We start from the raw sequence: 57,540 nt of genomic DNA on the forward strand, positions 1-57,540 counted from the left end.
ATCGACTGGTCGGTGACGGTGAAGGTCTCGGCGACGAAGGGGAGGCCGTTGTCGGCGAAGGGCAGGTTGACGACCTCGTAGCCCTCGGCCGCGACGGTGATGGCCTCGTTGGTGAGGTAGGCGATGAAGCCGTCCACGGTGCCGTTGATCAGCACGGAGGGGTCGTACTCGACCGGCACGACGGTGAGGTCGGACTCCTCGAGGCCGTTCGCCTTGAGCAGCGCCTGGAAGAGCGAGGTGTTCGACGCCTGGACGCCGATCTTCTTGCCGGCCAGGTCGGCCGGCGTGGCGATGTTGCCGGCGGTCGCGATGGAGAGGACCGTGAACGGGTTCTTCTGGTAGGTCGCGCCGATGATCTTGAGCGGCGCCTCCTGGGTCGCGACGACGGTGCCGACCGAGACGGCGTCGCTCAGCGCGACGTCGGCCGAGCCGGAGAGCAGCTCGGCGGTGCCGGTGGAGGGGCCCGCCGTCAGCGTGACGCCCGCGAGGCCGGCCTCGGTGTAGTAGCCCTTGGAGTCGGCGAAGAACTCGCCCGCGAACTCCTCGTTCTTGATCCAGGAGAGCTGGACCTTGAGGGTGCCGAGGTCGTCGCCGCCCTCGGCCGCCGCGCCGGAGGAGTCGGAGGCGCAGGAGGCCAGGACGGACACGCCGCCGAGGGCGAGACCGGCGATGCCCGCCATGCGCAGGACGCTGCGGCGGTCGAAGGTCTGCGAGGTGCGGAAGGGCGACAGGGTCAAGGGGACTCCTCGGGTAGGGCGGTGGGGACGCTGCTGTGGTGCGCGGGACGCGACGGGGCCGCTCGGGCGCGCCAAGCCGCGCCGATCGGGGTGCCTCGACGCTATCCTCGGGAGATTTCTCAGGTGTGTCCGCAGATTTCGCGGGGATTAAGGGTCTCACGGATCCGACAACGATCGGACCGCTCCCCCCGAGCCTCCCGGCGGATCGGCTGAACGCCCCCTCAGCTCAGCCGAGCGGCTTGAACGCGAGGTCCGCGGCGGTCGCGGCGTCGCGCGGCACGAGGGCGAAGCGCGTGAATCCGGCCGAGGCGGCGCGGTCGAGCAGCGGCGTGAGATTCTTCGACCGGCGCTCGAGGCGCACCCGGGAGCCTCCGGCGATCAGCTCCTGCTTCAGCGCGAGCAGCGCCTCGGGGGCGGCGTCGCGCTCGTGCACGAGGACGACCGCGTCCGGCCGCTCGTCCAGCGGCACGTCGATCAGCTCGACGATCCGCTCGAAGCCGATCGAGAAGCCGCAGGCCGGCACGTCCTGGCCGAGGAAGCGGCCGATCATCCCGTCGTAGCGCCCGCCGCCGCCGACCGAGGAGCCGGAGGAGGGGTGCGCGATCTCGAAGATGGTGCCGGTGTAGTAGCCCATGCCGCGCACGAGCGTCGGGTCGAAGCGCAGCGAGACGCCGGTCGGCAGCGCGCGCAGCGACCGGGCGAGCGTCTCCAGGGCGAGCACCGCCTCCGGGTCGATGCCCTCGGGCAGCACGTCGAGGATCGCGGACTGCTCGAGCGCCACTCCCCCGGCCGCGACGGCCGCCTCGATGCGCGCGAGGTAGCCGCCGAGCACCGCGGCGGCGTCCGGGCCGTCGGCCTCGAGCTCGGCGACGACTCCGCTCGCGCCGATCTTGTCGAGCTTGTCGATCGAGATGAGGGCGGGGCCGAAGCGCTCGGGGGCGAAGCCGCAGTGCTCGAGGATGCCGGTGAGGATCCGCCGGTCGTTGATGCGGATCGTGCACTCGCGCAGGCCCAGGGTGTCCAGGGCGGCGGCGGTCGCGGTGATCAGCTCGACCTCGGCGAGCTGCCCCGGCTCGCCGATGATGTCGATGTCGCACTGCACGAACTGGCGGTAGCGCCCCTTCTGCGGGCGCTCGGCGCGCCAGACCGGGGCGATCTGGACCGAGCGGAAGACGGTCGGCAGCTCGGCGCGGTGGCTGGCGTAGAAGCGGGCGAGCGGGACGGTGAGGTCGAAGCGGAGGCCGAGGTCGGCCAGGGTCGAGGCGTCGTCGGCGGCGGCCGCGGCGGCGAGATCGTCGTGCGCGAGCCCGCGGCGCAGCACGCTGAAGGCGAGCTTCTCGTTGTCGCCGCCGAGGCCGGAGTGCAGGCGGTCGAAGTCCTCGACGACGGGGGTCTCGATCTCGTCGAAGCCGTGCGCCGCGTAGACCCGGCGGATCACTCCGAGCGCATGCTCGCGCTTCGCCTTGTCGGCCGGGAGGAAGTCGCGCATGCCGCGGGGCGGGGTGATCGCAGAAGCCATGGGGCGATTCTCCCAGACCCTCCGGGCGCGCTCCGCAGGGCGCTGCGCGCACCCGGCCGACGGGTCCTCGCGCGGTCACCGGCCGGTCGAGGGCGTCGGCTAGGCTCGCGGCGCTCGCGCGGTCAGGGGGACCGCTGCGCACCGACGAGGGGGACTCGATGGAGGCACGTGCTCGGGACGGGATCGTGGCCGAGGGGGTGTCGCGGGCGTTCGGGCCGGTGCACGCCGTGCGGGACGCCAGCTTCGAGGCGCGGCCCGGCGAGGTCACCGCGCTGATCGGCCCCAACGGCGCGGGCAAGACGACGCTGATGCTGCTGCTCGCGACGCTCCTGCGTCCCGACGCCGGCCGGCTGCGCGTCGCCGGGCACGACCCCGTCGAGGAGCCGGCCGCCGTGCGCGCCGCACTCGGCTGGATGCCCGACGTGCTCGGCTCCTGGGCGAGCCTGACCTGCGGGGAGACGCTCCGGACGACCGGGCAGCTGTACGGGCTGTCCCGCGAGGCCGCCGGGTCCCGCGCGCACGAGCTGCTGGATCTCGTCGACCTGGTCGAGTTCGGCGACCGGCCGACCCGGGTGCTCTCGCGCGGGCAGAAGCAGCGGCTGAGCCTCGCCCGGGCCCTCGTGCACGACCCGTCCGTGCTGGTGCTCGACGAGCCCGCCTCGGGGCTCGATCCGGGGGCGCGGATCCAGCTGCGCGACCTCGTGCTGCGGCTCGCCGCGGAGGGGCGCACGGTGCTCGTCTCGAGTCACGTGCTCTCCGAGCTCGACGAGATGGCGAGCGCGGCGGTCTACCTCCACGGCGGGGTGACGGCCTCGCACGAGGCGGTCGCCCGTGCCTCGCGAGCACTGCGCGCCTGGCGGATCGACGCGGTGCAGCCGCGCGGCGCCGAGCTCGCGGCGGTCGTCGAGCGGCTGACCGGGGTGACGGTGCGCGTCGAGCGGGAGTCGGCGCTCGTGCCGGTCATGAACGACGCCGCGGCCGCCGACCTGCTCGGGCGGCTGGTGTCGGCGGGAGTGGCGGTGAGCCGCTTCGCGCCGGCGGTCGGCGAGCTTGAGCACACCTTCTCCGATCTGACCCGCGCCGCTGGAGACCCGACCGGACCCGCGGGTCCGGTCGTCGAGGACGAGGGGGACGCCCGATGAGCACCGAGACCACCACCGCCCGGCCGCTCCCGTTCCTGCAGGGCGTCCGCATCGTCCTCGGCCTCGAGCTCGCCCAGCGCGTCCGCGGCACCTCGTCGTTCGTGCTTCTGGGGCTGTTCTTCCTGCTGACCGGCGCGGTCACCGGCCTGCTGGTCGTCGCGACCGGCGTCTTCTCCGGCAGCGGCGCCGTGGTGGGCGGCTGGATCTACTCGATCCTCGTCTACTTCGTGCTGCTGCTCGGCAGCCTCGTCACGCCCGCGCTCTCGGGCACCGCCGTCAACGGCGACCGCGACGCGGGCACGCTCGCGACGACGCAGGTCACCCTCGTCACGACCGCGCAGCTCGTGCTCGGCAAGTTCGCCTCGGCCTGGCTGGTCGCGCTGGCGTTCCTCGCGAGCACGGTGCCGTTCCTGCTGGTGGCCGTGCTCGTGGGCGGGGTCTCGCTCGCGTCCGCGTCGGTGTCGGTGCTCGTGCTCGCCGTGCAGCTGGGCGTGGTCGCGGCGATCGGAGTCGGGCTGAGCGGGATCCTGGACCGGCCGCTGATGTCGGTCGTCACCACCTATCTCGTCGTCGCGGCGCTGAGCATCGGATCGCTGATCGCGTTCGGACTGCTGACGTCGGTCACCCAGACGGAGCAGCGGACGGTCTACACCGATGACGCCGAGGGGATCTGCGGGCCGGACTTCGAGTCGCAGGTGCCCCGCGCGGACTACTACTGGGGGCTGCTCGCCCTGAACCCGTTCGTCGTCCTCGGCGACGCGGTTCCGCCGCAGCTCGGCGAGTACGGCTCGCCGGAGGACCTCTTCACCGGCGTCTCGCTGCTCGTGCGCCAGGCCCAGATCGCCCCGGAGCCGGTGATCGAGATCTCCTGCACCGGCGGGTACTCCGGCTCGTCGCGGCCGGACACGCCGGAGGAGGTCTTCGACGCGACCGTGCCGTCGTGGTTCGTCGGGCTGACGCTGCAGGTGGTGCTGGCGGTCGGGATGCTGCTCGGGGCGATCCGGCGGACGGCGACGCCGGCGGCGCGGCTGCCGCGCGGGCGGCGCGTGGCGTGATGCTGCCGCAGCCTCTTCGACGTGGGTCTCGATACGCCGCTGCGCGGCTACTCGACCAGCATGAGGGGGTGACCGCGGAGAGCGGAGCCCGCGCCGCGGGCGCTCCCCGCTCCTGCTGATCGAGTAGCCCGCGGAGCGGGCGTATCGAGCTCCACGTGATCAGCACTCGGGCCGGCAGCTACGCCCCGCGGCGCTCCTGCTCGACCGCGCGGATCTCCTCCTGGAGGTCGCGGGTCGCGGTGCGCAGGGCGCGCTCGGCGTCGAGGCCCTGCGCGCGGGCCGAGGCGACGATGGCGAGCAGCAGCGGGCCGAGGTCCTCCTCCGACTCGATCGGCAGCGGCCCCTCCCCCGCGTCGACGATGCCGAGCGTCGTCGCCTTGCCGATCACCTTGTCGGCCAGCGCGAGGGCCGGCATGCCCTGCGGGATGCCGTCGAGCACGCTGGTGCGGTGCGGCTTCTCCGTCTTCTTCAGCTCGTCCCAGACGGCGATGACGTCATCGGCGGTCTCGGCGGTCGCGTCGCCGAAGACGTGCGGGTGGCGGCCGATCATCTTGGCGTTCATGTGCGCCGCGACGTCCTCGATCGTGAACGGCTCCGGGCCGTCCGCGGCGAGGTCGGAGTGGAAGAGCACCTGGTAGAGCACGTCGCCGAGCTCCTCGATCAGGTCGGCCCGGTCACCCGCCTCGATGGCGTCGACCAGCTCGTGCGACTCCTCGATCAGGTAGCGCACGAGCGACTCGTGGGTCTGCTCGGCGTCCCACGGGCAGCCCCCCGGGGCGCGGAGGACGTGGACGGTGCGGATGAGCTCGTCGAGCCGGGGATGCGCGGTCACCCGGCCATCCTCGCATCGGCTCAGCAGGACGAGTGCCGGTCCGATCTGCAGGCTCCGACGACCAAGGAGGACATCGCGCCGCACGAAGGGGCCTCGACGCGGACGGATCGCCTGCACAGCACACCTCGGATCGTCGAAGCGCACCGGTTGGTCATCGGCGCGAAACACGCGCCGACTACGGTGACCGCGGGACGCGACCGCGGCCCGGAACAGGAACGCCACCGTGACCGTCATCCCTCCCGCCACCGGCACCGCCCTCGACCGGGGCGCGCCGCCGAGCGCTGAGCTGCACATCCACATCGAGGGCACGATCGAGCCCGAGCACATCGTCGAGATGGCGCGCCGCAACGGCATCGCCCTGCCGACCGAGGACCTCGACGCCCTCCGCGCGCGCTACGCCTTCGAGGACCTCGCCTCCTTCCTCGAGCTGCACTACTCGAACCTCACCGTCCTGAAGACGGAGCGCGACTTCTTCGAGCTCGCCACCGGCTACCTCGACCGGGCGAAGCTCGCGAACGTCCGCCGCGCCGAGATCTTCTTCGATCCGCAGACGCACCTGGGCAACGGCGTCCCGCTCGACGTCGTGATGGCCGGGCTCACGCGCGCGCTCGGGCGGAGCGAGGAGACGCACGGGATCTCGACGGACCTCATCATGTGCTTCCTGCGCGATCTCGGCGCCGACGCGGCGGACGAGATGCTGACCGCGATCCTGCCCTACCGCGAGCACATCATCGGCGTCGGGCTGGACTCGAACGAGGTCGGCTTCGGGCCGGAGCTCTTCGTCGACGTCTACGCGCGCGCCGCGGCCGAGGGGCTGCACCTCGTCGCGCACGCCGGCGAGGAGGGCGGGCCGGAGACGGTCGCCGAGACGCTCGAGCTGCTGAAGGTGGAGCGGATCGACCACGGCATCCGCGCGATGGAGGATCCGGCGGTCGTCGCGATGCTCCGCGTGCAGGGCGTGCCGATCACGGTCTGCCCGCTGTCGAACGTGGCGCTCCGCGCGGTCGACACGATGAAGGACCACCCGCTGCCGGCGATGCTCGCGGCCGGGCTGGTCGTCACCGTCTCGAGCGACGACCCGCCGTACTTCGGCGGCTACGTCGACGAGAACTATCGCGCGCTCGTCGAGGAGCTCGGGATGGACGACGCCCAGCTGGAGCGGCTCGCCCTCAACTCCTTCGACGCCGCCTTCATCTCGGACGCCGACCGCGCCCGCTGGCAGGCCGAGGTCCGCGCCCACTTCGCGCACTGACCCCTTCCGCGAGATGCCACTTGTGCACGCTCGACACGGCGTGTCGCGTGCACAAGTGGCATCTCGCGGGGAGGGAAGAGAGTCAGGCCTCGGGGTGGGGGGTCAGGTCGGGGGTCGCGCGGTCGAGGTCGGCGGCCTCCTCCTCGGGGCGGGGGGCGATGGTCTCGTCCTCCACGAGCTCGGGGATGCTCGGCTCGTCGGGGGCGGGGACGCGCAGCGGGGCCGCGTGATCGGCGGAGTGGTCGGCGGTGTCGGTCATGGTCGGTCCTTCGTTCGAGGGTCGGGGTCGTCGATCGTCGTCCGGGCCGGCGGGACCCGCCGGCCGGTGCGAGCGCCGGTCAGCTCGCGACGGCGGCCGGCTCGGGGAAGAGCGCGTCGAGCAGGTTCGCCACCCAGTCGATCAGCGCGCGGTCGCCGAGCGGCACGCCGTCGAGCACCGGCATCGGCACGACCACGGCGTTCGCCTGCTGCAGGTACTTCGCGCTCGGGTACATCCGGCGCAGGCGCACCTGGATCGAGTCGGCGAGGTGCGCGGGGGCGACCCGGACGTTCGAGCCCATCGCGACCACGTCGCTGAGGCCCGCGCGCTGCGCCCGCATCCGCAGCCGCGAGACCAGGACGAGGTTCTCGACCGCCTCGGGCAGCTCGCCGTAGCGGTCGGTCAGCTCCTCGACCACGAGGTCGACACTGCCCTCCTTCGCGGTCGGCGAGGTCGCCGCGGACAGCTTCTGGTACGCCTCGAGGCGCAGCCGCTCGCTGTCCACGTACTCCTCCGGGATGCGCGCGTCGACGGGCAGCTCGAGCCGCAGCTCGGTCTGGCCCTCCGCCACCTCTCCGCGGAAGCCGTCGACCGCCTCGCCGATCATCCGCAGGTAGAGGTCGAAGCCGACGCCCTGGATGTGGCCGGACTGCTCACCGCCGAGCAGGTTGCCCGCGCCGCGGATCTCGAGGTCCTTGAGCGCGATCTGCATGCCGCCGCCGAGATCGGAGTTGGCGGCGAGCGTCTGCAGGCGGTCGTGCGCCGTCTCGGAGAGCGGCTTCATCTCGTCGTAGAGGAGGTAGGCGTAGGCGCGCTCGCGACCGCGGCCGACGCGACCGCGCAGCTGGTGCAGCTGCGAGAGGCCGTACTTGTCGGCGCGGTCGACGATCAGGGTGTTCGCGTTCGGGATGTCGAGGCCGGTCTCGACGATCGTCGTGGAGACGAGGACGTCGAACTTGCGCTCCCAGAAGTCGACGATGATCCGCTCCAGCTGCGACTCGCTGAGCTTGCCGTGCGCGACGGCGATGCGCGCCTCCGGCACCAGCTCGGCGAGCTGCGCGGCGACGCGGTTGATCGTCGAGACGCGGTTGTGCACGAAGAAGACCTGGCCCTCGCGCAGCAGCTCGCGGCGGATCGCGGCCGAGACCTGCTTCTCGCTGTACGGGCCGACGAACGTGAGGATCGGGTGGCGCTCCTCCGGCGGCGTCGCGAGCGTGGACATCTCGCGGATGCCGGTGACCGCCATCTCGAGCGTGCGCGGGATCGGCGTCGCGCTCATCGAGAGGATGTCGACGTTCTTCTTCAGCGCCTTCAGCTTCTCCTTGTGCTCGACGCCGAAGCGCTGCTCCTCGTCGATGACGAGCAGCCCGAGGTCCTTGAAGACGATGTTGTCGCTGAGGAGGCGGTGCGTCGCGATGACCATGTCGACGGTGCCGTCTGCGAGGCCCTCGATCGTCTCCTTCGACTCCTTCGCGCTCTGGAAGCGGCTGAGCGCCCGCAGGTGCACGGGGAAGCCTGCGAAGCGCTCCTGGAACGTCTCGAGGTGCTGGCGCACCAGCAGCGTGGTCGGCACGAGCATCGCGACCTGCTTGCCGTCCTGGATCGCCTTGAACGCGGCGCGCACGGCGACCTCGGTCTTGCCGAAGCCGACGTCGCCGGAGAGCAGGCGGTCCATCGGGATCGGCCGCTCCATGTCGGCCTTGACCTCGTCGATGACGGTCAGCTGGTCGGGCGTCTCGGCGAACGGGAACGCCTCCTCCAGCTCGCGCTGCCACGGGGTGTCCGGCGGGAACGAGTGCCCGCGCGAGGCCATCCGGGCGGAGTAGAGCTTCACCAGCTCGACGGCGATGTCGCGGACCGCGCGGCGCGCCTTGCTCTTGGCCTGCGCCCAGTCGCTGCCGCCCATCTTGCTGAGGGCGGGTGTCTCGCCGCCGACGTAGCGGGAGAGCAGGTCGAGCTGGTCGGTCGGGACCAGCAGCTTGTCGCCCGGGAAGCCGCGCTTGCTGGGCGCGTACTCGAGGACGAGGTACTCGCGGCGGGTCTTCACGGCGTTGCGACCGCCGCTGGAGACCTCGCGCTGGGACAGCTCGACGAAGCGGCCGATGCCGTGGGTGGCGTGCACGACGAAGTCGCCGGGGTTCAGCTGCAGCGGGTCGACGACGTTCTTCCGGCGGGAGGCGAGCTTCTTCACCGCGCGCGAGTCGTAGCCGACGGTGCGGCCGTAGAACTCGGTGTCCGTGAGCAGTGCCACCTTCGCGGCGTCGACCTCGAAGCCGTGGTCGACGGAGGCCTGCAGCACGTAGGCGAGCCCGGGCTCGAGCTCGTCGGGCAGGTCGGCGACGATCCGCGCGGCGACCTCGTGCTCGGCGAGCACCTGATCGGTGCGCTCGACCGTGCCGGTGCCGGGGGCGGTGAGCACGACGCTCCAGCCGTCGGCGAGTCGGGCGCGGACGTGCGCGAGGGCGCCCTCGACGGCGCCGCCGAAGCCGGGCACGGGCTCGCCGTCGACGCGGACGGCGAGGATCTCGTCGATCCCGAGGTCCTCGGGCAGCACCTCGGCCTCGCCGGCGGCGGGACCCTGGCGGAAGGTGCTCATCGTCCACCACGGGTGATCCGGCGTCTCGGCACCCGGGGCACTGAACTTCACGGCGTCGCGGAGGGCGCCGAGCGAGATGAACTCGCCGGAGGCCAGGTCGATCGGGGCCTCCGCGCCGGCGGTCGCGGCGCTCCACGCGGCCTGGAGGAACTCGCGGTTCGTCTCGGCGAGGCTGATCGCGCGGGTGGCGACCCGCTCCGGCGCGAGCACGGCCACGGCGGCACCGGCCGGGAGGTAGTGCGAGATGGGGACGAGGCGCTCCAGCAGCGCGGGCGCGAGCGACTCCATCCCCTCGACGGGGATGCCCTCGGCGATCTTCGCGAGCATGGCGGAGAGGCTCGGGAACTCGTGCAGCATCTCGCGGGCGCGCTGGCGGACCGCCGGCACGAGCAGCAGCTCGCGGCTCGGCGGCAGCACGACGGAGTCGGCCTCGCCCGGCAGCGAGCGCTGGTCGGCGACGGAGAAGCCGCGGATCGAGTCGACCTCGTCGCCGAAGAAGTCGATCCGGCTGGGGTGCTCGGCCACGGCCGGGAAGACGTCGAGGATGCCGCCGCGGACGGCGAACTCGCCGCGGCGGGTGACCATGTCCACGCGCGAGTAGGCGAGGTCGACCAGCTCGGTCGAGATGCGGCCGAGGTCGTAGCCGCGACCGCCCTTGACCAGGCGGATCGGCGCGATGTCGGCCAGGTTGTCGGCCACGGGCTGCAGCGCGGCGCGCACCGAGGCGACGACGACGAGCGGCTTCTCGCCCGACCAGGTCTTCATCCGGCGCAGGGCGTCGAGGCGGCGGCCGACGATCTCGGCGCTCGGGCTGAGGCGCTCGTGCGGCAGCGTCTCCCACGCGGGGAACTCGACCACCTCGGCGTCCGGCAGCACGCAGCTGAGCGACGCGCGGACGTTCTCGGAGTCGCGTCCCGTCGCGGTGACGACGAGGGCGGCCTGCGGACGGTCGGCCTCGGCGCGGCGCTCGAGCAGCCCCGCCAGCAGCGGGACGCGGAGGCCGTCGGCCACGGAGAAATCGGCGTCGCGGATCGCGAACGCGAGAGCGTCGTCGAACGTGGAGGCGCGCGAGAGCGCCGAGATGATCCGGTTGAGAGGCACCGGAGGAGTTTACTGCCGACGTCCGACACCGGCCTCGGCCGGTGTCGGACGTCGGTCCGCGCCGGTCCCCGCCCGGCGCGGCGCGGTCGGCTTCTCGACGGAGTGCGTTCCGCAGAGCGTCCTGCGTTCGGCTCTTCGAAATCGCTTGGCACGCGATTTCGAATTCGCCTCCGAGGCGGTCGGCTGGTCTGCCAGGGTGCTGGTTCTCGATCCGTCAGGGGTGGTTGTCCGGGAGCGGTCGAGGTGACCGTTTCTGACGGATCGGCTCCGGGCGCGGCGTGGGCCATCCATGCTGATCGAGTAGGCCGCGCAGCGGCCGTATCGAGATCCACCGTGGTGCAGGCGGTGGATCTCGATACGCCCCTGCGGGGCTACTCGACCAGCATGGGCGAGGCAGCGTATGGAAGGCGCCGGCCGGGCTACGGGGTGGTGTGCACCTTCAGCTGGGCGGCCTGGAGGCCGGAGTCGGCGATGAGCTCGACGGCGTCGGCCGCGTCGGCGACGAGGATGGGGAGCGTCTCGCGCTCGGGGCCGGCGAAGTCCTTCAGGACGAAGTCGGCGGCCGGCTGGCGGCCGGGCGGACGGCCGATGCCGACCCGCACGCGCAGGAAGTCGCCGCCGTCGGTCGCGGCGAGGATGTCGCGGATGCCGTTGTGCCCGCCGTGCCCGCCGCCCTGCTTGAGCCGCAGTGTGTCGAAGGGGATGTCGAGCTCGTCGTGCACGACGATCAGGCGCTCGGGCGCGAGGGAGTAGAAGTCGAGCAGCTGCGCCGTCGGGCCGCCCGAGAGGTTCATGAAGCTGTTGGGCTTGCCGAGGATCAGCTTCGGCCCGCCGGGGCGGAGGAAGCCCTCGGCGACCACGGCGTTCGCGCGGTTGTGCCGGCGGAACGAGCCGCCGATGCGCGTGGCGAGCTCGTCGAGCACCATCTGCCCCACGTTGTGCCGGTTGCGCGCGTACTGCGCGCCCGGGTTGCCCAGTCCGACGACCAGCCAGGTCTCGCCCATCTCGTTCCCTCTTCTCGATGCGCTCGGCAGGGCGGGGCCCTCCGGACGCGGAACGGGCCCGCTCGCGATCGCGGCGGGCCCGTCCGTGCGGGTGGTGCTCCGACTACTCGGCGGCCTCGGTGGGCTCGGCCGGCTCGGTGGGCTCGCCCTCCTCGCCCAGGTCCTGCTCGACCTCCTCGGTGACGTTCACGATGAGCGCCTCGGGGTCGGTCAGCAGCGTCGCGCCCTCGGGGAGGGTGACGTCGGCGGCGGTGATCTGCGTGCCGGCCTCGAGCCCCTCGACGGAGACGACGACGTTCTGCGGGATCTTGGTCGCGTCGACCTCGAGCGAGAGCGTGTTCGCCTCGGTCGAGACGAGGGTGCCGGGAGCGGCCTCGCCCTCGACGTGCACGGGGATGTCGACCGAGACCTTCTCGCCGAGGCGGATGACCGCGAGGTCGATGTGCTCGATGATCTGGCGGACCGGGTCGCGCTGGATGTCCTTGACCAGCGACGTCTGGGCGACGCCCTCGATGTCGAGCTCGAGGATCGCGTTCGCCTTGCGGGTCAGCAGGAGGATCTGGTGACCGGGGAGCGTGACGTGCACCGGGTCGGTGCCGTGGCCGTAGAGGACCGCGGGGATCTTGTTCTGGGCGCGGATCTTGCGGGCCGCTCCCTTGCCGAACGAGGTGCGGACCTCGGCGACGACCTTGTTGGTGAGTTCTGCCATGGTGTTTCTCCTGGACGGCGCCGTGCGCCGCCTGCTCGGGTCCCGGCCTGGGGCCGCGGACGGGGTTTCGACTCGAACGCGTGTCTGCGTGAGGAAAGGTCCGCGGCGCTCCTCTCGGAGCTCCACCTGGTTCCACCGCGTCGATCACGGATGCACGGGGCATCCCTCGCCGAAGTTCAGCTGCCCACCCTACCGGCGCAGCAGCCCCGCCGCCACCCGCGGGCGCCCCTGCCGCGTCCCCAGCCGGGCTGGCTAGCGTGCGGGCATGACTTCTGACGACTTCGGCTCCTACGTCGAGAAGAACGGCTTCCACCGCGACACCAACTACATCCCGACCCGCATCACCGCGGACGGCCGGGACGGCTACCCGGTGGAGGCGGGCCGCTACCGGCTCGTCGTCTCCCGCGCCTGCCCGTGGGCGAACCGCGCCGTGATCGTCCGCCGCCTGCTCGGCCTCGAGGATGCGCTCTCGATGGGCATCTGCGGCCCGACGCACGACAAGCGCAGCTGGACCTTCGACCTCGACCCGGGCGGCGTCGACCCGGTGCTCGGCATCCCGCGGCTGCAGGACGCGTTCCTCGCCCGCTTCCCCGACTACCCGCGCGGCATCACGGTGCCGGCGATCGTCGACATCCCCTCCGGCCAGGTGGTCACCAACGACTACCCGGTGATGACGCTCGACTTCTCGCGGGAGTGGACGGAGTTCCACCGCGACGGCGCGCCCGACCTGTACCCGGAGGAGCACCGCGACGAGATCGACGAGGTCGCCGAGCTGGTCTTCCAGGACGTCAACAACGGCGTCTACAAGTGCGGCTTCGCGGGCTCGCAGAAGTCGTACGAGCGGGCGTACGACGCGCTCTGGGCCCGGCTCGACTGGCTGGAGGAGCGCCTGAGCACGCAGCGCTACCTCGTCGGCGACACGATCACCGAGGCGGACGTCCGCCTCTTCACGACGCTCGCCCGCTTCGACGCCGTCTACTACAGCCACTTCAAGGCGAACCGGAACCTGCTCTCGGCGATGCCGGCGCTCTGGGGCTACGCCCGCGACCTGTTCGCCACTCCGGGCTTCGGCGACACCATCGACTTCCAGCACATCAAGTCGCACTACTACGAGGTCCAGCGCGACATCAATCCGACCGGCGTCGTGCCCAAGGGCCCGGACCTCTCCGGCTGGCTCGTCCCCTCGCACCGCGAGGAGCTCGGCGGCCGCCCCTTCGGCGACGGCACCCCGCCCGGCCCGCCGATCCCCGCCGAGGTCGTTCCCGAGGGCCACGGCGCCTGAACCGGTGAACGGCCGTGCTCCGGAGGTTCGACCTCCGTGCACGGCCGCTCACGGGCGCGCGTCCGACCCCGGCGCTAGCCTGAATCCGTCCACCCTGAACGTGTACGTCGAGGAGAACCGTGTCTGACCAGCCCACCGCCACAGCCAACATCGGAGTCGTCGGTCTGGCGGTGATGGGCTCGAACCTGGCCCGGAACCTCGCCAGCCGCGAGGGCAACACCGTCGCCGTCTACAACCGCTCCTACGGGCGCACCGAGACGCTGATCACCGAGCACCCCGAGGCCGGCTTCGTCGCCTCCGAGACCATCGAGGCCTTCGCCGCGTCGCTGACGACCCCGCGCACCGCGATCATCATGGTCCAGGCCGGCCGCGGCACCGACGCCGTGATCGAGCAGCTGACCGCCGCCTTCGAGCCCGGCGACATCATCGTCGACGGCGGCAACGCGCTGTTCACCGACACCATCCGCCGCGAGAAGGCCGTCCGCGAGACCGGCATCCACTTCGTCGGCACCGGCATCTCCGGCGGCGAGGAGGGCGCGCTCAAGGGCCCGTCGATCATGCCCGGCGGCTCGGTCGAGTCGTACAAGACGCTCGGACCGATCCTCGCGTCGATCGCCGCGGTCGCCGAGGGCGAGCCCTGCGTGACCCACATCGGCACCGACGGCGCCGGCCACTTCGTCAAGATGATCCACAACGGCATCGAGTACGCCGACATGCAGCTCATCGCCGAGGCGTACGACCTGCTCCGCACCGTCGGCGGCCACGAGCCCGCCGCCATCGCCGACGTCTTCGACGCCTGGAACAAGGGCGACCTCGAGTCGTACCTCATCGAGATCACCGCCGAGGTGCTCCGCCAGGTCGACGCCGAGACCGGCAAGCCGTTCCTCGACATCGTGCTCGACCAGGCCGGCTCCAAGGGCACCGGCGTCTGGACCGTGCAGAACGCGCTCGATCTGGGCGTGCCCGTCGGCGGCATCGCCGAGGCCGTCTTCGCCCGCGCCGTCTCCTCCAAGCCCGCGCAGCGCGCCGCCGTGCAGAAGCGCGTCACCTCGCGCCCGACCCCCGTCGCGCTCTACGACGGCTTCGAGGACGACGTCCGCGCCGCCCTCTACGCCTCGAAGGTGGTCGCCTACTCGCAGGGCTTCGACGCGATCATCGCCGGCGCCGAGAAGTACGGCTGGGAGATCGACAAGGGCGCCGTCGCGAAGATCTGGCGCGCGGGCTGCATCATCCGTGCCCAGTTCCTCAACCGCATCGTCGACGCCTACGCCGAGAACGCGGAGATCACGACGCTGCTCGAGGACCCGTACTTCGCCGAGGCCGTCGCGAACGGCGAGGCCGCCTGGCGCCGCATCGTCTCGACCGCCGCGCTCTCGGGCGTGCCGATCCCCGGCTTCGGCGCGGCGCTGTCGTACTACGACTCGCTCGCCTCCGAGCGCCTGCCCGCCGCCCTGGTGCAGGGCCAGCGCGACTTCTTCGGCGCGCACACCTACCAGCGCGTCGACAAGGAGGGCACCTTCCACACGCTGTGGTCGGGCGACCGCTCCGAGGTCGAGCAGGACCCCTCGACGCACTGACGCATTCGGCGGCGCCCCGGCGCCGCACGGTGCGAACGGAAGCGCCCCCGCAGCCGCGATCCTCGGATCGGGCGCGGGGGCGCTTCGCTGTTCACCGGTCCGACGAGCCGACCGGGCCGTTGGGCCAGCCGGTCAGCGCAGCCAGACGGTGGTGGCCGGGGGCAGCAGACCGTCCTCGAGCGGGGCGCTCGCGAGCAGCAGCTCGCCCTCGGGCAGGTCGACCGGCTCCTCGCCGAGGTTCGTCACCGAGCGCCAGCCGTTGGGCCGCGTGAAGTCCAGCACGCCGGGCTGCGCCTCGCGCCACTTCAGGCTCTCGTCGGTCTGCAGCTCGTGCCGGAGCGCCAGGGCGCGGCGGTAGAGCCCGAGCGTCGAGTCCTCGGCCAGCTCCTCCGCCTCGACGGAGGAGTCGGCGAACCAGGCGGGCTGGGGCAGGTGCGCGCCGCCGGGGCCGAAGCCGAGGGAGTCGCCGGTCGCCTCCCACGGCAGCGGCACGCGGCAGCCGTCGCGGCCGACGTCGGTGCCGCCGCTGCGGAAGAAGGTCGGGTCCTGGCGGTCGGCGTCCGGGATGCCCGCCACCTCGTGCAGGCCGAGCTCCTCGCCCTGGTAGAGGTAGGCCGAGCCCGGCAGCGCCAGCAGCAGCAGGGTCGCGGCGCGGGCTCGGCGCAGGCCCAGCGCGCGGTCGAGCACCGGCTCCGCTCCCCCGCTGAGCAGCCACCGCTTCGCCCGCTCGGTCGTGCCCGCGGCCGCCGCGCCCTCCGCCGGCAGGCCGTACCGGGTCGCGTGCCGGACGACGTCGTGGTTGGAGAGCACCCAGGTGGTCGAGGAGCCGGACTCGGCGGCCAGCGCGAGATTGAACGTGATCAGTCGGCGGAACTCCTCCGCGTCGAGGTCCGCCTCGAGCAGGTCGAAGTTGAAGGCCTGGCCCAGGCCCTCCGGGCTCGCGTACCGGGCGCGGCGGGACGCGTCGACCCACGCCTCTGCGACGGCGGTGCGCGGCGGGTCGTAGGAGTCGAAGAGCGCACGCCACTCGGCGTAGACCTCGTGCACCTCGTCGCGGTCCCAGAACGGGTGGCTGCCGTCGATCCGCTGGCCGTCGATGTCGGCGGCGGCGGGGAGCGGCTCGGTGAGGTCCTTGACCAGCGAGTGCGCCACGTCGATCCGGAAGCCGTCGACGCCGCGGTCGGACCAGAAGCGGAGGGTCCGGAGGAAGTCGTCGCGGATCTCGCGGTTCGCCCAGTTCCAGTCGGGCTGCTCCTTCGCGAAGAGGTGCAGGTACCACTGGCCGTCGCCGACCGGCTCCCAGGCCGGGCCGCCGAAGACGGACTCCCAGTCGCTCGGCGGCAGGGCGCCGTTCTCGCCGCGGCCGTCGCGGAAGACGTAGCGCTCGCGGGCGGGCGAGCCCTTCGGGGCGGCGAGCGCCTCCTGGAACCAGGGGTGCAGATCGGAGGAGTGGTTGGGCACGATGTCGACGATCACGCGGATGCCGGCGTCGTGCAGTCGCGCCGTCATCTCGTCGAACTCGGCGAGCGTGCCGATCCGCGGGTCGACGTCGCGGTAGTCGGCCACGTCGTAGCCGCCGTCGGCCAGCGCCGAGGGGTAGAACGGGCTGAGCCAGACCGCGTCGATCCCGAGCTCGCGCAGGTACGGGATGCGCTGGAGGATCCCGGCGAGGTCGCCGATGCCGTCCCCGTTCGCGTCCGCGAAGCTCCGCGGGTAGATCTGGTAGACCGCCGCCTGCCGCCACCACTGGGCGTCCTGGGCGGTGCCGCTCCTGATGAGTGCCGTGTCCGTCACGGGTGTCCTTCCGTTCTTCGTGTGCGTGGTGTGTGGTGGTCCGTCGGCGCTGGGTCTCGATACGCCCCTGCGGGGCTACTCGACCGGCATGGGGCGCGACCGTGTCGATCGAGCAGCATGCGGGGCGGATGCGCCGGATCATGCTGATCGAGTAGCCCGCGCAGCGGGCGTATCGAGATCCACCCGCGGCCGAGCTCCCGCTCGATGACGGCGGGTCTCGATACGCCCCTGCGGGGCTACTCGACCGGCAAGAGGGCGCGCGTCACTTGATCGCGCCCTGCGTCACGCCCGACATCACCCAGCGCTGGGTGAAGAGGTAGACGATGATCGCCGGCGCCATCGCCATCAGGTAGGAGGCGAAGGCGACGTTGTAGTCGTTGCTGAACTGGGTCTGGAAGATCTTCTGCAGCACGGGGAGCGTCTGCAGCGACGGGTCCGAGGTGATCAGCGACGGCATCATGAAGTCGTTCCAGGAGGCGAGGAAGGCGAAGATGCCGACCGTCGCGCTCATCGGGGCGAGCAGCGGGAAGACGAGCCGCCAGAAGACCTGGTTGGTGCTCGCGCCGTCGAGCCGGGCGCTCTCCTCGAGCTCCTCCGGCAGCGAGCGCAGGAACGCCGTGAAGAGCATCACGCTGAAGGACAGCTGGAACATCACGTGCAGGATCGCGACGCCGAGCGGGTTGTCGAGGCCGACGAGTCCGGTGAGCGAGACCTGCGAGAGCGCGAGCACCGGGAAGGGCAGGAACATCGCCGCGAGCAGGTAGAAGAACGACCAGCGGTAGAGGCGCTTGCCCCAGTTGCGCGAGATCGCGAACGCCGCCAGCGCCGAGAGCACGATGGTGCCGCCGACGGTGATCGCCGAGACGAGCACCGACACCGCGAATCCGCGGGGGAAGTCGGTGAGGTTCCAGGCCTGGACGAAGCCGTCGACCGAGAGCGGCAGCGGGATCGAGAAGGCGTTGCCGTCGACCGCCTGCGCGCCGGTCTTGAACGCCATCGTGAGCGTGACCCAGAGCGGGCCGATCACCGAGAGCGCGCAGACCGCGAGGACGAGGGTCAGCAGCAGGCTCGAGCGCCGCTTGCGCGTTCCGCGGTGCGCGTCGGCGCTGACGGCGGCGCGGGTGCCGGGGAGGGACGGGGCGAGGGGGACCTGGCTGGTCATCAGAAGGCCGCCTTTCCGCGCGAGACGCGCAGCTGAACGAGCGCGATCACGAGCGCGATGAGGAAGAAGATCGTGGCGTTGGCCATCTGGTAGGCGTAGTCGCCGCTGGTGAAGCCCGAGAAGATCGTCATCGCGACGCTGCGGGTCGAGGTTCCGGGGCCGCCGTCGGTCAGGCCGACGATGATGTCGTAGGAGTTCAGGAAGTTCTTGAAGCCGATCACGAGGTTGATCAGCACGTAGCCCGCGACCAGCGGCAGCGTGATCGAGCGCAGCTGCCCCCACGTCGAGGCGCCGTCCAGCGACGCGGCCTCGTACACGTCCCCCGGGATCGAGAGCACGCCCGCGATGTAGATCAGCAGCGCGGAGGGCACGGCCTGCCAGGCGGTCACGATCACGATCGCGAGCCAGGCCAGATCCGGCTCGGCCAGGATGCTGCTCGCGAGCGGCGTCGCTCCGACCGACTGCGCGAAGGCGGGCAGCGAGTTGGAGAAGAGGAAGTTGAAGACGAACGCGATGATGATGCCCGAGACGACCATCGGCAGCACGAACACCGCCCGCAGCGCGACCTTGCCGCGGATCTGCGAGGTCAGCGCGATCGCGAGGAGGAACGCGACGACGTTCACCAGCAGCACGGTCACCAGCGCGAGCCCGATGGTGAAGCCGTAGGAGGCGAGGATCGCCGGGTCGGAGAACAGCGCGACGTAGTTGGTCAGGCCGATGAAGCTCCACTCGCCGAAGCCGATCGAGTCGGTGAAGCTGAAGAAGATCCCCATCAGGGCGGGGAGCGTGATCGCGAGCGTGAACAGCACGAGCGCGGGGAGCAGGTAGAGCAGGAAGGTGCGATCGGTGCGCGTCTTCCTGCGCGGGGCGGCGACCGCGCGGGGAGTCGCGACGGTGCGCTCCTCCGGGCGGACGGGGGCGGAGAGGGCCATGGTGTCTCGTCTCTGAGAGGGGTCGGGAGGTCTAGGAGCGGAACGCGATGCGCGCCCAGTCGGCGTCGATCGTGCGGAGCGTCGAGGCGGGGTCGGAGCCGAGCACCATCCCCTGCACGTAGTTCTGCAGCGGGATGTTCTGCGGCACCAGCTGCGAGGCGCCGAGGCTGAAGGCGGCCCTGTCGTAGAACTCCTGCAGCTCGACGAGCGTGGGCTGGGTGACGGCGGGGGCGTCCGTGGTGACGCCGAAGGCGTTGTTGTCGGCGTTGTAGGCGTCGATGATCTCGGGCTGCATCAGGAAGGAGAGGAACTCGCGCGCCGCCGCCTTCTTGGTCGAGGCCTCGGGGATCCACAGAGCGAGGTCAACGTTCACCCGCACCCGGCGCTCGTCCGGGTCGTCGGTCATCGGCAGCGGGAACGCGCCGATCGAGAGGTCCGGCGCGGTCTTCGCGATCTCGCTGAGCGCCCACGGGCCCTGGAAGTACATCGCCGCCTCGCCGTTCGAGAAGGCCAGGTTGCCGTCGCCGTAGGCCCGGCTCGCGGCGTTCGGCTGCGCATAGCCGGCGAGCTGCACCATCTGCTCGACCGGGGCCGCGAAGTCCTTCTCGAAGGAGACGGGCGAGGAGGGGCCGACCTCGGCGCCCTGCTCCTTCAGCTGCGCGAAGAACGCCTCGAGGTCGACGGTGCCGCCGACGGAGTAGTCGAAGAGGCCCTGCGCGACCGTCCACGGGTCCTTGTAGGTGCCGTAGATCGGGGTGATCCCCGCGGCCGTCAGCGCGTCGCAGACGGCGACGAACTCGGTCCAGGTGGTCGGCACCTCGAGGTTCTGCGCCGCGAAGATCTCGCGGTTGTAGAGCACGGCCGACATCATCAGCGAGTACGGGAGGACGCTGGTGCGGCCCGGGTAGGACGCGGTCTGCTCGATCAGCGGCTGCAGGTCGGGGTTGATCCGCTTCGCCTCGGGCATGTCGGACAGGTCGCTCAGAGCGCCCCGCTCGACGAAGCGCGCGACCTCGAAGTTGTAGTTCAGGCAGCCCAGGTCCGGCGGGTTGGTGCGCACGAAGCCGGCCGAGAGGTTGGAGGAGAAGTCGTGCACGACCCGCACCCGCGACTGCGCGGCGTGGAAGCGCTCGATGACCTCGTCGAAGTAGCCGATCACCTCGGGCTTGGACTGGAAGAAGGTGATCTCGGTGACCCCGCCCGAACCGGAGGGGGAGGCGCAGGCGGCGAGGCCGAGCGCGGCGGCGCCGGCACCTGCGGCGGTGAGCAGGGTGCGCCGACTGAGGGCGGTGGTGGTGAGGGGCACGTCGTCGTCTCCCGGGATGAGGAATAAGTTGCTTCGCTGACTAAATCTAGGTAGTAAATCTAGTACGGGATGTACTGTTGCAGCCGATCCGGCCGAGGTCAAGGGGAAGGTGGACGCGATGTCCGAGAGCAGGCTCTCCATGAGCACCGGCTCGTTCCAGCGCCGACGCAGCGCCCTCGACGTGCTCGAGCGCGCCTGGACCGGCGAGGCGATGACCGCCTCCGACCTGATCGAGCGGACCGGCCTCACCCGCTCCACCGTGATCGCGGTCTGCGACGACCTGATCGACCTGGGCTGGCTCGAGGAGCTGGAGAACCAGCGCGCCGCCGGCGACTACACGAAGGGCCGCCCCGCCCGCCGCTACGCGCTCCGCCGCCGCGCGGGAGTCGTCGTGGGCGTCGATGCCGGGCAGCACAGCGTGGGCGTCTTCGTCGCCGATCTGCTCGGCGAGACCCTCGTGCGCCACGTCGAGCCCGTCGACCACGAGGCCGTCGAGGACCTCCCGCACGAGCGCCGCGTCGCGGACATCGACCGCGTGCTCGACCGCGCCCTCGACCTCGCCGGCGTGAGCGACGACGAGGTGCTCGCCCTGACCCTCGGCGTCCCCGCGCCCGTCGACGCGCTCGGGCACTCCCCCGTCGGCGACAACGGCTTCTGGGGCGCGATGAACCCCGGTCTCGTCGACCGCTACTCCGACCGCGGCTGGACGCCGGTGATCGACAACGACGCGAATCTCGCGGCCCTGGCCGAGGGCTGGCGCGGCGCGGCGGTGGGCTGCGACGACTACCTCGCCCTGCTCTCCGGCGAGCGGCTCGGCGGCGGGATCGTGCTGGGCGGCTCACTGCTGCGTGGGGCCCGCGGGCTCACCGGCGAGATGCGGTTCCTCGACCTGGTCGAGGGCGTCGGCTCGGCCGAGGGCATCGCCGCCCTCGCCCGCACCTGGGCCCGGGAGGCGCTGGCCGTCGAGGGCCGCCCCGCCTCGCTCCTGGACGGCGGAGCGCAGCCGGGTGCCGCCGAGGTGCTGGCCGCGGCGGAGGCGGGCGACCCGCTGGCCGCGGCCGTCGTCGATCGGCTGGTCGACCGCCTCACGGCCGTCGCCGCGACCGTCGCGAACCTGCTCGACGTCTCGCTGATCGTGGTCGGCGGAGCCCTGGCCGCCTCGGCCGGCCCGCTGCTCGCCGCCGTCGCCCGCCGGCTGGAGGGCGGAGTGCACGCCCCCGCACCGCGGATCGTGCCGTCGACCCTCGGCGATCAGGCGGTCGCCCTCGGCGCCGTGCGCGCGGGGCTCGGGCGGGTGCGGGCGGATCCGCTGGTGCTGCGGCTGCCGAGCCGGCTCGCGCAGACGAGCGCGCCGGTCTGAGGACGGCCGTCCGCGCGGCGGGTCAGCGTCGGAAGGCGCGGACGATCAGCAGCAGCGCGAGCAGGATCGCGACCGCGGCCGCCGTCGCCGAGGGCAGTGCCAGCAGCAGGACCAGCGCGCCCGCCGCCGAGACGATCGCCGGCCAGCGCGCGCCCGCGATGCCGCGGTCGAGCCGGCGCAGGATCAGCGCGACCAGCGAGGCGCCGACCGCGAAGGCCAGCAGGGCGTCGGCGTCGAGGACGACCACGGCGAGCACCGAGACCAGGCAGACGGCGAGCTGTCCCGCCGCCGGGACCCCGGTGCGCCGGTTGCGATGGGCGAACGGCCCGGGGATCTCGCCGTCGTCCGCGAGGCGGACCAGTGCCGCGGCGTCGCGGCGGCTCAGGGCGACGAGCGCGAGGAGGGAGGCGAGGACCGCCGCGATCCCGATGAGGACGACCGCGGGGGTCCCGGCCGCGACGGCCGAGAGCGACGCGGGGGCGTCGGCGAGCTCCTGGGGGCCGACGAGCAGGAGCAGCCCGACGCCGACGAGGGCCGCGACGGCGGTGGTGACGCCGATCCCGAGCAGCGATCGCCCGAGGGTCGGAGTCTCACCGGGCGAAGCGGGGGCGAAGAGGACGAGCAGGAGGGCGGCCGCCGTGCCGACCCCTTCCGGGCCGCCGACCACTGTCTCGGACGGGATCGCCGCGGGTGCCGCGAGGGCGACGATCACGGCCGAGGCGAGCAGGAGGAGCAGGACGACGCCGAGGAGGATCCGCGCGAGTCCGGGCGGGAGCGCGCCGCCGCGGAGCACGAAGAGCGTCGCGCCGACGATCAGGAGCACGGCGACCGGCCGGGCGCTGGCTCCGACGATCGAGTCGGCGGCGGTCAGCGCGACGGCGGAGGCGGCGAGGGCGCGGCCGGCCAGGGCGAGCCACTCGGCGGTCGGTCCGTCGTGAATCTCGCGCCCGGAGTCGGCGACCGCGCCGACCACGGCCATCACGGCGGCGAGGCCGAGACCGAGCAGCAGCCACCAGCCGGCCTCGAGGGCCGCCGGCGACCAGACGAGGAAGAGCGCGGCGACGGCGATGGACGCCCGCGACAGCTCGGGGGCTCGCAGCAGACCCCCCGTCAGGGTCTCATCACCATGCACGCGCATTCACTCATGCTAGGGCGTCCCCCGCCCCGCGGAGCGAGCCGCAGGGTCTCGATCCGCCGCTGCGCAGTCGTCACCGGGTCTCGATACGCCGCTCCGCGGCTACTCGACCAGCATGAAGTGAGCGGAGCCGTGCGCCCGGCCCATGCTGATCGAGCAGCGCCGCATGCCCGGCCCATGCAGATCGAGGAGATCCGGGCGCTGTTCATGCTGATCGAGTAGCCCGCGCAGCGGGCGTATCGAGATCCACCGACGTGCAGACCTCGCGTGGTCTCGATACGCCGCTGCGCGGCTACTCGACCGGCATGGGGCGGCTCATGCTGATCGAGTAGCCCGCAGCGCGGGCGTATCGAGATCCACCGTCGCGCAGACCTCGCGCCGTCAGGCGTCGCCGACTGCCGAAGGCGTCAGGCGTCGCCGTCGAACATCGACGTGACGGAGCCGTCGTCGAAGACCTCGTGGATCGCGCGGGCGAGCAGAGGAGCGATCGGCAGGATCGTCAGGCGGTCCCACTTCTTCTCCTCGGGCAGCGGCAGCGTGTCGGTGACGACGACGGAGTCGATGAACTCGGAGCTCAGCAGCTCGCGGGCCGGGTCGGAGAACACGGCGTGCGTCGCAGCGACGACCACGCCGATCGCGCCGGCGGCCTTGAGCGCCTCGGCCGCCTTGGCGATGGTCCGGCCGGTGTCGATCAGGTCGTCGACGAGCAGGCAGACGCGGCCGCTGACCTCTCCGACGATCTCGTGCACGGAGACCTGGTTGGCGACCTTGGGGTCGCGGCGCTTGTGGATGATCGCGAGCGGCACACCGAGCTTGTCGCTCCAGATGTCGGCGACGCGGACGCGGCCCATGTCGGGCGAGACGACGGTGAGGGTCGAGGGGTCGAGCTTCTCGCGGAAGTGCTCGAGCAGGACCGGCATCGCGAAGAGGTGGTCGACGGGGCCGTCGAAGAAGCCCTGGATCTGCGCGGCGTGCAGGTCGACCGACATGATGCGGTCGGCACCGGCGGCCTTGAACAGGTCCGCGACGAGGCGGGCCGAGATCGGCTCGCGGCCGCGGCCCTTCTTGTCCTGGCGGGCGTAGGGGTAGAACGGCGCGACGACGGTGATCCGCTTGGCCGAGGCGCGCTTCAGCGCATCGACCATGATCAGCTGCTCCATGAGCCACTCGTTGATCGGCGAGGTGTGCGACTGCAGGACGAACACGTCCCCGCCGCGCACGGACTCGCCGTAGCGGACGTAGAGCTCGCCGTTCGCGAAGGTGCGCCCCTCGGTGGTGACCAGCTCGGTGCCCAGCTCGTGGGCGACCGCTTCCGCGAGTGCCGGATGCGCCCTCCCCGAGACGAGGACCAGGCTCTTCTTGTTGCTGGCGGTGATGCCCGTCACTGTGCTCCGCTTCCTCCGGTCGCGCGGTCGGTGCCCTCGGGCTCCGACGCCTGGGCGGCCTCGGCGGCGGTGGCCGACGCGGTTCCCGGACGATGGGTCTGCACCCATCCGGCCATGTTGCGCTGCGGAGCGACGGTGATGCCGAGGGCTCCGGCGGGGATGTCCTTGCGGATGACCGTGCCGGCGCCCGTGTACGCTCCGTCACCGATTGTAACGGGGGCGACGAACACGTTGTGCGACCCGGCGCGGACGTGCGACCCGACGACGGAGGACGCCTTGTTCACGCCGTCGTAGTTCGCGAAGATCGAGCCCGCGCCGATGTTCGACTCCTCGCCGATCGTCGCGTCGCCCACGTAGGAGAGGTGCGGCACCTTCGAGCCCGCGCCGATGGTCGCGTTCTTGGTCTCGACGTACGTGCCGATCTTGCCGCGCTCGCCCAGCACCGTGCCCGGGCGCAGGAACGAGAACGGGCCGACCTGGGCCCGCGCGCCGATGACGGCCAGCGTCGCGTCCGAGCGCTTGACGACCGCGTCCTCGCCGATCTCGCAGGAGTCCAGCGTCGTGTCCGGCCCGATGACCGCGCCGGAGGCGATGACGGTCGGTCCCTTGATCTGCGTGCCGGGGAGGATCTCGACGTCCGGCGAGAGCACCGCGTCGACGTCGATCCAGGTGGTCGCCGGGTCCTGGACCGTGACGCCCTCGAGCTGCCAGCGGCGGACGATGCGGGCGTTGAGCTCGAGGGCCGCGTCGGCGAGCTGCGCCCGGTCGTTGATCCCGGCGACGAGCCAGCGGTCCTGCACCGGAACGGCCTCGATGGCGCGGCCCGCGGCCTTCAGCGCGGCGGCCGCGTCGGTCAGGTACTTCTCGCGCTGCGCGTTCTCGACGCCGATCTGCCCGATCACGGCGCGGAGGGCGGCGGCCTCGAAGGCGTAGACGCCCGCGTTGGTCTCGGTGAGGGCGAGCTCGGCGTCGCTCGCGTCCTTCTGCTCGACGATCGAGGCGAAGCCGCCGTCGCTGCCGCGCACGATCCGGCCGAAGCCGGTCGGGTCCTCGAGCACGCAGGAGAGCATCGTGAGGGCGTTGGCCGCGGCGAGGTGCTCGTCGACCAGGCGGCGCAGCGTCGGGGCGTCCAGGAGCGGCACGTCGGCGCTCAGCACGACGACGGTGCCGTCGAAGTCGTCCGGCAGCGCGGCGAGACCGAGCTCGACGGCGCGGCCGGTGCCGGGCACTTCGTCCTGGTCGACGACGAGGGCGGCCGGCGTGTGCTCGAGGACGGCGGCGGCGACCCGCTCGCGCTCGTGCCGGACGACCGTGACGACGTGGCCCGCGTCGAGCGAGGCGGCCGTGTCGAGGACGTGCCCGAGGAGCGGGCGACCGGCGAGGCGGTGCAGGACCTTGGGGGTGCGGGACTTCATCCGGGTGCCCTGACCAGCGGCCAGGATCACCACCGCGAGCGTGCTGTCGACCATCGTGCGCGTGCTCCTTCGTCCGGCACCGGTGCTCGGTGCTCGAGCTCCGCCACCAGGATTCGAACCTGGACCGGACAGCTCCAAAGGCTGCCGTGCTGCCGTTACACCATGGCGGACCGCGCTCGCGCGCGCCGTCCATCCTGCCATCCGCTCGCGCCCGCCGCGGCCCGGTCACCCGCTCCGGAGGGCTCCCGGCGACTCCCGGGCCGCTCACCCGCCAGAATGGACGGGTGAGCGCGAATGACGAGGTGGACGGCATCGTCGACGCCTGGGTGCGCGAGCGGCCCGACCTCGACTTCACTCCCCTGCAGGTCTTCTCCCGGATGCGCCGCCTCGCCAAGCAGCTCGAGCGCGCGCGCGGCAGCGCCTTCGGCCGCTCGGAGCTGGAGACGTGGGAGTTCGACGTCCTCTCCGCGCTCCGCCGTGCCGGTGCCCCCTACCGGATGAGCCCGAAGCAGCTGCTCCAGGCGACCATGGTCACCAGCGGCACCATGACCAACCGGATCGACCGCCTGGTCGAGCGCGATCTCGTCGAGCGGCTCGACGACCCGAACGACGGCCGCGGCGTGCTGGTGCAGATGACGCCGTCGGGCCTCTCCCGCGTGGACGCCGCGATCACCCGCCTCGTCGACGCCGAGCAGGAGCTGCTCGGCGCGCTCACGCACGCGCAGCAGGAGCGGCTCGCGCAGCTGCTGCGCAAGCTCTCGCTCGACTTCGGCTGAGGTCAGCTGCACAACGTCAGCTGAGACGGGGGTCCCTCGCCCCACAGCGGAGGCACCCCCTTCTCAGCTGACGTTGCGCGGCGCGCTCAGCCCTCGAGCAGCTCCGACAGCTCGAGCCAGCGCAGCTCGAGCCCGGCCGCCTCGTCCTGGTGCTCGCGCAGCTTCGCGTTGAGGCCCAGGATGCCGTCGTAGTCGTCCTGGTCGTGGGTCGCCATCTTCTCGTGCACCGCGGCGGTCAGCTGGGTGAGCTTCTGCAGGCGCCGGTCGATCGCCGACACCTCCTTCTCGGCGGTGCGCCGCTCAGCGCCCGCCAGGCCGGAGGGGGCGGCCGCCGCGCTCGTGCCCGAGGAGCCGCCCGCGGGCGCGCCCTTCTCCAGCGCGCGGCGCAGGTCGAGGTACTGCTCCACACCGCCCGGCAGGTGGCGGAACGCCCCGTCCATCACGGCGTACTGCTGGTCGGTGACCCGCTCGAGCAGGTAGCGGTCGTGCGAGACGACGAGGAGCGTGCCCGGCCAGGAGTCGAGGAGGTCCTCGATCGCGGCGAGCATGTCGGTGTCGAGGTCGTTGGTGGGCTCGTCGAGGATGAGCACGTTCGGCTCGCTGAGCAGGATCAGCAGCAGCTGCAGCCGGCGGCGCTGCCCACCGGAGAGGTCCTTCACCGGCGTCGACAGCTGCGCGCTGGAGAAGCCGAGACGCTCGAGCAGCTGCCCGGGCGTCATCTCCTTGCCGCCGATCGAGTAGCTGGTGCGCTGCTCGGCGATGATCTCGCGCACGGGCTGGTGCTGCACCTCGGTCAGCTCGCGCAGCTGCTGGTCGAGGATCGCGACGCGGACGGTGGTGCCGCGCTTGACCCTGCCGCTGGTCGGCTGCACGCTGCCGGCCACGAGGCCCAGGAGTGTGGACTTGCCGGCGCCGTTCACGCCGAGCACGCCGGTGCGCTCGCCCGGGGCGATCCGCCACTCGATGCGGTTGAGCACGGTCCGCTCGCCGTAGCGGACGGTGACGTCGAGCAGGTCGACGACGTCCTTGCCCAGGCGCGAGACGGCGAGCTGCGAGAGCGAGACGGAGTCGCGCACGGGCGGCTCGTTCTCGATCAGCTGGTTCGCCGCGTCGATGCGGAACTTGGGCTTGGCGGTGCGGGCCGGGGCACCGCGGCGGAGCCAGGCCAGCTCCTTCTTCATCAGGTTCTGCCGCTTCGACTCCATCGTCGAGGCCATCCGGTCGCGCTCGACGCGCTGCAGGATGTAGGCCGCGTAGCCGCCCTCGAAGGGCTCGACCAGGCGGTCGTGCACCTCCCAGGTCGCGGTGCAGATCTCGTCGAGGAACCACCGGTCGTGGGTGACGACCGCGAGGCCGCCCGAGCTCGCGGCCCAGCGGCGCTTGAGGTGCTCGGCGAGCCAGGCGATGCCCTCGACGTCGAGGTGGTTGGTGGGCTCGTCGAGGAAGACGACGTCCCAGTCGCCGACGAGCAGCTTCGCCAGGGCGACGCGGCGGCGCTGGCCGCCGGAGAGCGAGCCGATGACGCCGTCCCACGGGACGTCGCGCAGCAGCCCGGCGATGACGTCGCGGGTGCGCGCGTCCCCGGCCCACTCGTGCTCCTCGAGTCCGCCGACGACGGCCTGCGCGACGGTGAGCTCCTCGTCGACGGTGTCGGCCTGGTCGAGCATGCCGAGCGTCACACCGCGGCGGTGGGTCACCCGGCCGCCGTCGGGCTCGATGCGCTGCGCGAGCAGGCGGAGGAGGGTGGACTTGCCGTCGCCGTTCCGGCCGACGATGCCGATGCGGTCGCCCTCCTCGATGCCGAGGGAGACGTCGTCGAAGATGACCCGCGTGGGGTACTCGAGGCGGAGCGACTCAGCGCCCAGGAGATGTGCCATAGGGGCCGAGTTTACCGGGGGCCGCCTCCGCGGATCCCCACGGGCCGACGCGGTGCGCTCAGGCGACGGTGACGGTGCGCATGTGCCAGCCGGTGGCGCCGTCGGGCGCGGGGGGCGCCTCGTCCTGCGTCTGCACGAGGCCCTCGGCGTCGGTGGCGCGGACGAGGACGACGTGGTCGCCCGCGACCGCCTCCCACTCGTAGACCCACTGGATCCAGGTGTCGGCGGTGACGGCCTCGGCCAGGCGAGCGGGCTGCCACGCGCCGCCGTCGATCTGCACCTCGACCTTCGAGATGCCGGTGTGCGGCGCCCAGGCGACGCCCGCGACGGCCACGGTGCCGGCCGGGACGGCCTGACCCTGGCGCGGGACGTCGATCCGCGACTCGACCTTGATCGGGCCGCGCTCGGTCCAGCCGCGGGTCGACCAGTAGGCGGTGTCGGCCTCGAAGGTGGTGACCTTGAGCTCGGTGACCCACTTGGTCGCCGAGACGTAGCCGTACAGGCCGGGCACGACCATCCGCACCGGGAAGCCGTGCTCCACCGGGAGGGGCTGTCCGTTCATGCCGACGGCCAGCAGGCTCGCGCGCCCCTCGTCGGCCAGGACCTCGAGCGGGCTCGAGGCGGTGAAGCCGTCGATGCTGCGCGAGAGCACCATGTCGGCGCCGGCGGTGGGGCGGGCGCGGGCGAGCAGCTCGCGGATCGGGTAGCCGAGCCAGAGTGCGGTGCCGATCAGGTCGCCGCCGACCTCGTTCGAGACGCAGGAGAGGGTGACGAGGTGCTCCTCGAGCGGAAGGGCGAGCAGCTCGTCCCAGGTGAGGGTGATCTCCTCCTCGACCATGCCGGTGATCTTCAGTGACCAGTCGGCCGGGTCGACGCTGGGCACGGAGAGCGCGGTGTCGATGCGGTAGAAGTCGTCGTTCGAGGTGACGTAGGGGCTGATCCCCTCGATGCTGTCGAGGACGCCGGTCGCGGGGATCGGCGCGGCGGTGGCGGCGGGGGCGGGCAGTACGACGGCCTCGCGGACCGCGGTGACGGCGGAGGCGGCGGCGGTGACGATGCGCGCGCCGACGCCCGCGACGACGGCGGCGGCGCCGGCGACACCGACGAGCCGGAGGAAGGAGCGGCGGTCGGTGGAGCCCTGCGCGGGCTCCTCCTCCCAGGAGCGCAGGCGAGCGGAGGCGGCGCGCAGCACCATCGCGCCGGCGACCATGCCGACGACACTCGGGGCGGCGTCGACGCCGGACGCGCCCTCGCGGCTGACGGCGGCGAGAGCGCCGAGACCGGCGACGGCCGCGAGGAGGAGGACGCCGAGCGGGGTCTTGCGGTACTCCATGAGGCCGGCGGCGATCGCGAGCAGCGCGACGGCGAGGCCGAGCGAGACGAGGAGGACGAGCTTGTCTCCGGTGCCGAAGAGGGCGATGACCGTGTCCTTGACGCCGGGCGGGACGATGTCGATCACGAAGCCGCCGACCGCGACCAGCGGACTGCCGCCGGGACCGGTGAACACGGCGACGAACTCGGCGGCGGCGAGGGCGACGGCGGCGGAGACGATCCCGGTGAGGATCGCGAGGAGTGCGACTCTTCTGGCGGGCATGAGCGGCACTCTATGCCAGGAGATCGAGCGTTCTCTGCGGACGGCGTATCCCGGGCGGCGTGCTGCCCGGGGAGGGTCTCGATACGCCGCTCCGCGGCTGCTCGACCAGTATGGAGGGGCGCCGCCGCAGGCATGCTGATCGAGTAGCCCTCGCAGAGGGCGTATCGAGATCGACGCTGTCGATCGCCGGGTCTCGATACGCCGCTGCGCGGCTACTCGACCAGCATGGGCGCGCCGCTCCGCGGCTCCTCGACCAGCGGGACGGGAGAGGTCAGGTCGAGAGGAGGCGGGCTCCGTGGACCGGGCCGGAGACGCGGACGGCGCGCAGGCGGGCGGCGGTCAGCTCGAGCTGCAGGTCGAGTGCGGAGTCGGCGTCCGGGAGCAGGAAGGCGACGGTCGGGCCGGAGCCGGAGACCAGGCCGCCGAGGGCGCCGCTCTCCTCGCCGCGCTCGAGGATGCGCGCGAGGCCCGGCTGCAGGTGCAGCGCCGGCGCCTGCAGGTCGTTGTGCATGGCGTCGGCGAGCATCGCGGCGTCCCCCGCGCGCAGCGCCTGGAGGACGTTGGGGTCGATGCTCGGCGTCGCGGAGATCGGCCGGAAGTCGTGCAGGTGCCGCTCGCGGTGCCGGTCGAGCTCGCGGTAGACCTCGGGGGTCGACAGCCCCTGCTCTGAGAGCACCAGCACCCACTCGAAGCGGCCCTTCGCGAGGGCCGGGCTCAGCTCGTCGCCGCGGCCCACTCCGATCGCGGTGCCGCCGGTGAAGGAGAACGGGACGTCGGCGCCGAGTCCGGCGGCGATCCCGAGCAGCTGCTCGCGCGTGCACGCGGTGCCCCAGAGCGCGTCGCAGGCCAGGAGCGTCGCCGCGGCGTCGGCCGAGCCGCCGCCCATGCCGCCGGCGATCGGGACGTTCTTCTCGATCTCGAGGTGCACGCCGCCGCGGTAGCCGGTGGCCCGGGCGAGCGCGCGGGCCGCCTTGATCGCGAGGTTCGACCCGTCGACCGCCAGACCGCGGGTGTCGATCGAGCCGGCGAACTCGACCGAGAAGTCGGGCGCGTCGGTCGCGAAGACGTCCTCGTAGAGGGAGAGCGACTGGAACGCGGTCGCGAGCTCGTGGTACCCGTCCTCGCGGACGACGCCGACCTTCAGAAAGACGTTGATCTTGCCTGGCGCTCGCGCATGGACCCGGTTCGACGTCGTCGCGCGGTGGGCCATGCGACCACGCTACAGGGTGGCGGAGCCGCGCTCGTCCGCCCCGGGAGCGCCCGGGTCGGCGTCCGCTCCGGCGATCGTGATCGCGCTCTCGGCCTCGTCCTCGCCATCGCCGTCCGGGCCGCCCGCGACCGGAACCGCGCCGCCGCGCACCGGCACCCGCGCGGGGTCGAGCGCGCGCCCGAGGGCGGTGAACGCCGCGACGTCGAGCTCCTCGCCGCGGGCCGTCTGCGGCACTCCGGCCGACTCGAGCGCGGCGATGGCGGCGGTGCTGTCGCCGAAGAGCAGCGCGAGCGACTGGCGGAGCATCTTGCGACGCTGAGCGAAGGCCGCGTCGACCACCGCGAAGACCGCCCGGCGAAGGGTCTCGTCGCCCGGCTCCTCGCCGCGCTCGAACGAGACCAGCACGCTGTCGACGTTCGGGACGGGCCAGAAGATCTGCCGCGAGACGGTGCCGCCGGTGGTGAAGGAGCCGAACCAGGCCGCCTTGACGCTCGGGCCGCCGTAGACCTTCGAGCCCGGGCCGGCCGCGAGGCGCAGCCCCACCTCCGACTGCACCATCACGACACCGGAGCGGATGCTCGGGAAGTGCTCGAGGAAGTGCAGCAGCACCGGCACCGAGATGTTGTACGGGAGGTTGGCGACGAGCCGCACGGGCTCGCCCGGCAGCTCCCGCACCTTCATCGCGTCGGCGCGGATCACCGTGAGCTCGGCCGCCGGCGCCATCAGCTGGACGGTGCGGGGCAGCTGCTCCGCGAGCCGGCCGTCGATCTCGACCGCGACGACGTCGGCGCCGGCCTCGAGCAGGCCGAGGGTCAGCGAGCCGAGGCCCGGGCCGATCTCGACGACGCTCTCGCCCGCCTGCACGCGGGCGAGCTTGACGATGCGGCGGACGGTGTTCGCGTCGTGGACGAAGTTCTGGCCGAGCTTCTTCGTCGGGGTGACGTCGAGCAGCTGCGCGAGATCGCGGATCTCGGCGGGGCCGAGCAGGCGCGGGACGGCGGCCTCGTCGGGCGCCGCCTCCGCCGCGTGCCGGCCGCTCATGCCAGCGGTCCGACCGGCTCCGTCGGCTCCGAGCCGACCTCGCCGCCCCACTCGCCGTAGACCTGCTCGGTGTTCGAGGCGATCGTGGCGGCGAGGTGGCCGACGTCGGTCTCGAGGGTCGCGGCCATCGAGCGGAGCGTGTGCGGGATCAGGTAGGGCGCGTTCGGGCGGCCGCGGAACGGCTCCGGCGTGAGGTAGGGCGCGTCGGTCTCGACGAGGATCAGGTGCCGCGGAGTGGCGACCAGCGCCTCGCGCAGCGACTCGGCGTTCTTGAACGAGACGGTGCCGGCGAAGGAGAGGTACCAGCCCTCGTCCGCGCACATCCGCGCCATCTCGGCGTCGCCGGAGAAGCAGTGGAAGACCGTGCGCTCGGGGGCGCCGACGCGGCGGAGGGTCTCCATCACCTCGCGGTGCGCGTCGCGGTCGTGGATCTGCAGCGCGATCCCGTTCTCCTTCGCGATGCGGATGTGCTCCTCGAACGAGCGGAACTGGGCGGCGCGCCCGCTCTCGCCGGTGCGGAAGAAGTCGAGGCCGGTCTCGCCGACGGCGCGGACCCGAGGCTGGGTCGCCAGCTCGGCGATGACGGCGAGGGCGTCGTCGAGCTCGCCGCGCTCCTCGAGCTCGGGGGCCTCGTTGGGGTGGATCGCGACGGCCGCGAGCATGCGCGGCTCGGAGGCGGCGCGCTCGGCCGACCAGCGGCTGGTCTCGACGTCGGTGCCGACCTGGACGACGCCGCGGACGCCGACCGTGGAGGCGCGGTCGAGCTGCTCGCGGTAGTCCAGAGGCTCGAGGCCGTCGGAGATCTCGAGGTGGGTGTGGTTGTCGTAGACGGGGACGACGAGCGCCTCGGGCAGCGGCGGGTACGTCAGGTCGCGGCCGGACGTGTTCTCGCGGGCGCGGACGTGCTGGCTGTCGGTCATGCGTCCAGGCTACCGGGAGGCCGCGGCGGAGCCTCGGCGGGGGGCGGCCATGCTGGTCGAGTAGCCGCCGGCGGCGGCGTATCGAGACCCCGCGTCAGGCCTCGGGGACCTCGATGCGGGGGAAGAGCGGCGCGAGGGTGCCGACGGTCGTGCCGACGGGCAGCTGGCCCCACTCCCCCGCCGCACGGAGCGGCTGCGCGGGCAGCGTGCCGAGCGCACCCTCGACGCCGAGTGCCTCCCAGAGCAGGGTGGTCGCGCGGGGCACGACCGGCGAGAGCAGCACGGCCAGGGCACGCAGCCCCTCCACCGCCGTGTAGAGCACGGTGCCGAGCCGCTCGCGCTCGCCCTTCTTGGCGAGTGCCCACGGCTCCTGCTCGGTGATGTAGCCGTTCAGCTCGTCGACGATGGTCCAGACGGCGGTGATCGCGTCGTGGATCGCGAGCGTCTCGATCGAGCGGTCGGCCGCGGCGGCCGCCTCCGCGACCGTCGCGCGCACCCGCTCCTCCGCCTCCGTCGGCGCCGCCGGCTCCGGGACGACGCCCTCGTAGTAGCGGTGCAGCATCGCGATCACGCGCGAGGCGAGGTTGCCGAAGCCGTTGGCGAGCTCGGCCTGGTAGCGCGCCGCGAGGTCCTCCCAGGAGAAGGAGCCGTCCTGGCCGAAGGTGATCGCGCGCATGAAGTAGTAGCGGAAGGCGTCCGAGCCGAAGGTGTCGGTGATCTGCTCGGGCGCGATGCCGGTGAGCTTCGACTTCGACATCTTCTCGCCGCCCACGAGCAGCCAGCCGTGGCCGAAGACCTGCTTGGGCACGTCGAGCCCGGCGGCCATCAGCATCGCGGGCCAGATCACCGCGTGGAAGCGGAGGATGTCCTTGCCGACGATGTGGGTGGCCGGCCAGCGGCGCTCGAACTCGGCCTCGTCCTGCCCGTAGCCGACAGCGGTGATGTAGTTGAGCAGCGCGTCGAACCAGACGTAGACGACGTGCGAGTCGTCCCACGGCACCTTCACGCCCCAGTCGAAGCTCGAGCGCGAGATCGACAGGTCCGCGAGGCCCTGGCGGACGAAGCTGACGACCTCGTTGCGCGCCGACTCCGGCTGCACGAAGTCGGGGCGCTCCTCGTAGAGCGCGAGCAGGCGCTCGGTGTACTCGCTCATCTTGAAGAAGTAGTTCTTCTCCTTGAGCAGCTCGACCGGCTTGGAGTGGATCTTGCAGACGTACTGGCCCTCGTCCTCGCCGGTGCCCTCGTCGAGGTCGGAGAGCTGCTTGTACTCCTCGCAGCCCACGCAGTAGTAGCCCTCGTACTCGCCGGTGTAGATCGCGTCCTCGTCGTACAGCTTCTGCAGGAACTTCTGCACGTTGACCTCGTGCCGCTGCTCCGTGGTGCGGATGAAGTCGTCGTTGGCGATGTCGATCGTCGACAGCAGCGGCTGCCAGGCGCTGCGCACGAGGCGGTCGGCCCACTCCTGCGGGGTGGTGCCGTTGGCCGTGGCCGTGCGGAGGATCTTCTGGCCGTGCTCGTCGGTGCCGGTCAGCAGCCAGGTGTCGTCGCCGGCCTGGCGGTGCCAGCGGGTGAGGACGTCGGCGGCCACCTCGGTGTACGCGTGCCCGATGTGGGGGACGTCGTTCACGTAGAAGATCGGGGTCGTGAGATAGAAGGAGGCGCCGTCGGACATGGCGACCATCCTAGGGTTCGGCGCCGGGGCCTCCCTCTGTGTGACGGAGCGGTGTGTGACGGAGCGGTGCCCGCGGCTCCGAGCCGGGCTCAGCCGCGGCGGGAGGCGAGGGCCGCCTCGTAGAGCGCGCGGCGGGACAGGCCGGTGATCTCCGCGACCTCGGCCGAGGCCTCCTTCAGCCGCGCGCCGGCCGCGACGCGCTCGAGCACGTCGGCGAGGCCGTCCTCGAGGGACGCCTCGCGCTCCGGGGCGCCCTCGACCACCAGGCAGATCTCGCCGCGGAGGCCGCCCGCCGCCCACTCCGCGAGCTCGGCCGCGGTGCCGCGGCGCACCTCCTCGAACATCTTGGTCAGCTCGCGGCAGACCACGACCCGGCGCTCGGGGCCCATCGCCTCGACCAGGTCCGCGAGCGCGTCGCCGATGCGGTGCGGCGACTCGAAGAAGACCATCGTCCGGCGCTCGTCGCCGAGGGAGCGGAAGAGCGAGACGCGCTCGCCGTGCTTGCGCGGCAGGAAGCCCTCGAAGCTGAAGCGGTCGGTCGGCAGCCCGGAGACGGCGAGCGCCATCAGCACGGCCGACGGACCGGGCAGGGCGGTCACCCGGACGCCCGCGGCGACGGCCGTCTCGACGAGGTGGTAGCCGGGGTCCGACACGGTGGGCATGCCGGCGTCGCTGAGGACGAGGAGGTCCTCCTCGCGGGCGAGCTCGACCAGCTCGGCCGAGCGCTCGCGCTCGTTGTGGTCGTGCAGGGCGTAGAGCTGCGGCCGGTTCTCGATACCGAGGGCGCGGAGCAGCTGGATGGTGACGCGGGTGTCCTCCGCCGCGACGTGCCGCGCGCTCTCGAGTGCCTCGACGAGCCGCCTCGTCGCGTCGCCGAGATTGCCGATGGGCGTGCCGGCCAGGATGATCATCCGTCCATCCTCCCAGTCGGTGCGCGCCGCCGGACGAACAGGGGCCGGGTCGCGGAACCGCGCGCCGTTAGCATGGCCGGGTGACGGACCGACCGCAGCGCGACTTCGACGACCTGCTCCTCGACTCCGCGGGGCCGGCGCGCTCCGTGCCGGTCGCGTCCGCGGACGACGGCACCGCCGGGAGCACCGCCGACGGCAGCACCGCCGACGGCAGCACCGCGAGCACCGCCTCGGCGCGCAGTCGCTCGAGCGCGCCGGACGTCCCCCGCGGCTCCTGGTTCGACGACGTGCACGACCGCCTGGTCGCGACCGCCGGGCGCCGCCGGCTCTACGAGCTGGGGCTGCCGATCCTCGTCGTCGTGGTCGCCGCGGTGCTGCGCCTGTGGAACCTCGGCCACCCGCGCTCGCTCGTCTTCGACGAGACCTTCTACGTCAAGGACGCCTGGACCCTCTGGAACCTCGGCTTCGAGGGCGCCTGGCCCGAGAACCCCGACCCCGGCTTCGCCACCGGCGCCGTCGACGTCTTCACCGGGGCGCCGTCCTTCGTGGTGCACCCGCCGCTGGGCAAGTGGATCATCGGGCTCGGCATGGGGCTCCTCGGCGCCGACGACAGCGTCGGCTGGCGCCTCGGGACCGCGGTCGTCGGAATCCTCGCGGTCGCTCTCGTGATCGTGATCGGGAAGCTGCTCTTCCGCTCGACCGCCCTCGCCTCGCTCGCCGGCCTGCTGCTCGCGCTGGACGGGCACGCGATCGTGATGTCGCGGGTGTCGCTGCTCGACGGGATCCTGATGTTCGTCGCGCTCTGCGGTGTCGCCGCAGTGCTGCTCGACCGGCGGTGGGCCGAGGAGCGGATGGCCGCGAAGGTGGCCGCGGGCGCCCTGCCCAGCTGGGGCCCGGTGCTCTGGTGGCGGCCCTGGCTGCTGACCGCAGGCGTCCTCTTCGGCCTCGCGGCGGGCGTGAAGTGGACCGGGATCTACTTCCTCGCGGCGTACGGCGTGTACGTCGTCGTCGTCGACGCCCTGCTGCGCCGGCGCACGGGCGTGCCGTTCTGGGGCAGCGGGGCCGTGCTCAAGCAGGGGCCCGTCACCTTCCTGACGGTCGTGCCGATCGCGCTGATCGCCTACCTCGGCACCTGGATCGGCTGGCTCCGCACCTCCGGCGGCTGGGCACGGCAGTGGGCGACGGAGGCACCGGGCAACGCCTGGACCGGCGCGCTCGCCTGGGTGCCGGACTGGGCCCAGAGCCTCTGGCACTACCACGTGCAGATGTACGACTACTCGATCAATCTGCGCGCCACGCACCCCTACGAGGCGAACCCGCTGACCTGGCTGCTGATGCTGCGGCCGACGAGCATGTACTTCGTCGACCAGGCGACCGGCGTCGACGGCTGCGCGGAGGTGCGCTGCGACGAGGCGATCACCTCGGTGGCGAATCCGCTGATCTGGTACGCCGGCGTGCTCGCGCTGGTCTACCTGCTCTACCGGCTCGCCCGCTACCGCGAGTGGCGCGCCGGCTTCGTGCTGATGGGGATCGTCGCCGGCTACCTGCCGTGGATGCTCTACCTCGACCGCACCGTCTTCCAGTTCTACTGCGTGGTCTTCGAGCCGTACATGATGCTGGCGCTCGCTCTGACGGCGGGGGTGGTGATCGGCAAGCGGGGCGACGAGCGCGGCCGGCGGACCCGGGGCATCGTGATCGTGCTCGTCTTCGTCGTGCTGGCGGCGGCACTGACGGCCTACTTCTACCCGCTGTGGACCGGTCAGCAGACGTCCTTCTCGTTCTGGCAGGCGCACATGTGGCTGCCCTCGTGGGTCTGATCGCGAGGATCGGCCCGGGACTCGCGGCCTGCGCGGCCGCGGCGGTGCTCGCGTTCGCGGTGCACCTGGCCGTGCCCGCGGTGCCGATGCTGACGGCCGCGGTGGCGCTCGGGATCCTGGTCGCACAGCTGCCGGCCGCGCGCCCGCTCCTGGGCGGCCGGCTCTCCCCCGGGCTCAAGTTCTCCTCCCGCACGCTGATGCGGACGGGCATCGTCCTGCTGGGGCTGAAGCTCTCGCTCGTCGACATCGCCGCGCTCGGCTGGGGCGCGATCCTGATCGTCGTCGCCATCGTGCTCGCGACCTTCGCGCTCACCTACGCGCTCGGACGGGCGCTGCGACTGCCCGGCCGCGAGCCGCTCCTGCTCGCCGCGGGCTTCTCGATCTGCGGCGCCTCCGCGATCGGCGCGATGGCCGGGGCGACCCGCGCGAAGGAGCAGGAGCAGGCCGTGCCGGTCGCGCTGGTCACCCTCTGCGGCACCCTCGCCATCGCGGTGCTGCCGGCGCTGCGCTACCCGCTCGGGCTGTCCGACGTCCAGTTCGGGCACTGGGTCGGCGCGTCGGTGCACGACGTCGGCCAGGTGGTGGCGACCGCTCAGATCGCGGGGGCCTCGGCGCTCGCGATCGCGGTCGTGGTGAAGCTGACCCGCGTGGTGATGCTCGCGCCGATGGTCGCCGTGGCCGCTGCGGTGACGCGGCGCGGCGGCGGCGAGGGCGGGCCGCGGCCGGCGATCGTGCCGCTGTTCGTCGTGGGCTTCCTTGCGGCGGTGCTGCTGCGGACGCTCCTGCCGCTGCCCGAGGGGCTGCTGGCCGCCGCCGACACGGCGCAGACCTGGCTGCTGGCGGCCGCGCTCTTCGCTCTCGGCACCGGGGTCCGGCTCCGCGCGCTGCTGACGACCGGCTGGCGGGCGCTGGTCGTCGCGCTCGCGTCCTGGCTCGCCATCGCGGTGATGGCGCTGGCGGCGGTGCACGCGACGCTCTGACGACCTTCCTCTGTGACGTCGCGCCCCGCGTGTTACGGGATGCGTCGCTCCTGCGCCTCGGTGTCGGCGGCTCCGGGTAGCGTCGATCGCATGGCAGATCGCGAGTACGGCTTCAAGACGCGGGCAATCCACGCCGGCAACATCCCCGACCCGGTGACCGGAGCGCGAGCGCTGCCGATCTACCAGACGAGCGCGTTCGTCTTCGACGACACCGCCGATGCGGCGGCGCGGTTCGCGCTGCAGAAGTACGGCAACATCTACTCCCGGCTGTCCAACCCCACCGTCGCCTCGTTCGAGGAGCGGGTGGCGAGCCTCGAGGGCGGACTGGGCGCGGTCGCGACCGCCTCGGGCCTCTCGGCGCAGTTCATCACCTTCGCGGCGCTGGTCGGCGTCGGCGACCACGTCGTCGCCTCCGCGAACCTCTACGGCGGATCGATCACGCAGCTCGACGTGACCCTGCGGCGCTTCGGCGTCGACACCACCTTCGTGCAGTCGAGCGACCCGGCCGACTACGCCGCGGCGATCACCGAGAAGACCAAGGTGCTCTACGCCGAGACGATCGCGAACCCCTCCGGCGAGATCGCCGACATCGAGGGCCTGGCCGCCGTGGCGCACGCCGCCGGCATCCCGCTGATCATCGACTCGACCGTCGCGACGCCGTACCTCGTCCGCCCGATCGAGTGGGGCGCCGACATCGTCATCCACTCCGCCACCAAGTTCCTCGGCGGGCACGGCACCACCCTCGGCGGCGTCGTCGTCGAGTCGGGCCGCTTCCACTACTCCGCCGAGAAGTTCCCGCTGCTGCACGATGCGGTCGCGTCCTACGGCGGTCTCTCCTGGGACGGCAACTTCGGCGAGTACGGCTTCCTCACGCGACTGCGCGCCGAGCAGCTGCGCGACATCGGCCCGGTCCTCGCCCCGCACTCGGCCTTCCTGCTCGCGCAGGGCGTCGAGACGCTGCCCTACCGGATCCAGGCGCACGTCGACAACGCCCGCCGCGTCGCGGAGTGGCTCGACGCCGACCCGCGGATCGAGGCCGTCTACTGGGCCGGCCTGCCCGAGCACCCGCACCACGGGCGCGCGCAGAAGTACCTGCCGAAGGGCCCCGGCTCGGTCTTCAGCTTCGTCGTCAAGGGCGGCCGCGCCGTCGGCCAGACCTTCATCGAGTCGGTCGACCTCGCCAGCCACCTCGCCAACATCGGCGACGCGAAGACCCTGGTGATCCATCCCGCGTCGACCACGCACGCGCAGCTCACCGAGGAGCAGCTGCTGCACGCCGGCGTGCTGCCGGGCCTGGTGCGGCTGTCGGTCGGCATCGAGGACGCGGACGACATCATCTACGACCTCGACCAGGCGCTCGCCCGCGCGGTCGAGGAGCACGGCACGCCCGACGCGCCGACCGAGCTGCCGGACGACGTGTCGGCGACCATCGACTCCCCGACCGTGGAGGTCTGACCATGAGCGACACCGCCACCGCGCCCGCTGCGCCGACGACCGAGGCCGACGACACCGTCGTCGCGCACCTGTCCAACGGGCTGAGCTGCTCCGTCCCGACCAACTCGCCGCTGGCGAAGCTGCTGAAGTCGCAGCGCACCTGGGTCGGGCCGGACGCGAAGAAGCGGCTCGAGATCCTCCGCCGCGCGAAGACCGTGGCGATCGTCGGAGCCTCGCCCAACCCGGCGCGCTCGTCCTACTTCGTCTCGACCTACCTGCAGCAGTCGAGCGACTACGAGCTCTTCTTCGTGAACCCCAACGCGAAGGAGATCCTCGGGCAGCCCGTCTACAAGAGCCTGGCCGACCTGCCCGTCGTGCCCGACATCGTCGACGTCTTCCGCAAGGCGAGCGACATCCCCGCGGTGATCGACGACGTCGTCGCGATCGGCGCGCCGACGGTCTGGGTCCAGCTCGGCATCTGGAACCAGGAGGCCGCCGAGTACGGCGAGTCGAAGGGCCTCACGGTCGTGATGGACCGCTGCATCAAGGTCGAGCACGCCCGCTTCCACGGCGGCCTGCACCTCCTCGGCTTCGACACCGGCCAGATCACCTCCCGCAAGACCCTGCGCTGACGCGCCCTCCTCCCCTTCCCCCCTCCCGCGAGATGCCACTTGTGCACGCTCGACACGGCGTGTCGCGTGCACAAGTGGCATCTCGCGGAGGGGGTCAGTCGCCCTTCACGTTGACGAGCTGGCGGAGGGTGTGGCGGATCTCGACGAGGTCGGCCGCGTCTGCCATGACGCGATCGATCGGCTTGTAGGCGGCCGGGATCTCGTCGAGGAAGGCGTCGGTGTCGCGGTACTCGATGCCGGCCATCGCCTCGCGCAGCTGCTCGCGCGTGAAGGCCTTCCGCGCCGCCGAACGCGAGTACTCGCGCCCCGCACCGTGCGGTGACGAGTTCAGCGACATCGCATCACCGCGGCCGACCACCACGTACGAGGCGGTCCCCATCGAGCCGGGGATGAGCCCCGGCCGTCCGGCGTCGGCCTGGATCGCGCCCTTCCGGCTCACCCAGACGTCGCGGCCGAAGTGGCGCTCCTTCTCGGTGAAGTTGTGGTGGCAGTTGATCCGCTCCCGCTCCTCCACCGCGACGCCGCTCCACTCGGCGAGCTGGCGGAGCACCCGGTCCATCATCTCCTCGCGGTTGAGCAGGGCGAACCGCTGCGCCCAGCGCAGCTCGGCGACGTAGCGGTCGAACGGCTCCGTCCCCTCGACCAGGTAGGCGAGGTCGGGGTGCGGAAGCGCGATCCAGTGCCGCTCGCAGTACTCGCGGGCGACCCGGATGTGCGCCGTCGCGATCCGGTTGCCCACGCCCCGGGAGCCGGAGTGCAGGAACAGCCAGACCGCGTCGGTCTCGTCGACGCTCACCTCGATGAAGTGGTTGCCGCTGCCGAGCGAGCCGACCTGCAGCCGCCAGTGCTTCGCCGACCGCGCCGGGTCGAAGCCGGCCTCGACGGCGAGCGCCTCCAGCTCGGCCACCCGCGGCTCGGCGGTCGCGACGACCTTCCGGTTCGCCGCTCCCGCCGACAGTGGCACCGCCCGCTCGATCTGCCGCCGCAGCTCGCCCAGGTCGCGGCCGGCGAGGTCGCTCCGGGAGAACTGCGTGCGCACGGCGATCATGCCGCAGCCGATGTCGACGCCCACCGCCGCCGGGATGAGCGCGCCGAGGGTCGGGATGACCGAGCCGACCGTCGCGCCGAGTCCGAGGTGGGCGTCGGGCATCAGCGCCAGGTGGGGGTGGATGAACGGCATCTCCGACGCGGTGAGCGCCTGCTGCCGCGCGTTGTCGTCCAGGATGCTCGCCCAGGAGACGAGCCGCTCCGTGATTCTCTGCATGGTCCTTCCTCTCGTGAAGGCCCGGCGGACGCCGGGATCGGGGTGGGACGCGCTCGGGGCGGCGGGATGCCGCGAGCCGACCGCGAGGCCCCTCCCCTGCAGAGGAGTGCCGACGCACGAGGGCCCCGAGACGACGTCGTCCGGGAGCCCGCGGCGGATGCCTAGGGGTGCCGGACGACGCCGGGCTGGAGGTTCGCGGAACCGCGCTTCGAGCGTTCGAGCTCGACCGCGCCGACGAGGGCGCGGGGGCGATCGGCGACGAGCAGCTCGACGCGGGTCGATCGATTCGCGGTCATGGGCTGCTCCTTCCGGGCGTCGGGGGTGCGCGCTCCGGTGGCGCGCCCGCCGAAGGTAGCAGCGCTCGGTGCGGCCGTGCAACCCGGGCGTGTCGCGCGGCACCGCCCGTCGTGGAGTCCAGGCGCAGGATCCTCCTGGCCCACCCCTGAGCGCCTCCCCCGTGAGTCGGAGTCTCCTCCGCATCGCGTGAGCGGTCTCTGGGCGATCCCTCCGTGTCACAGGATCGGTGACACAGGCAGGAGTAGGCAGGACCTGCAAGGGAGAAACGAACTCCGCCGATCGTGACAACGAATCAGGCCGCCAGACGGCCACGAAGAGGTGTACGAAACGATGAGAACCAGCCGTCCCACCCCCTCCATCCAGCGCCCGCGCCGCCTCCTGATCGCGGGGGTCGCCTGCGGCGCCCTCGCCTTCGGGTCGGTCGCCACCGCGCCCGCGGTCTTCGCGGCCGAGGCCCCGGTCAGCGCCGTCTCGGCGTCCGCCGCCGCCTGGCCCGTCGTCGCGGAGGGCGAGAACAGCGCCAACGCCCGCACCGTGCAGCACCTGCTGAACGCCGCGGGCTCCTCCGTCGACGCCGACGGCGTCTTCGGCCCCGCCACCGCCGCCGCGGTGACCTCCTTCCAGAGCGCTCGCGGCCTCTCCGCCGACGGCATCGTCGGCGCCCAGACCTGGGCGGCCCTGATCACGACGGTGTCCTCCGGGGACTCCGGCGAGGCGGTCAGCGCCCTGCAGGTCCAGCTCAACAAGGTCGGCGCGAGCCTGAGCGTCGACGGCGCCTTCGGTGCCGCGACCCTCTCCGCCGTGCAGAGCTTCCAGTCGGCGGCCGGCCTCACCGTCGACGGCGTCGTCGGCCCGCAGACCTGGCAGTCGCTCGTCGGCTCCGGCTCGGGCACCACTCCCGACCCCGGTCAGCCGGGCGAGACCTTCGCGACCCTCAGCGCGGAGCAGCTCGAGAACGTCCGCACGATAATCGCCGAGGGCAAGACCGCGGGCGTGCCCGAGTACGGCTGGGTCGTCGCCATCGCGACGGCGATGCAGGAGTCGCGCCTGCGGAACCTCTCCGGCGGCGACCGCGACTCGGTCGGCCTCTTCCAGCAGCGCCCGTCGGCGGGCTGGGGCGACGCGGCCGACCTCGTCGACCCCGTCTACGCCTCGCGCGCCTTCTACGGGGCCGCGAACAGCCCGACCAGCAACACCGGCCTGACGGACATCGCCGGCTGGGAGTCGATGTCGGTGACCCAGGCGGCGCAGGCCGTGCAGGTCTCCGCCTACCCCAACGCCTACGCGCAGTGGGAGACGCTCGCGCGCGAGGCCGTCGAGAGCGAGGGATGAGGATCATGACCGGAACGGACAGCATCATGACGACCAGCACCACGACCACGACAGACACCGCAGCGCCGCAGCGGCGGGGCATCGGCGCCCGCGTCCTCGCCGTCGTCACCGCCCTCCTGCTCGCCCTCGGCGTCAGCGTCGGCACGGCGACCAGCGCCCAGGCGGCCGACTGGCCCGTCCTCTCCTCCGGGGCGACCGGCGACGACGTGACGACCGCGCAGTACCTGCTGCGCTCCTCCGGCCAGTCGCTCGACGCGGACGGAGCGTTCGGCCCCGGCACGCAGGCGGCGGTCACCTCGTTCCAGTCCGGAGCGGGCCTCGCGGCCGACGGCGTGATCGGCGCGGCCACCTGGGGTGCGCTGACGGTGACCGTGCAGAGCGGCGCCTCCGGAGACGCGGTCAGCGCCGTGCAGACGCAGCTGAACGCCAACGGCGCGTCCGTCGCGGTCGACGGCGCCTTCGGCCCGGCGACGACCGCCGCGGTGACGAGCTTCCAGAGCGGCGCGGGACTGACCGCGGACGGCATCGTCGGACCGGCCACCTGGAAGGCCCTGATCGCCGGCACCGGCGGCGGCACCACGCCTCCCCCGTCGGGTGACGCCGCGGCGACAGCCCAGGCCATCCTCGACAACCCGGGCATCGAGCTCTACGAGCTGGGCTCGGACGCCGCCTCCACCTCGCTGGCCAACGTCCGCGACACGGCCGCCGGCCGGCCCGCGAAGACGAGCCCCGAGGGCGACGCGGGCGTGACCTCGGTCGCGCTGAACCCCGCCATGCTCGACGCGCTGCTGAAGCTCAACACGCAGTACGGTCACTCGGTGCGGGTCACCTCCATCGCGGGTGAGGACCACTCCACCGGCTCCGCCCACTACTCCGGCGACGCGGTCGACATCGACCTGATCGACGGCGTGCGGGTCTACGAGGGCGCCGATCACCAGGCGATCCAGAGCGCCTGCGCCGAGATGGGCGCGACGCTCACCCTCGGCCCCGGCGACGCGGGCCACGCGGACCACGTGCACTGCGAGTTCTGACACCGGGACCTCGGTTCCGGCGCGCGGGACGACGGGGGCGGGCACTCGAGAGGGTGCCCGCCCCCGTCCGCGCGCGAGGCGTAGTCTCGGGAGATGAGTGCTTACGTCTCCGCCTTCGACCTGTTCAGCGTGGGGATCGGCCCCTCCAGCTCGCACACGGTGGGGCCGATGCGCGCGGCTCTCGCGCTCGCCGAGCGGCTGCGGGACGCGGGCCTGCTCGACCGGGTGAGCCGCGTGGTCTGCACGCTCTACGGCTCGCTCGGCTCGACCGGGATCGGCCACGGGACCCCCGACGCGGTGGTCGCCGGGCTGTCCGGGCTGCACCCCGAGACCTGCGATCCGGACGAGGTCCGCGGCGCGTGGACCCGACTGGATGCGGACGGCTCGATCGCGCTCGCGGGCGAGACGCGCCTCCCGATGACCCGCGACGACATCGCCTTCGAGCCGCGCACCCGGCTGCCGGAGCACCCGAACGCCCTGACCTTCAGCGTCTGGCTGGGCGACGCGGCGCTGCCGGAGTGGGAGGAGACCTACTACTCGATCGGCGGCGGCTTCATCCGCCGGGCCGGCGAGCGCGCCGAGCTGGCCTCGCTCGCCCCGCACCCCTACTCCTTCGTCTCGGCGCTCGACCTCCTCGCGACCTGCGACCGGACCCGCTCGAGCATCGACGAGATCGCCGCCGCGAACGAGCGTGCGCTGCACCCGGACGTCGACATCGATGCCCGGCTCGACGCGATCTGGGATGCGATGGCTTCCTGCGTCGACCACGGGCTGGCGACCGACGGCGTGCTGCCGGGCGGCCTCGGCGTGAAGCGCCGCGCCTCCGTGCTGCGCGAGCGGCTCGAGGCCCTCGAGCACGACCCGCTGGACCGCGCGCGGGCCACCTCGGTCGAGTGGCTGCACGCGTTCGCCCTCGCGGTGAACGAGGAGAACGCGGCCGGTGGACGGGTGGTCACCGCGCCGACGAACGGCGCCGCGGGCATCATCCCGGCCGTGGCGCACCACTACCTCCGCTTCGTGCCCGGGGCGGACCGAGCCGGCATCCGGCGGTTCCTGCTCACCGCGACGGCGATCGGCTCGCTCTGCAAGACCAACGCGTCGATCTCGGGCGCGGAGGCCGGCTGCCAGGGCGAGGTCGGCTCGGCCTGCGCGATGGCGGCGGGCGCCCTCTGCGCGGTGCTCGGCGGGACCCCGCGGCAGGTGGAGAACGCGGCGGAGATCGCGATGGAGCACCACCTCGGGCTGACCTGCGACCCCGTCGGCGGCCTGGTGCAGATCCCGTGCATCGAGCGCAACGCGATCGCGGCCTCGACCGCGGTCAGCGCGGCCCGGCTCGCGCTGCACGGCGACGGGACGCACCGCGTCTCGCTGGACACGGTGATCGAGACGATGCGGCAGACGGGCATCGACATGTCCTCGAAGTACAAGGAGACCAGCGAGGGCGGTCTCGCGGTCAACGTCATCGAGTGCTGAGGCGGGTCGTGTGACGCCGGATGAAGCGGCGTGACGCCCCGATCCGCGAGTGTCGGCCGTCGCGCCTAGCGTGGGGCGTGTGAGCAGCACAGCAGCCCCCTACCTCGCCCGGCCGATCGTCTCGACCCAGTGGCTGGCCGACCAGCTCGGTCGCGAGCACCTGGTCGTGGTCGACGCGAGCGTGCTGCTCGTGACCGGGTTCGACGGCCGGCCCGGCTACCTCAGCGGGGACGAGCAGCACCTCCTCGAGGGCCACGTGCCCGGCGCCGTCTTCGGCGACCTGCTCGCGCAGCTCTCGGACCCCGGGGTGCCGCTCCCCTTCACCCGGCTCGACCCCGAGCGCTTCGCCGCCGCGACGGCCGCCCTCGGGATCGACGACGACTCGGTGGTCGTCGTCTACGACTCGGCCGTCGGCCAGTGGGCGTCGCGCCTGTGGTGGCTGCTGCGCGCTGCGGGCCACGACGCCGTGGCGGTGCTCGACGGCGGACTCTCCGCCTGGCGGCGCGAGGAGCGCCCGATCGAGACCGGTCACGTCGAGCCGCGGCCGTCCGCGGGCATCACCGTGCGGGCCGAGCGGCCGCTCTGGATCGACAAGGCCGGGGTCGAGCGCGTCATCCGCGGCGAGGAGCCGGGCGCCCTGGTCTGCGCGGTGCCGCCGCGGGAGTTCACCGGCGAGGAAGGCCGCCGCCCGCGCCTCGGCCACCTCCCCGGCTCGATCAGCGTCCCGGCCGGGCGCCTGGTCGACCGCGCGGACAACACGCTCCTGCCGCCCGCGCGGCTGCGGGCGCTCTTCGGCGAGAGCCTCGACGCCGAGCGCATCGTCCTCTACTGCGCGGGCGGGATCGCCGCGACGGCCGACGCGCTCGCGCTCGCCGTGCTCGGGATCGACACCGCGGTCGTCTACGACGGCTCGCTGAACGAGTGGGCGGCGGACCCGGAGGCCCCGCTCGTCGTCACGGCCGCCTGACGAGCTCCGCCGGCAGCTCCGTCGTCGGCAGCGCGCAGACGAAGGCCTCGCAGGAGTAGGCGGTCGGCAGGCCGTCCCGCGACGTCCGGCCCTCGAAGAGCTCGAAGCCCGCGCGCGCCCACTCGGCGGCCGCGGCGTCGGTGACCACCGCGAGCACCCCGAGCTCCGTCTCCCGCGCACCGTGCTGCAGCTCCGCGCGCGCGGTGCCCTCCGTCGGCAGCACGACGACCAGCTGCGTGACGGGCCGCGCGAGGCGCGACGCGAGCGCCAGCACCCCGCCGAACCCCCTCGGCTGCCCGAGCGCGCCCGGCGCGATGCCGGCGACCACCGCCTCCGCCGCCTCGCGGTAGCGCCGCTCGCCGGTCAGCAGGTACAGCACGTGCGCGGCATCAGCGGCCGAGGACAGCCCGGACGGATACGCCCCCTCGGACGGATCCACCGCCAGCAGCAGCCCGCGCGCGGTGAGCGCCGGGTCCCCGCCGCCCGGCAGCGCGAACGGCGGCCAGGACGACGCCGCGTCCAGCGCGCCGTCGATCAGACCGCGCGCGACGACGGCGTACCTGGGCGCCCCCTCGGCGAGCGCCAGCTGCAGCAGCCCGCCGGCGAGCATCCCGAGATCCTCGAGCGCGGGGCGCGCGGTCGACACCGTGCCGTCCAGCGACGCCCGCACGCTCACCCGCCCGTCCGCCAGGTGCCGCTCGAGCAGCAGGTCCGCCGCGTCGCGCGCCGCCCCGATCCAGTCCTCTCGGCCGAGCGCCCGCCCCGCCCGGGCGAGCGCGCCGACCGCGAGCCCGTTCCAGCCCGTGACGACCTTCTCGTCGAGCGCGGGCGGGGTCAGCGCCGAGCGGTCCTCGGCCAGGTAGTAGCCGCCCTCCGAGCGCTGCCCGTCGACGATGCTCTCCGAGTCCTGCGCGCTCGCGAAGCCGCCGCCCGGCCGCCGCAGCGTCTCGAGCAGGAAGGACGCGACGCCCTCCGCCACTTCGGCGAGCGCCTCGCGGTCGGCGCCGTCGCGGCCGAGCAGCAGCGCTGCGACGTCGAGCAGCTGCGCGTTGTCGTAGAGCATCCGCTCGTAGTGCGGGTCGCTCCAGTCCGCCCGGGTGGCGTAGCGGAAGAAGCCGCCGTCGCGGTCCCGCAGCGGCGAGCGTGCGAGCGTCAGCAGCGTCCGCTCCGCGAGCCTCGAACCGCCCTCCCGCGACGCCAGGAACCCGAGCACCGGCGCCACCGGGAACTTCGGAGCCCCGCCGAACCCCCCGTGCACCCGGTCCTCCTCCGCGGCCAGCGCGCCGACGGCCTCCTGCAGTGCGGCGTCGTCCGGCAGCGCCCCGGCCGGCGGCACCACCGCCGTCGCCTCGCGTAGCGCCGCCCCGAGCGATCCCGCCGTCGCGTGCACCTCGTCGCGCCGCAGCCGCCAGGCCTCCGACACCGCGTCGAGCACGTCCGAGAACGCCGGCACCCCGCCGACCGCCCGCGGCGGGAAGTAGGTGCCCGCGTAGAAGGTCTCCCCCGCCGGAGTGGTGAAGACCGTCAGCGGCCAGCCCAGGTTCCGCGTGAACGCGCTCGCCGCCGTGAGGTACGCGGTGTCCACGTCCGGGTGCTCCTCGCGATCGACCTTGATCGCGACGAACCCGTCGTTCAGCCGTGCCGCGAGCACCGGATCCGAGAACGACTCCCGCGCCATCACGTGGCACCAGTGGCAGGTGGCGTACCCGATCGACACCAGCACCGGCACGTCCCGCCGCACGGCCTCGGCGAACGCCTCCTCCCCCCACGGCCACCAGTCCACCGGGTTGTCCGCGTGCGAGCGGAGGTACGGACTGACACTGCTGCGAAGTCTCTCGGCCATGCCCTCCACGCTAGACGCGCCACCCGCCGCGGTCCGGGGCGTTGACACCCGGCCCCCGACGACGGCGGGTCTGCATGACCGCCCCGCTGACAGCGTGGGTCTCGATACGCCCCTGCGGGGCTACTCGACCAGCATGCTCGCGCGCGCCCCCATCGACGGCGGGGCTCGCAGTCATGCTGATCGAGTAGCCCGCACAGCGGGCGTATCGAGATCCACGCTGTCGGAGCCCGAGTCTGCAGAACCGCACCACTGACAGCGTCGGTCTCGATACGCCCCTGCGGGGCTACTCGACCAGCATGCGAGCGCGCGCGTCGACCACGCCGCCCTACTGATCTCTGCGGCGTCGCGAGGGTCTCACCCCGAAGGGGTGGACGCGGTGCCTCGTCGCGGCTCCTGGCTCGGGCCTGGCGGGCGCGCCGCAGGCGCGCGGGAAGGAGCCGCGACGAGGCACCGCGTCCACCCATACGTCGGCCGCAGAAGGCCGGCGCACCCGTCAGCGCTCGAAGAACCATCCCGTCGGCCGCTGCGGCCCCGACGACGAGCCGCCACCGCTCGCACGCCGGCCGAACACCAGGTACGCGATGCTCCCCGCGAACGGCAGGATCACGATCAGCGCCACCCAGCCGACCTTCGCCACCCTCGAGAGCCGCCCGTTCGCGAGCACGCCGCGGATCGCCAGGATCAGCAGGACGATGTTGAGGACCACGAGCAGGGACTGCGTGTTCACACTCCTGCCTCTCTGCCCGGACGGACGCTGCGAAGGGAGTCGCCCGCGGATCGCGCCGGGAGACCTGGGCATCATGTCACGGCGCCGTAGGATGGAGGGCTCATGTCAGACGTCCTCAGCATCCGGTATCCGCCCGAACTCCCCGTCTCGGCGCGCAGGGACGACATCGCCGCTGCCATCCGCGACAACCAGGTCGTCATCGTCGCCGGCGCCACCGGCTCGGGCAAGACGACGCAGCTGCCCAAGATCTGCCTCGAGCTCGGCCGCGAGAGCATCGCGCACACGCAGCCCCGGCGCATCGCCGCGCGCACCATCGCCGAGCGCATCGCGGAGGAGCTCGACGACGAGGTCGGCGGGATCGTCGGCTACCAGGTGCGCTTCACCGACAAGGCGAGCGCGTCGACGCGGATCAAGCTGATGACCGACGGCATCCTGCTGAACGAGATGAACCACGACCGGATGCTCAGCCGGTACGACACGATCATCATCGACGAGGCGCACGAGCGCAGCCTCAACATCGACTTCCTGCTCGGCTACCTGCACCGACTGCTCCCCCGCCGGCCGGACCTCAAGGTGATCATCACCTCCGCGACCATCGACCCGCAGAGCTTCGCCGAGCACTTCCGGGACGCCTCGGGCGAGCCCGCGCCGATCATCGAGGTGTCCGGCCGCACCTACCCCGTCGAGATCCGCTACCGCCCGCTCGTCGCCGAGGAGCCGGAGGAGGAGGACGACACCGACGTCCCCGACGCCACCGGCGGCAGCCGCGACCTGATGACCGGCATCGCCGACGCGCTCGCCGAGCTGGCCCGCGAGGATCCGGGCGACGTCCTCGTCTTCCTCTCCGGCGAGAACGAGATCCGCGACGCCGAGGACGCCATCCGCGGGCGGAACCTGCCCGGCACCGAGGTCCTCCCCCTCTACGGCCGGCTGTCGGCCGCCGACCAGCACCGCGTCTTCGAGCGCGGCCGCACCCCCGGCGTCCGGCGCCGCGTGGTCCTCGCGACCAACGTCGCCGAGACCAGCCTCACCGTCCCCGGCATCCGCTACGTCATCGACGGCGGCACCGCCCGCATCTCGCGCTACAGCGCCCGCTCGAAGGTGCAGCGCCTCCCGATCGAGGCGATCTCGCAGGCGTCGGCGAACCAGCGCTCCGGCCGCTCGGGACGCACCAGCGCCGGCATCGCGATCCGCCTCTACTCCGAGGAGGACTTCGAGCGCCGCCCCGAGTTCACCGATCCCGAGATCCTGCGCACCGGCCTCGCCGCCGTCATCCTGCAGATGATCTCGCTCGGCCTCGGCGACATCGCCGGCTTCCCCTTCCTCACCCCGCCCGACTCCCGCGGCATCAAGGACGGCCTCGACCTCCTCACCGAGCTCGGCGCCCTCCGCACCCCCGCCACCCCCGCCGACTCCCCTCCGCGAGATGCCACTTACGAGGGCGACACGCCGAGGAAAGCGAGCACAAGTGGCATCTCGCGGGGAGCGGGAGCGGGAGCGACGCCGCAGCTGACCAGGATCGGTCGGGATCTCGCTCGGCTGCCGATCGACCCGCGGTTCGGGCGGATGGTGATCGAGTCGCGCAAGCACGGTGTCAGCCGCGAGGTGATGGCGATCGTCGCCGGGCTGACGATCCAGGACGTCCGGGAGCGCCCGCTCGAGCGCCGCGCGCAGGCCGACCAGCAGCACGCCCGCTTCATCGACCCCACCAGCGACTTCCTCACCCTCCTCAACCTCTGGAACCACGTCGAGGAGAAGCAGGCCGAGCTCTCCTCCAGCGCCTTCCGCCGGCTCTGCAAGGCCGAGTACCTCAACTACCTCCGCGTGCGCGAGTGGCAGGACGTCTTCCGCCAGCTCCGCCAGCTCGCCAAGCCGCTGAAGCTCGAGCTCGGCGAGCCGAAGGTCGACCCCGACGGGATCCACCGCAGCCTGCTCGCCGGTCTGCTCTCGCACCTGGGCATCAAGGACACCACCTCGCAGCAGGCGCAGCGCGCGGCGAAGAACCGCGAGCGCCAGAGCGTCCAGTACGTCGGCGCCCGCAACGCGAAGTTCTCGATCTTCCCCGGCAGCGCGCTGGCGAAGAAGCAGCCCGACGCCCTGATGAGCGCCGAGCTGGTCGAGACCAGCAAGCTGTTCGCCCGCTCGAACGCCGCCATCGACCCCGCGTGGGCCGAGGCGATCGCCGGCGACCTGGTCAAGCGGCAGTTCAGCGAGCCGCACTGGGAGAAGGCGCAGGGCGCGGCCGTCGCCTACGAGAAGGTGACGCTCTACGGCGTGCCGATCATCGCCCGGCGCCGGGTGCAGTTCTCCCGGATCGACGCCGGCTACGCCCGCGAGCTGTTCATCCGCCACGCCCTCGTCGAGGGCGAGTGGGACGCGCGGCACGCCTTCGACCGCAGGAACCGGGCCCTGCGCGCCGAGCTCGAGCGCCTCGAGGAGCGCACCCGCCGCCGCGACCTGCTCGTCGACGACGAGGCCGTCTTCGACTTCTACGACCGCCGCGTCCCGCGCGACATCACCTCGGTCCGCTCCTTCGACTCCTGGTGGCGCACTGCGCAGCACGACGAGCCCGACCTGCTGACGATGACGCAGGAGACCCTCCTGCCCGAGGACGCGGAGCAGATCGACGAGACCGCGTTCCCGACGCAGTGGCGCCAGGCCGACCAGCGCTTCCGGCTCTCCTACCGGTTCGAGCCGGGCACCGAGGAGGACGGCGTCACCGTGCACGTCCCGCTGGCGCTGCTGCCGCGCGTCACCCCGCTCGGCTTCGACTGGCTCGTGCCCGGGCTGCGCGCCGAGCTCGTCACCGCGATGATCAAGGCGCTGCCCAAGCACCTGCGCCGGAACGTCGTCCCCGCGAACGACTGGGCCCGCAAGCTCACCGCCGCGCTCCCCCAGGACGTGCCGAATCCGCCGACGGAGACGTTCGCCGCGACCCTCGCCGGCGCGATCCGCCGCGAGGCCGGCGTCGTGATCGACGCCTCCGACTTCGACCTCGAGCGCATCCCCGCGCACCTCCGGGTCACCTTCGCCGTCGCCGACGAGCGCGGCCGCACCATCGCCGCGGGCAAGGAGCTGGCCCCGCTGGCCGAGCGCCTGCGCGGCCGGGTCCGCGACGAGGTCGCCCGGGTCGTCGAGGCGCGCGTGCCGGACGCCCTCGAGCGGCGCGGCATCAGGACCTGGGACATGGCGGAGCTGCCCCGCGTCACCGACACCCGGCAGGGCGGCAACACCATCCGCGCCTACCCGGCACTGATCGACGACGGCGACTCCGTCTCGATCCGCCTGCTCGCGACCGCCGAGGACCAGGCCCGCGAGCACCCGCGCGGCGTCCGCCGGCTGCTGCTGCTCGCGACGCCCAGCCCTGTCGCCTACGTGCAGCAGTACCTGACCGCGAACGAGAAGCTCGTCCTGGCGCAGAGCCCGTACCAGAACACGACGGCGCTGTTCGGCGACTGCCTGCTCGCCTGCGTCGACGCGGTGCTCTGGCGGATGAAGCCGGACGGGATGCTCTTCCTCCGCGCCGAGTTCGACGCGGTGCGCGACCGGGTCTCGGCCAACGTGATGGACTCGATGTTCGAGACGGTGAAGACCGTGACGACGATCCTGACCACGGCGCGCGGTGTCGAGAAGGCGCTCAAGGCGTCGACCAGCATGGCGCTGCTGCCCGCGCTGACCGACGCCCGTGAGCAGCTGACCGGGCTCGTGCACCCCGGCTTCGTCTCGGCCACCGGGCTCGAGCGGCTCCGGCACCTGCCGCGCTACCTCGCCGGCATCACCGAGCGCTTCGGCAAGATCGGCGAGAACGTCGGCCGCGACCGCGTCTGGCTGAACGAGGTGCAGGCCGCGCAGGAGCTCTACCGCTCGGCCGGCGGCACGATCCCGCTGCCGCCGCACGCACCCGAGCGCCTCGTGCGTGCCCGCTGGCTGATCGAGGAGCTGCGGATCAGCTTCTTCGCGCAGGGCCTGGGCACCGTCGAGAGCGTCTCGCTGCAGCGGATCCGGAAGGTGCTCGCGGGCTGACGGCCCCGGCCGCGAGCCGCTTCGGCGGCCGTCGCCACCCGGCCTCCGCGGGCCGCTAGTGTCGTCCGGTGGGCAGCTACACCGAACTCCTGAGAACCCCCGGCGTGGGTCGCATCATCGCGGCCCAGCTCACCGCGCGCTTCCCGTTCGGGATGCTCTCGCTCGCGTTCCTGCTGCACGTGGAGCGCGTGCACGACTCCTACGCCGCGGCCGGCCTCGTGCTCGGCTCGATGTCGATCGGCCAGGCGATCGCCGGACCGCTGACCAGCCGCCTGATGGGCCGGCTCGGGATGCGGCGCGTGCTCACCGCCACCCTGATCGTCTGCGCGGCCGCGATCATCGCCATGGCGCTGCTGCCGCTGGAGATCTGGCAGTTCGTCGTCATCGGCTTCGTCTCGGGCCTCAGCATGCCGCCCGTGCAGCCGGCCGTCCGCACGATCTACCCGAAGATGGTGCCGAGCTCGCAGCTGACCCCGCTCTTCTCGCTCGACGCCTCGGCGCAGGAGATCATCTGGGTGCTCGGCCCGGTGCTGACGACGTTCGTCTCGATCCAGATCTCGACCGTCGCGGGCATCCTCACCGCCGCCGTCTTCCTCATCGGCGGCGGCATCTGGTTCATCGCCTCGCCCGAGGTCGGCCGCGTCCGCATCCCGCGCTCGCGCCGCAGGCTCGGCGTCGTGCTGACCAAGCCGCCGGTGCTGCTCGCGACGGTGGTCGGCTTCCTGCTGGTGGGCGCGTGCGCCGCCGTCGAGGCCGGTGTCGTGGCGGTCTTCGGCGAGGGCGGAGTGGAGTCGGGCATCGTGCTGGCGATCTTCGCGGCCGGCTCGCTCCTCGGCGGCCTCACCCTCGGCCACATCCCGATCAGCCGCTGGGCCACCGCGCGGCGGATGCTCATCGTCACCGTCGGCATGGGCCTCGCCGCCTTCTCCACCGACTTCTGGTGGCTCTCGATCACCCTCTTCCTGGCCGGCGTGGGCATCGCCCCGGCCCTGGCCGCCCTGTTCACGATCACCGCGTCGAGCGTGAAGTTCTCGGACACGGCGGAGGCCTACGGCTGGGTCGGCACGGGCCAGCTGATCGGCGCCGCGCTCGGCTCGGCCATCGCCGGCGTGCAGATCGACCAGTCGGGCCCGACCGCCGCGATCGTCGTCGCCGCGGTGTTCGCCTTCGTCGGCTTCGTCGTGCCCGCGCTCGGCCGCCGCTTCCACCCCGACCTGCGCGGCCGCGACGCGAGCCCGCTGCCCGACACGGAGCCGGTCGAGCTGCCGACCTGAGTCGCCCCGCTTCTCGGCGCGCGCCGCCCCTACGCGGAGCCGGCGCCCACCCGACTCCGACCCGACTCCGTTGAAGCTCCCAGGCTGTCCCCCTTAGGGTGGGCTCGCCGAGGAGACGGAGGGGCCGCCGATGGGACTGCGCGACGACGCGGAGGATCTCGTCCGCCAGCATCAGCGCGAGGCGGAGGAGGCGCACGTCCTCGACCCCTGGGCCGACCCGGAGACGCCCGAGTGGGCCGGCGAGCTCGCCGCGGCGCTCTGGCAGGGCTCCTTCCGCCCGAGCCCCGTCTACTACCGCGCGGAGGACCCCTCGCACGCCTGGCGCGGGCCGCATCCGATCCGCGTGCACCACCTCGGCTTCGGCTGGCAGATCACCGCGCGGCGTCTGCGCTCCGGCGCGATCGTGCCGAGCACCGTCGTGCTGCTCGAGACCGGCACGCTCTGGCTCGGCCTCGGCCCCGCCCGCCGACCGGGCCGCGGACTCCGCGCCCTCGGCGAGCACGGCCTCGTCGACGGCCTCCAGCCCGGGCACGACGACTACTTCGCCGTCCGCCGCTTCGTGCACTCCAGCCAGGCCGCGCGCGACGACCGCCGCCTCCTCTTCGGCGTCGCCGGCCTCGCCGCCCTGATCGAGGACACCGTCCGCGTCGGCCCCCACGGCGAACTGCACTGGCACCTCTGACCCGGCGCGCCCCCCTTCCCCCTCCGCGAGATGCCACTTGTGACCGCCTTCCACGGCGTGTCGCGCGCACAAGTGGCATCTCGCGGAGGGGGAAGAATGGGGGGATGACTGCTCCCCTGGTTCCCCTGAACGACGGTCGGTCGATCCCGCAGGTCGGGCTCGGCGTCTACAAGATCGGCGACGACGAGGCGGCCCGCACGGTCGCCACGGCGCTCGAGGCCGGCTACCGGCACGTCGACACCGCGACGCTCTACGGCAACGAGCGCGGCGTCGGCGAGGGGATCCGCGCGAGCGGACTGCCGCGCGAGCAGGTCTTCGTCACCACCAAGGTCTGGAACGACGACCACGGCTTCGACGAGACGCTCGAGGCCTTCGACCGCAGCCTCGAGCTGCTCGGCACCGACTACGTCGACCTCTACCTCGTGCACTGGCCGATCCCGTCGCGCGACCGCTACGTCGACACCTACCGCGCCCTCGAGCGGATCCGCCAGGAGGGCCGCGCCCGCTCGATCGGCGTCTCGAACTTCGCTATCGAGCACCTCGAGCGCCTGCTCGACGAGACCGAGGTCGTCCCCGTGATCAACCAGGTCGAGCTGCACCCCCGACTCCCCCAGGACGAGCTGCGCGCCTTCGACGCGGAGCACGGCATCGTCACGCAGGCCTGGTCGCCGCTGGCGCGCGGTCGCCTGCTCCAGGAGCCGGTCCTCGCCGCGATCGCCGCGAAGCACGGCGTCTCGCCGGCGCAGGTGGTGCTGCGCTGGCACGTGCAGCTCGGCGTGGTCGTGATCCCCAAGTCGGTGACGCCGGTGCGGATCCGGGAGAACCTCGACGTGTTCGGCTTCGCGCTCGACGAGGACGATCTGGCAGGAATCCGTGCACTCGCGACCGGCGAGCGCACCGGGCGCGACCCCCGCTTCGACTGACGCGCCCTAGCCTGGCCGGATGACGACGCGATCTCCGGGGACGAGAGCGGCCCTCCTCCTGCACGGCCTCGGCGGCGCCTCCGGCACCTGGTGGCGGCTGGCGGACTCGCTCACCGCCGCGGGCTGGAGCGTCACCGCCCCGGATCTCCGCGGTCACGGCGCCGGCAGCCGCGGCGGCTCGTCGCGGCACGACGACTACGCCGACGACGTGCTCGCCCTCCGCGCCCCGTCCGGCAGCTGGGACCTCGTGGTCGGCCACTCCCTCGGCGGCGCGGTCGCGGTGCGCGAGGCCGCCCGCGACACCGGCTGGGCGTCGCGGCTGGTGCTCCTCGACCCGGTGCTGGAGCTGCCGGCCGGGTCGCGGGCGGAGGTGCGCGCGGGCGAGCTCGCCGCCCTGACCGTCACCGCGGACGAGCTCGCCGCCGCCGAGCCGCAGTGGGACGAGCGCGACCGGGCCGAGAAGCTCCGGGCCGCGCACGCCGCCGACCCGGCCGCCGTCGCCGTGACCTTCGACGACAACGACCCGTGGGACCTGCTCGAGGACGTGCCGCTCCTGTGCGCCCCCGTGCTCGTGCTCGCCGGCGACCCGCAGGTCTTCACGTTCTTCCCGCCGTCCCTCGCCGCCCGGGTGCTCCGCGCGAACCCGCGGGTGCGCTACGCCGTCGTCGCGGGAGCCGGCCACGGACCGCAGCGCGACCGCCCGGCCGAGACCCTCGCGATGCTCCGCGAGTGGGCGGAGAGCGACGCGACCGCCTGAGGTCGCCCCCTGGCCGCGGAGCGCGGTTCGTGTTTCCGCGGCGTGAAATGTGCCACGAAGGGGTGTGGCGGGCCCCCAGCTGTGAATACGCTCGCAGAGGGCACCGCCGCTTCTCAGCAGTTCGAGCGACGGAGGCCGTCGGTCCGACGGTCGCTGCCCTCGACGAAAGGGACCACCTGTGGCCACAACCACTGAAGACACCTCCGGCGCACGACGTCGGCGTCCACTCCTCGGCTCGGCCGCGATGATCGGCGCGGGCGCGCTGGTCGCCGGCTTCGCCTTCGCTCCCGCGGCGAGCGCCGCCGAGCCCGCCGACTTCGCCGACGCGGTGACGGTCGACGGCATCATGACCCACCTCGAGGCCTTCCAGGCGATCGCGGACGCCAACGACGGCAACCGCGCGATCGGCACCGAGGGCTACGAGCAGAGCGGCCAGTACGTCGAGGCCGTCCTGAAGGCCGCCGGCTACACCACCGAGCGCCAGGACTTCACCACCACCACCCAGACGATCGACGAGTTCTCGCTGACC

The 57,540-nt window shown here is 72.7% G+C and carries 46 protein-coding genes and 1 tRNA gene (2 of these 47 cut by a window edge); 21 read left to right on the plus strand and 26 right to left on the minus strand.

What is annotated here, in order from left to right; genetic code table 11:
* Together HQQ82_RS16525 and hisS are read right to left on the minus strand one after the other, a co-directional pair.
* Positions 1–737, minus strand: partial view of an ABC transporter substrate-binding protein gene (locus HQQ82_RS16525; RefSeq protein WP_254071570.1) — the 5' portion only. It extends 355 nt beyond the left edge of the window; only the first 737 of its 1,092 coding nucleotides appear in the window; it begins with the start codon at positions 735–737; its stop codon lies beyond the left edge, outside the window.
* 226 nt (positions 738–963) lie between these two features.
* The gene (gene hisS / locus HQQ82_RS16530) at positions 964–2,256 is read right to left on the minus strand and encodes a histidine--tRNA ligase (RefSeq protein WP_173235151.1); all 1,293 of its coding nucleotides are present in this window, start codon (positions 2,254–2,256) and stop codon (positions 964–966) included.
* Between the two features lie 158 nt (positions 2,257–2,414).
* On the opposite strand from hisS, the gene HQQ82_RS16535 reads away from it, so the two are divergent.
* Positions 2,415–3,398 (plus strand): ABC transporter ATP-binding protein, encoded by a 984-nt coding sequence (locus HQQ82_RS16535; protein WP_173235152.1) that lies wholly within the window; start codon positions 2,415–2,417, stop codon positions 3,396–3,398.
* Positions 3,395–4,453, plus strand: a complete 1,059-nt coding sequence (locus HQQ82_RS16540; protein WP_254071571.1) for an ABC transporter permease — start codon at positions 3,395–3,397, stop codon at positions 4,451–4,453. Before HQQ82_RS16535 ends, HQQ82_RS16540 begins: the two co-directional genes overlap by 4 nt.
* Positions 4,454–4,631: 178 nt before the next feature.
* Here the strand turns inward: HQQ82_RS16540 and HQQ82_RS16545 are convergent, their stop codons facing one another.
* Entirely contained in the window at positions 4,632–5,285 is a 654-nt protein-coding gene (locus tag HQQ82_RS16545) for a MazG family protein (protein ID WP_367947983.1), read from the minus strand.
* 223 nt (positions 5,286–5,508) lie between these two features.
* On the opposite strand from HQQ82_RS16545, the gene HQQ82_RS16550 reads away from it, so the two are divergent.
* The gene (locus tag HQQ82_RS16550; protein ID WP_367947984.1) at positions 5,509–6,537 is read left to right on the plus strand and encodes an adenosine deaminase; all 1,029 of its coding nucleotides are present in this window, start codon (positions 5,509–5,511) and stop codon (positions 6,535–6,537) included.
* Between the two features lie 82 nt (positions 6,538–6,619).
* Here the strand turns inward: HQQ82_RS16550 and HQQ82_RS16555 are convergent, their stop codons facing one another.
* The 4 genes from HQQ82_RS16555 to HQQ82_RS16570 form a co-directional block, all read right to left on the minus strand.
* Positions 6,620–6,796 (minus strand): hypothetical protein, encoded by a 177-nt coding sequence (locus HQQ82_RS16555; protein WP_173235154.1) that lies wholly within the window; start codon positions 6,794–6,796, stop codon positions 6,620–6,622.
* 79 nt (positions 6,797–6,875) lie between these two features.
* On the minus strand, positions 6,876–10,493 hold the full coding sequence (gene mfd / locus HQQ82_RS16560; RefSeq protein ID WP_173235155.1) for a transcription-repair coupling factor: 3,618 nt from the start codon (positions 10,491–10,493) through the stop codon (positions 6,876–6,878).
* A 419-nt stretch (positions 10,494–10,912) separates the two neighbouring features.
* Positions 10,913–11,497 (minus strand): aminoacyl-tRNA hydrolase, encoded by a 585-nt coding sequence (pth, locus tag HQQ82_RS16565; RefSeq protein ID WP_173235156.1) that lies wholly within the window; start codon positions 11,495–11,497, stop codon positions 10,913–10,915.
* A gap of 103 nt (positions 11,498–11,600) precedes the next feature.
* Positions 11,601–12,206 (minus strand): 50S ribosomal protein L25/general stress protein Ctc, encoded by a 606-nt coding sequence (locus HQQ82_RS16570; RefSeq protein WP_159984163.1) that lies wholly within the window; start codon positions 12,204–12,206, stop codon positions 11,601–11,603.
* A 265-nt stretch (positions 12,207–12,471) separates the two neighbouring features.
* Between HQQ82_RS16570 and HQQ82_RS16575 the strand changes: the two genes are divergently transcribed.
* Positions 12,472–13,488: a glutathione S-transferase family protein gene (locus HQQ82_RS16575; protein WP_173235157.1), complete on the plus strand. Its 1,017-nt coding sequence runs from the start codon at positions 12,472–12,474 to the stop codon at positions 13,486–13,488.
* A gap of 119 nt (positions 13,489–13,607) precedes the next feature.
* Entirely contained in the window at positions 13,608–15,065 is a 1,458-nt protein-coding gene (gene gndA / locus HQQ82_RS16580) for an NADP-dependent phosphogluconate dehydrogenase (protein WP_173235158.1), read from the plus strand.
* 132 nt (positions 15,066–15,197) lie between these two features.
* Here the strand turns inward: gndA and HQQ82_RS16585 are convergent, their stop codons facing one another.
* The 4 genes from HQQ82_RS16585 to HQQ82_RS16600 form a co-directional block, all read right to left on the minus strand.
* Positions 15,198–16,859 (minus strand): glycoside hydrolase family 13 protein, encoded by a 1,662-nt coding sequence (locus HQQ82_RS16585; protein ID WP_173235159.1) that lies wholly within the window; start codon positions 16,857–16,859, stop codon positions 15,198–15,200.
* Positions 16,860–17,121: 262 nt separating this feature from the next.
* The gene (locus tag HQQ82_RS16590) at positions 17,122–18,021 is read right to left on the minus strand and encodes a carbohydrate ABC transporter permease (RefSeq protein WP_173235160.1); all 900 of its coding nucleotides are present in this window, start codon (positions 18,019–18,021) and stop codon (positions 17,122–17,124) included.
* Positions 18,021–18,953: a carbohydrate ABC transporter permease gene (locus tag HQQ82_RS16595; RefSeq protein ID WP_173235161.1), complete on the minus strand. Its 933-nt coding sequence runs from the start codon at positions 18,951–18,953 to the stop codon at positions 18,021–18,023. Before HQQ82_RS16595 ends, HQQ82_RS16590 begins: the two co-directional genes overlap by 1 nt.
* Positions 18,954–18,984: 31 nt before the next feature.
* Entirely contained in the window at positions 18,985–20,259 is a 1,275-nt protein-coding gene (locus HQQ82_RS16600; RefSeq protein ID WP_367947985.1) for an ABC transporter substrate-binding protein, read from the minus strand.
* A gap of 118 nt (positions 20,260–20,377) precedes the next feature.
* On the opposite strand from HQQ82_RS16600, the gene HQQ82_RS16605 reads away from it, so the two are divergent.
* A complete protein-coding gene (locus HQQ82_RS16605; protein WP_173235163.1) occupies positions 20,378–21,619 on the plus strand; it encodes an ROK family transcriptional regulator in 1,242 nt (413 codons plus the stop codon).
* Between the two features lie 22 nt (positions 21,620–21,641).
* Here HQQ82_RS16605 and HQQ82_RS16610 read toward each other — a convergent pair whose 3' ends face one another.
* From HQQ82_RS16610 to HQQ82_RS16625, 4 genes are all read right to left on the minus strand, one after another.
* Positions 21,642–22,757, minus strand: coding sequence for a hypothetical protein (locus tag HQQ82_RS16610; RefSeq protein WP_173235164.1), 1,116 nt, complete (start codon positions 22,755–22,757; stop codon positions 21,642–21,644).
* Positions 22,758–23,161: 404 nt separating this feature from the next.
* Positions 23,162–24,139 carry a ribose-phosphate diphosphokinase gene (locus HQQ82_RS16615; protein ID WP_173235165.1) on the minus strand — a complete coding sequence of 326 codons (978 nt, stop codon included), beginning with the start codon at positions 24,137–24,139 and terminating at the stop codon, positions 23,162–23,164.
* Entirely contained in the window at positions 24,136–25,608 is a 1,473-nt protein-coding gene (gene glmU / locus HQQ82_RS16620) for a bifunctional UDP-N-acetylglucosamine diphosphorylase/glucosamine-1-phosphate N-acetyltransferase GlmU (protein ID WP_173235166.1), read from the minus strand. Before glmU ends, HQQ82_RS16615 begins: the two co-directional genes overlap by 4 nt.
* A gap of 44 nt (positions 25,609–25,652) precedes the next feature.
* A tRNA-Gln gene (locus HQQ82_RS16625) sits at positions 25,653–25,724 on the minus strand.
* Between the two features lie 114 nt (positions 25,725–25,838).
* Between HQQ82_RS16625 and HQQ82_RS16630 the strand changes: the two genes are divergently transcribed.
* Entirely contained in the window at positions 25,839–26,330 is a 492-nt protein-coding gene (locus tag HQQ82_RS16630; RefSeq protein WP_123447633.1) for a MarR family winged helix-turn-helix transcriptional regulator, read from the plus strand.
* A gap of 86 nt (positions 26,331–26,416) precedes the next feature.
* Here HQQ82_RS16630 and HQQ82_RS16635 read toward each other — a convergent pair whose 3' ends face one another.
* From HQQ82_RS16635 to rsmI, 7 genes are all read right to left on the minus strand, one after another.
* Positions 26,417–28,207: an ABC-F family ATP-binding cassette domain-containing protein gene (locus tag HQQ82_RS16635; RefSeq protein ID WP_173235167.1), complete on the minus strand. Its 1,791-nt coding sequence runs from the start codon at positions 28,205–28,207 to the stop codon at positions 26,417–26,419.
* Between the two features lie 58 nt (positions 28,208–28,265).
* Positions 28,266–29,801 (minus strand): molybdopterin-dependent oxidoreductase, encoded by a 1,536-nt coding sequence (locus HQQ82_RS16640; RefSeq protein ID WP_173235168.1) that lies wholly within the window; start codon positions 29,799–29,801, stop codon positions 28,266–28,268.
* 271 nt (positions 29,802–30,072) lie between these two features.
* Positions 30,073–31,011: a 4-(cytidine 5'-diphospho)-2-C-methyl-D-erythritol kinase gene (locus HQQ82_RS16645; protein WP_173235169.1), complete on the minus strand. Its 939-nt coding sequence runs from the start codon at positions 31,009–31,011 to the stop codon at positions 30,073–30,075.
* Between the two features lie 9 nt (positions 31,012–31,020).
* Positions 31,021–32,052, minus strand: coding sequence for a 16S rRNA (adenine(1518)-N(6)/adenine(1519)-N(6))-dimethyltransferase RsmA (gene rsmA / locus HQQ82_RS16650; protein ID WP_173235170.1), 1,032 nt, complete (start codon positions 32,050–32,052; stop codon positions 31,021–31,023).
* Positions 32,049–32,972, minus strand: a complete 924-nt coding sequence (locus HQQ82_RS16655; RefSeq protein ID WP_173235171.1) for a TatD family hydrolase — start codon at positions 32,970–32,972, stop codon at positions 32,049–32,051. Before HQQ82_RS16655 ends, rsmA begins: the two co-directional genes overlap by 4 nt.
* Positions 32,973–33,066: 94 nt before the next feature.
* Positions 33,067–34,644 (minus strand): methionine--tRNA ligase, encoded by a 1,578-nt coding sequence (gene metG / locus HQQ82_RS16660; protein WP_173235172.1) that lies wholly within the window; start codon positions 34,642–34,644, stop codon positions 33,067–33,069.
* 89 nt (positions 34,645–34,733) lie between these two features.
* Positions 34,734–35,555: a 16S rRNA (cytidine(1402)-2'-O)-methyltransferase gene (gene rsmI / locus HQQ82_RS16665; RefSeq protein ID WP_173235173.1), complete on the minus strand. Its 822-nt coding sequence runs from the start codon at positions 35,553–35,555 to the stop codon at positions 34,734–34,736.
* 80 nt (positions 35,556–35,635) lie between these two features.
* Between rsmI and HQQ82_RS16670 the strand changes: the two genes are divergently transcribed.
* The 4 genes from HQQ82_RS16670 (at position 35,636) to HQQ82_RS16685 (ending at position 40,418) form a co-directional block, all read left to right on the plus strand.
* On the plus strand, positions 35,636–37,372 hold the full coding sequence (locus HQQ82_RS16670) for a phospholipid carrier-dependent glycosyltransferase (protein WP_173235174.1): 1,737 nt from the start codon (positions 35,636–35,638) through the stop codon (positions 37,370–37,372).
* Positions 37,351–38,352: a putative sulfate exporter family transporter gene (locus HQQ82_RS16675; RefSeq protein ID WP_173235175.1), complete on the plus strand. Its 1,002-nt coding sequence runs from the start codon at positions 37,351–37,353 to the stop codon at positions 38,350–38,352. Before HQQ82_RS16670 ends, HQQ82_RS16675 begins: the two co-directional genes overlap by 22 nt.
* 90 nt (positions 38,353–38,442) lie before the next feature.
* Entirely contained in the window at positions 38,443–39,807 is a 1,365-nt protein-coding gene (locus HQQ82_RS16680; RefSeq protein ID WP_173235176.1) for an O-acetylhomoserine aminocarboxypropyltransferase/cysteine synthase family protein, read from the plus strand.
* A 2-nt stretch (positions 39,808–39,809) separates the two neighbouring features.
* Complete coding sequence (locus HQQ82_RS16685) at positions 39,810–40,418, plus strand: CoA-binding protein (RefSeq protein ID WP_173235177.1); 609 nt, start codon at positions 39,810–39,812, stop codon at positions 40,416–40,418.
* A 94-nt stretch (positions 40,419–40,512) separates the two neighbouring features.
* Here the strand turns inward: HQQ82_RS16685 and HQQ82_RS16690 are convergent, their stop codons facing one another.
* Both HQQ82_RS16690 and HQQ82_RS20420 read right to left on the minus strand, forming a co-directional pair.
* A complete protein-coding gene (locus HQQ82_RS16690; protein WP_173235178.1) occupies positions 40,513–41,682 on the minus strand; it encodes an RtcB family protein in 1,170 nt (389 codons plus the stop codon).
* 161 nt (positions 41,683–41,843) lie between these two features.
* The gene (locus HQQ82_RS20420; protein ID WP_301952493.1) at positions 41,844–41,978 is read right to left on the minus strand and encodes a hypothetical protein; all 135 of its coding nucleotides are present in this window, start codon (positions 41,976–41,978) and stop codon (positions 41,844–41,846) included.
* Between the two features lie 331 nt (positions 41,979–42,309).
* On the opposite strand from HQQ82_RS20420, the gene HQQ82_RS20105 reads away from it, so the two are divergent.
* The 4 genes from HQQ82_RS20105 to HQQ82_RS16710 all read left to right on the plus strand — a co-directional run bounded on the left by HQQ82_RS20105 (position 42,310) and on the right by HQQ82_RS16710 (position 46,782).
* A complete protein-coding gene (locus tag HQQ82_RS20105) occupies positions 42,310–43,311 on the plus strand; it encodes a peptidoglycan-binding protein (protein WP_254071572.1) in 1,002 nt (333 codons plus the stop codon).
* 5 nt (positions 43,312–43,316) lie between these two features.
* On the plus strand, positions 43,317–44,342 hold the full coding sequence (locus HQQ82_RS16700) for a peptidoglycan-binding protein (protein ID WP_173235179.1): 1,026 nt from the start codon (positions 43,317–43,319) through the stop codon (positions 44,340–44,342).
* Between the two features lie 93 nt (positions 44,343–44,435).
* A complete protein-coding gene (locus tag HQQ82_RS16705) occupies positions 44,436–45,815 on the plus strand; it encodes an L-serine ammonia-lyase (protein ID WP_173235180.1) in 1,380 nt (459 codons plus the stop codon).
* 79 nt (positions 45,816–45,894) lie between these two features.
* Positions 45,895–46,782, plus strand: a complete 888-nt coding sequence (locus tag HQQ82_RS16710; protein WP_173235181.1) for a rhodanese-like domain-containing protein — start codon at positions 45,895–45,897, stop codon at positions 46,780–46,782.
* Here HQQ82_RS16710 and HQQ82_RS16715 read toward each other — a convergent pair.
* Together HQQ82_RS16715 and HQQ82_RS16720 are read right to left on the minus strand one after the other, a co-directional pair.
* Positions 46,769–48,625 (minus strand): thioredoxin domain-containing protein, encoded by a 1,857-nt coding sequence (locus tag HQQ82_RS16715; protein ID WP_173235182.1) that lies wholly within the window; start codon positions 48,623–48,625, stop codon positions 46,769–46,771. The genes HQQ82_RS16710 and HQQ82_RS16715 overlap by 14 nt on opposite strands.
* A 493-nt stretch (positions 48,626–49,118) precedes the next feature.
* Positions 49,119–49,352, minus strand: coding sequence for a PLD nuclease N-terminal domain-containing protein (locus HQQ82_RS16720; RefSeq protein WP_173235183.1), 234 nt, complete (start codon positions 49,350–49,352; stop codon positions 49,119–49,121).
* Positions 49,353–49,454: 102 nt separating this feature from the next.
* Here HQQ82_RS16720 and hrpA point away from each other — a divergent pair, with 102 nt between their 5' ends.
* The 6 genes from hrpA to HQQ82_RS16750 all read left to right on the plus strand — a co-directional run.
* Complete coding sequence (hrpA, locus tag HQQ82_RS16725) at positions 49,455–53,375, plus strand: ATP-dependent RNA helicase HrpA (RefSeq protein ID WP_173235184.1); 3,921 nt, start codon at positions 49,455–49,457, stop codon at positions 53,373–53,375.
* Between the two features lie 68 nt (positions 53,376–53,443).
* Complete coding sequence (locus HQQ82_RS16730) at positions 53,444–54,649, plus strand: MFS transporter (RefSeq protein ID WP_173235185.1); 1,206 nt, start codon at positions 53,444–53,446, stop codon at positions 54,647–54,649.
* Between the two features lie 130 nt (positions 54,650–54,779).
* The gene (locus HQQ82_RS16735; protein ID WP_173235186.1) at positions 54,780–55,331 is read left to right on the plus strand and encodes a hypothetical protein; all 552 of its coding nucleotides are present in this window, start codon (positions 54,780–54,782) and stop codon (positions 55,329–55,331) included.
* Positions 55,332–55,435: 104 nt separating this feature from the next.
* Positions 55,436–56,254: an aldo/keto reductase gene (locus HQQ82_RS16740; RefSeq protein ID WP_173235187.1), complete on the plus strand. Its 819-nt coding sequence runs from the start codon at positions 55,436–55,438 to the stop codon at positions 56,252–56,254.
* Positions 56,255–56,273: 19 nt separating this feature from the next.
* Positions 56,274–57,011: an alpha/beta fold hydrolase gene (locus HQQ82_RS16745; protein WP_173235188.1), complete on the plus strand. Its 738-nt coding sequence runs from the start codon at positions 56,274–56,276 to the stop codon at positions 57,009–57,011.
* A 178-nt stretch (positions 57,012–57,189) separates the two neighbouring features.
* On the plus strand, positions 57,190–57,540 hold the beginning of the coding sequence (locus tag HQQ82_RS16750; protein ID WP_367947986.1) for a M28 family peptidase. Its footprint extends 1,341 nt past the window's final position; 351 of the gene's 1,692 nt are visible here — the first part of the coding sequence; the start codon lies at positions 57,190–57,192; its stop codon lies off the right edge, out of view.

This window comes from Rathayibacter sp. VKM Ac-2856 (genome assembly GCF_013205055.1).
Lineage (GTDB): Bacteria > Actinomycetota > Actinomycetes > Actinomycetales > Microbacteriaceae > Rathayibacter.

Bases quoted from the DNA above. Each gene is read 5' to 3' on its own strand.
- hisS (WP_173235151.1), bottom strand. From the start codon at position 2,256: ATGGCTTCTGCGATCACCCCGCCCCGCGGCATGCGCGACTTCCTCCCG.
- HQQ82_RS16535 (WP_173235152.1), top strand. From the start codon at position 2,415: ATGGAGGCACGTGCTCGGGACGGGATCGTGGCCGAGGGGGTGTCGCGG.
- HQQ82_RS16540 (WP_254071571.1), top strand. From the start codon at position 3,395: ATGAGCACCGAGACCACCACCGCCCGGCCGCTCCCGTTCCTGCAGGGC.
- HQQ82_RS16555 (WP_173235154.1), bottom strand. From the start codon at position 6,796: ATGACCGACACCGCCGACCACTCCGCCGATCACGCGGCCCCGCTGCGC.
- pth (WP_173235156.1), bottom strand. From the start codon at position 11,497: ATGGGCGAGACCTGGCTGGTCGTCGGACTGGGCAACCCGGGCGCGCAG.
- HQQ82_RS16570 (WP_159984163.1), bottom strand. From the start codon at position 12,206: ATGGCAGAACTCACCAACAAGGTCGTCGCCGAGGTCCGCACCTCGTTC.
- HQQ82_RS16575 (WP_173235157.1), top strand. From the start codon at position 12,472: ATGACTTCTGACGACTTCGGCTCCTACGTCGAGAAGAACGGCTTCCAC.
- HQQ82_RS16590 (WP_173235160.1), bottom strand. From the start codon at position 18,021: ATGACCAGCCAGGTCCCCCTCGCCCCGTCCCTCCCCGGCACCCGCGCC.
- HQQ82_RS16595 (WP_173235161.1), bottom strand. From the start codon at position 18,953: ATGGCCCTCTCCGCCCCCGTCCGCCCGGAGGAGCGCACCGTCGCGACT.
- HQQ82_RS16605 (WP_173235163.1), top strand. From the start codon at position 20,378: ATGTCCGAGAGCAGGCTCTCCATGAGCACCGGCTCGTTCCAGCGCCGA.
- HQQ82_RS16610 (WP_173235164.1), bottom strand. From the start codon at position 22,757: ATGCGCGTGCATGGTGATGAGACCCTGACGGGGGGTCTGCTGCGAGCC.
- glmU (WP_173235166.1), bottom strand. From the start codon at position 25,608: ATGGTCGACAGCACGCTCGCGGTGGTGATCCTGGCCGCTGGTCAGGGC.
- HQQ82_RS16635 (WP_173235167.1), bottom strand. From the start codon at position 28,207: ATGGCACATCTCCTGGGCGCTGAGTCGCTCCGCCTCGAGTACCCCACG.
- HQQ82_RS16640 (WP_173235168.1), bottom strand. From the start codon at position 29,801: ATGCCCGCCAGAAGAGTCGCACTCCTCGCGATCCTCACCGGGATCGTC.
- HQQ82_RS16645 (WP_173235169.1), bottom strand. From the start codon at position 31,011: ATGGCCCACCGCGCGACGACGTCGAACCGGGTCCATGCGCGAGCGCCA.
- rsmA (WP_173235170.1), bottom strand. From the start codon at position 32,052: ATGAGCGGCCGGCACGCGGCGGAGGCGGCGCCCGACGAGGCCGCCGTC.
- HQQ82_RS16655 (WP_173235171.1), bottom strand. From the start codon at position 32,972: ATGACCGACAGCCAGCACGTCCGCGCCCGCGAGAACACGTCCGGCCGC.
- metG (WP_173235172.1), bottom strand. From the start codon at position 34,644: ATGTCCGACGGCGCCTCCTTCTATCTCACGACCCCGATCTTCTACGTG.
- rsmI (WP_173235173.1), bottom strand. From the start codon at position 35,555: ATGATCATCCTGGCCGGCACGCCCATCGGCAATCTCGGCGACGCGACG.
- HQQ82_RS16680 (WP_173235176.1), top strand. From the start codon at position 38,443: ATGGCAGATCGCGAGTACGGCTTCAAGACGCGGGCAATCCACGCCGGC.
- HQQ82_RS16685 (WP_173235177.1), top strand. From the start codon at position 39,810: ATGAGCGACACCGCCACCGCGCCCGCTGCGCCGACGACCGAGGCCGAC.
- HQQ82_RS16690 (WP_173235178.1), bottom strand. From the start codon at position 41,682: ATGCAGAGAATCACGGAGCGGCTCGTCTCCTGGGCGAGCATCCTGGAC.
- HQQ82_RS20420 (WP_301952493.1), bottom strand. From the start codon at position 41,978: ATGACCGCGAATCGATCGACCCGCGTCGAGCTGCTCGTCGCCGATCGC.
- HQQ82_RS20105 (WP_254071572.1), top strand. From the start codon at position 42,310: ATGAGAACCAGCCGTCCCACCCCCTCCATCCAGCGCCCGCGCCGCCTC.
- HQQ82_RS16700 (WP_173235179.1), top strand. From the start codon at position 43,317: ATGACCGGAACGGACAGCATCATGACGACCAGCACCACGACCACGACA.
- HQQ82_RS16705 (WP_173235180.1), top strand. From the start codon at position 44,436: ATGAGTGCTTACGTCTCCGCCTTCGACCTGTTCAGCGTGGGGATCGGC.
- HQQ82_RS16715 (WP_173235182.1), bottom strand. From the start codon at position 48,625: ATGGCCGAGAGACTTCGCAGCAGTGTCAGTCCGTACCTCCGCTCGCAC.
- hrpA (WP_173235184.1), top strand. From the start codon at position 49,455: ATGTCAGACGTCCTCAGCATCCGGTATCCGCCCGAACTCCCCGTCTCG.
- HQQ82_RS16735 (WP_173235186.1), top strand. From the start codon at position 54,780: ATGGGACTGCGCGACGACGCGGAGGATCTCGTCCGCCAGCATCAGCGC.
- HQQ82_RS16740 (WP_173235187.1), top strand. From the start codon at position 55,436: ATGACTGCTCCCCTGGTTCCCCTGAACGACGGTCGGTCGATCCCGCAG.
- HQQ82_RS16745 (WP_173235188.1), top strand. From the start codon at position 56,274: ATGACGACGCGATCTCCGGGGACGAGAGCGGCCCTCCTCCTGCACGGC.